We start from the raw sequence: 57,671 nt of genomic DNA on the forward strand, positions 1-57,671 counted from the left end.
AAAGCTCGTTGAGGCAATAAGGCGCAAGTCAGCGGATTTCATCGGGGCCCGCAGCAGAGAAACCGGCTGCAACAAGGCCGGATATACAGCTGCAACCCATCCTGTCCGTCTACACACAAGAGAGCTTGCTCAAACGGGAGACGTTCATATACAAACTACTATCGGCAGCTTCAAATGCCTGCCGCTGAACCGCTATTAACTTAAACCAACCAGCCTCCACGGTTCCCGGGGCGGTTCACTCCTGATCTGAAGGTCATCTTTCAGGAAAACCGAGACCTGGAGCGGTTTCGCTTTCTCTATCGCTTGAAAGTAGAGACCATGACGGAGGTGCGAAGGCTCATTTTATGGATGAGTGAACATGGAGTTGGCATGTTCCGTCTTCAAAAAATGAGATCATGGATTGATGTAAGCACCTCAGAAATTTTGGTGCAGCCGCCAAAACACTTTCTTCCGAGCCGACTCGCTATCGCATGCGCAGCGTTTCTCGCGATGGTTTGTGTAGGGCAGGTTGCTGCATCCCAGTTCGCCTATTTTCAAATGCGAGCGTCAAAGACTTGGTTCAAGACTGATGCAACAACAGTAAGCGCGCCTCTCGGGGGCTGGACGTTTACTGCGGCTGAGTGCACAGATAAGTCGAAATTGTCTCAGATGACCGGCTTTCTCGACTCCGAAACCGATGTAATCTGCAAAGCGCTGCAAGAGAAATCCATCGACTCGCTTGTAAAACAGACCGTCAAGTTGCAATCTTGGACCGGCCTAGGATTTATGCTGGTCGCTTTGATAACAGCAATTTTCAACATTCTCGCTGCGGTCGCGGCGCAAGAAGCGGCGCGCTTGTGGAAGCGCCTGCATGTGGCGGACGCACATTAGACGAGTTCTTTCGACTAAGGTCGCCACAGTCGCAGCGACGCGCGCGGCCTTTTCCCTTCTATGAACTCGGATGGTTTATTGAGCACTCTGCTCGCAATGGTCCAGGGTGAAACATGCGCGGTGGTCTCGGGCCCATATAGTCCTCATCGCTTCACCCAGCTCGGATTCTTGTTCCGTTAGAGGTTTGCAATGAGCGACCCCACTCCTAAGCCGCCGTCGGGTGGCGCAATCGCCGCAATCATTGCGGCTCTTCATGAAGATGCACGGGGCATCTTGAGCGCCATGCTTGTGTTCTTCGCCTTCTTTGTCTTGATCTTCGCACTCGGGAATATGCCCGCGTATTTCAAGAATCTGGTTGCGGCGCCGGTTGTGAAGGACCAATGCTGGGATCTGAAGGAGGCGCTGGGGATGTTGTTCAAATTCAATAAATGCAGCGGCGAAGTGTCTCCGGTTGAGGTAAAGCGCCCCTCACCCGCTGGGGCATCGGTAACCAAGCCCTGAACTAGCCACATGAGTTTCACTGTTCGCAATCACTATGTGCCGCAGTGGTATCAGCGGCGCTTCCTGGCACCTGGACAATCGAAGCTCTGGTATCTCGACCTAAAGCCGGAGGTGATTAAGCGCCCCGACGGCACCACGACAACCCGCAAGGCATTGCGGCACCTTGGGCCGGTCAACTGCTTCCAGCAGGATCATCTCTACACGCTCTACTTCGGCCAGTATGCAACAGACGTACTGGAGAAGACCTTCTTCGGTAGGGTAGACACCATTGGCGAGAAGGCGGTGGCCTTCTTTGCCGACTACGGCATGCGCGACGGTGTGCATGAGGCATTCCGCGGCATGGTCGACTACCTGTCCGCGCAACTCTTCCGGACGCCCAAGGGGTTGAGCCTGCTGCAGGCGCTCGCCAGAAGCACGGATCATCAGCAGACGCTGCATACCCTCCATACCGCAGGGCAGGTGTATCACACGATCTGGGTGGAGAGCGTATGGGCCGTAATGCACTGCAAAGACTCGCCGACGAAGCTCATCATCAGTGACAGCCCGGTGACAACGTACAACCGGCAAGTATTTCCGGGATCGGCTGAGGTTCAGAACTTCGGAATGGCACGCATCGAGCGCATTGGCACGCAGACTTTGTTCCCGCTCGATAGCGAGCATTGTCTGATCATCACCAACCTCCAGTACGTCCGCAATCCCAAAGGCAATCAGCTCAAGATCCGCGAGAACCCCCGTTACTTTGCCAACGCCCATTTTGACCTGCGCAAGGTGCAGCGCGGCCATGCGCTGGAGGAACAGGAGGTGGTGGCGATCAACCACATCCTGAAGAGCCACGCCCGCAGGTACATTGCGTCCCCCAACCGAGATTGGCTGTATCCCGAAAAAGCGTTAGCAGAGCGCAACTGGCCCAAGCTGGGCGGTAGCCGATTCTTCCTGCACCCGGATCCGCGCCTGGTTAGCTTCACAACGGCGATCATCAGCGGTGGCGACAAGGGCAGCTGGGGCTACAACGAATATGGCCACTTCGACCTTGACGGCCCGAGAGCGGAGAAGCTGAGAGAAAGAGAATGGAAGACGTTTCAGGCCGCTAAGCAGGCTTGGGATGCGCGCGACCGCCGCGCCGGCCGAGAGCCATCCAAGGAATGGCTCGACTACATCTAAAAACAGCGAACGGATGCAGGAGAAAACGGCAACATGCGTTGAGAAATGGCTCAGGGTCGCCCCGCCGAACCGGCCCCGACGTCGCACCACCGGCCGACCCTTGCCCTTCAGGAATCGCTTGAATTGGCTGCGCAGGGGACCGGCTATTTCGGGTTTCCGGTCTAGCAAAAGCGCGGCTGGTCCAGCTATTTCCGGTTCTCTACGGCGGTCGCCGTGCCGTCGAAATAGAGCTGCACGTCTCCTCCGTGCAACAGCGTCCTTGAGTTATCTGGTCGCGCTCCTGGCGCACACGCCGCCTGATCTCGAGGCATGTGCACGCCAGTCGCACTAATTCCAAATTTTCAGTCTCACAGAGAAGCACGTAGTCTCACGAATTCCGATTCCGTACACTACAGGCGAATATCAAACATCAATATTCCGTGCCACCAACGCATTCGACTCGATGAAGTTCCGGCGCGGCTCCACCTCGTCGCCCATCAGTGTCGTGAAGATCTGGTCCGCGGCGATCGCGTCTTCGATCTGCACCTTCAGCAGGCGGCGTTGCGTGACGTCGAGCGTGGTTTCGAACAGCTGCTCGGGGTTCATTTCGCCCAGGCCCTTGTAGCGCTGACGCGAGACGCCGCGTTCGGCTTCGGTCAGCAGCCATTGCATGGCCTGGTGGAAATCCGCCACGGTCTGTTCGCGCATCTTTTCGCCTTCGCCGCGCTTGACCCTGGTGCCGTCCGGGATCAGGCCCTGGAACGTGGTGGCAGCGCGAGCCAGCGCAGCGTAGTCGGCACCGTGGACGAAGTCCGCGTCCACGTGCGACAGGCGCACGTTGCCGTGGTGGCGGCGCGCGATCATCAGACGATGCTTGTCGGTCTTCTCGTCGAACTGTGCGTAGACGTCGGCGGTGCCGTCGTCGTTCACAGCGGCGCCGATCAGCGTCTTGGCGTGCATCTCGGCAAGCTTGGCTTTCAGGGCCACGGCCGATGCTTCCGCCGCGGCGGCGTTGTCCAGGTCAAGCACCACGCCGTCGGCGATGGCGCGCAGCGCGTCTGTATCGACGATACGCGACAGGCGGCCGATCACGCCTTCGGTGAGCTGATACTGGCGAGCCAGCTCGCTCAGCGCGTCACCGGCGATTTCGCTGCCGTCCGGACGAATCAGGCCAGCCTTCTCCATTGCGAGCTTCAGCATGTACGCGTTCAGCTCGGTGTCGTCCTTGATGTAGCGCTCTTCCTTGCCGTGCTTGATCTTGTACAGCGGCGGCTGCGCGATGTAGACGTAGCCACGCTCGATGATGTCGGGCATCTGGCGATAGAAGAACGTCAGCAGCAGCGTGCGGATGTGCGAGCCGTCCACGTCCGCATCGGTCATGATGATGATGCGGTGGTAGCGCAGCTTGTCGAGGTTGTAGTCTTCCTTGCCGATGCCCGTGCCCAGCGCGGTGATCAGCGTCAGCACTTCCTGGCTCGACAGCATCTTGTCGAAGCGCGCACGTTCGACGTTCAGGATCTTGCCCTTGAGCGGCAGGATTGCCTGGAACTTCCGGTCGCGGCCCTGCTTGGCCGAGCCGCCTGCGGAGTCACCCTCCACCAGGAACAGCTCGGACTGCGCCGGGTCCTTTTCCTGGCAGTCGGCCAGCTTGCCCGGCAGGCCCATGCCGTCCATCACGCCCTTGCGGCGCGTCATTTCGCGGGCCTTGCGGGCGGCCTCGCGGGCGCGCGCGGCGTCAACGATCTTGCCGCAGATGATCTTGGCGTCGTTCGGCGTTTCCAGCAGGAAGTCGGTCAGCGCCTTGCCGACCAGTTCCTCCACGGGCAGGCGCACTTCGGACGAGACGAGCTTGTCCTTGGTTTGCGAGCTGAACTTCGGCTCGGGCACCTTCACCGACAGCACGCAGGCCAGGCCTTCGCGCATGTCGTCGCCGCTGGTTTCGACCTTCGCCTTCTTGGCGATTTCGTTTTCTTCGATGTACTTGTTGACGACGCGCGTCATCGCGGCGCGCAGGCCGGTCAGGTGGGTACCGCCGTCACGCTGCGGAATGTTGTTCGTGAAGCAGAGCACCTGCTCGTTGTAGCCATCGTTCCACTGCATGGCCACTTCCACAGTGATGCCATCCTTTTCCGCGTTCGCGTAGAAGATGTTCTGATGCAGCGTGGTCTTTGCACGGTTGATGTACTCGACAAAGCCCTTCACACCGCCCGCGAACGCAAAGTCCTCTTCCTTGCCGGTGCGCTGGTCGACCAGCTTGATATGCACGCCGTTGTTCAGGAACGAGAGTTCGCGGATGCGCTTGGACAGCACTTCGTAGTGGAACTCGACGTTCGTGAAGATTTCCTCGTCGGCCAGGAAGTGCACTTCGGTGCCGCGCTTGTCGGTGGCGCCAATGATCTTCATCGGCGAGACTTCCACGGGCTGGCCATCCGGGCCGGTCACCGTTTCGACGATGCGGTTCTGCACTTCGCCCTTGGCGAATTCGATCAGGTTGACCTGACCATCGCGGCGCACCGTCAGGCGCAGCCACTTGGACAATGCGTTCACGCACGACACGCCCACGCCGTGCAGGCCGCCCGACACCTTGTAGCTGTTCTGGTTGAACTTGCCGCCGGCGTGCAGCTCGGTCATGGCGATTTCCGCCGCGCTGCGCTTCGGCTCGTGCTTGTCGTCGAACTTGACGGCCGGCGGAATGCCGCGGCCGTTGTCCACGATCGAGATCGAGTTGTCGCTATGGATCGTGACCAGGATCTCGGTGCAATAGCCGGCCAGCGCTTCGTCGATCGAGTTGTCGAGCACCTCGAACACCAGGTGGTGCAGGCCGGTGCCGTCGGACGTATCGCCGATATACATGCCGGGACGCTTGCGCACCGCTTCCAGGCCTTCCAGGATCTGGATCGAAGAGGCGCCGTAAGTGTTTTCCTGCTGCGGTTTCTGCTGATCGGTCATGTTTTCCTACTCACGATACTCACGGCAAATGCGAAGAATTCCGAACCTGCGCCGGATGGCGGCGGGTGCGGCAAATCCGCATCTGCGGGTTACTTAAAAACGGCAAAAGGGGCGGATCGCCTTGATCCGGCCCCTGCTGCGGTGTGTGCCCGATTGTGTATGGATGGCGGCTCGGTGCTGGCCATCAAATGCGCATCGGCATCACGACGTACTTGAAGTTGTCGTCTTCCGGCACGGTAATCAGCGCACTCGAATTGGAGTCGCCGAGGCTGACCTGCACCTGCTCGCTCTTGAGGTTGGCGAGCACGTCGAGCAGGTACGTCACGTTAAAACCGATATCGAGCGCGTCGCCCGAATAATCGAGTTCCAGTTCTTCCTGCGCCTCTTCCTGATCGGCGTTGGTCGAGCTGATCTTCAGCACGTGCGTATCCAGAATGCAGCGCACGCCCTTGAACTTGTCGGTGGTCAGGATCGCCGTACGCTGCAGCGCCTGCTGCAGTTGCACGCGGTCGATCGCAAACGCATTCTTGTAGCCCTTCGGGATCACGCGCTGGAAGTCCGGGAACTTGCCTTCCACGAGCTTGCTGATCAGTTCCACGTTGGCGAACGTGAACTTGATCTGATTCGCGGCCAGTTGCACCTGCACGGGATCGTCGGTGTCTTCCAGCAGGCGCTGCAGTTCCAGAATGGTCTTGCGCGGGATGATCACTTCCTGGCGCGAACCCACGCCAGTGGCTTCGTTTTCGAGTTCCACGCCGCAATACGCCAGGCGGTGGCCGTCGGTAGCCACGGCCATGACCTTCTTGCCGTCCACCACCAGCAGCATGCCGTTCAGGTAGTAGCGGATGTCCTGCTGGGCCATCGCAAAATGCACCATCGCCAGCAGATGCTTGAACGTCTTCTGCGGCAGGCTCACGCTGGCGTTGAATTCGGCGGCTTCGGCAACGGTCGGGAATTCCTCCGCGGCCAGCGTCTGCAGCGCAAAGCGGCTCTTGCCCGATTGCACGGTCATGCGCTTGTCGTTCAGTGACAGCGCCACGTCGCCATCGGGCATCGCACGCAGGATGTCGAGCAGCTTGCGCGCGGCCACGGTGGTGGCCACATCGTCGCTGCCAACGCCGCATTCGGCGTGCGTGGTGATCTGGATCTCGATGTCGGTCGAGAGGAAGGACACGTTCGAGCCGGACTTGCGAATCAGCAGGTTGGCCAGGATCGGGAGGGTGTGGCGGCGCTCCACGATGCCGCTCACGATTTGCAGCGGACGCAGCAGATTGTCTCGCGAGGTTTTGACCAATTGCATTGAATTTATCCTTCGTCGTTTGTCGTCGGCGACCGCGGAATCAGGTGAAACTCGCGATTTACAAATTTACTTTGGAATCAACGAGTTAATGCCGGATTGTACCAAGGATAAGCCGCTGCGGTGAAGCGGGGCGAATCCGGCGCGGCGCCTGGTTGTGCACAAAATGCCACGCCCAGGCCGCCAATCAGCGCCAATTCGTCCCGACTCACCGCAAAGCCTTATCTGAGGCCGGAATCCCGCGATACAACAGTTGTTCAGACGCCCGTTTGCCGCCGGGCGCGCACCCAGTAGTATGCCAGCCCGGCAAGGCCGGCCTTCAAAAACGCTAATCAGCCCTTGAGCGTCTGTTCCAGCACGTGCAGCTCGTGGTTCAGTTGCGCGTCCTTGCCACGCTCGTCGGCGATCTTGCGCACGGCGTGCAGCACCGTGGTGTGGTCGCGTCCGCCAAACAGCTCGCCAATCTCCGGCAGGCTCTTCTGCGTCAGTTCCTTGGCCAGGTACATCGCAATCTGGCGCGGCCGCGCGATGTTGGCGGGCCGCTTCTTCGAGTACATGTCCGCGACCTTGATGTTGTAGAAGTCGGCGCAGGTCTTCTGGATGTTCTCCACGGAGATCTGGCGGTTCTGAACGGTCAACAGATCCTTGAGCGCTTCACGCGTGACGTCGATCGTGATGTCCTTGCCGTGGAAGTTCGAGAACGCCAGGATCTTGCGCAGCGCGCCTTCCAGTTCTCGCACGTTCGAACGCAGGTGCTTGGCCACGAAGAACGCGACTTCCTCCGGCACGCTCACGTTTTCGGCCGCGGCCTTCTTCATCAGAATCGCCACGCGCATTTCCAGCTCGGGCGGCTCGATCGCCACGGTCAGGCCGGAGTCGAAGCGCGAGATCAGCCGGTCGTCGATGCCGGTGATTTCCTTCGGATACGTATCGCTGGTGATGATCACCTGCGCGCGGTTGGCAATCAGCGCCTCGAACGCGTAGAAGAATTCTTCCTGCGTGCGGTTCTTACCCGAAAAGAACTGGATATCGTCGATCAGCAGCAGGTCCAGCGAGTGGTAATAGCGCTTGAATTCGTCGAACGCCTTCCGCTGGTACGCCTTCACCACATCGGACACGTACTGTTCCGCATGGATATAGCGGATGCGCGCGCGCGGGTTCTCCATCAGCATGAAGTTGCCGATGGCGTGAATCAGGTGGGTCTTACCCAGGCCCACGCCGCCGTAAAGGTAGAGCGGGTTGTAGGACTTGCCCGGATTGTTGGCCACCTGGATGGCCGCGGCACGCGCCAACTGGTTGGCCTTACCGGTCACGAAATTGTCGAACGTCAGGATCGGGTTCAGGCGCGAGCGCTCGTGCACCGTGTCGTTCGGCTGCGCACCGGCCGCCGCCGGCTGCTGGGACGGCACGCGGTAGGAGCGGGCACTGGCTTCCGACGCATCCATCTGGGCCATGTCGATGTCGCCCATATCCTGCATCTGCGCGTTGGCGCCGCCCTGCAGCGGATGTCCGGTCGGTGCCGCGCCGCGGTGCGGCACGGCACCCGGCGCGGCCGGGTAGGGCGCCTGACCGGACGGCGCACCGTAGCCAGGCTGGCCACCGTTGGCCTGGCCGGCATAGTCGTGATAACCGCCCGCCTGGGACGGCTGCGGATGCTGCCCGGGTGCGTGGCTGAAAGCCTGGCCCGGCATGCCGGCCTGCGCTCCGGCAGCCATGCCGGGATAAGGCGCGCCGCCCGCACCCATCGGGGCGTGCGCCATGCCGTTGTCGTGGCCCTGCTGCATGGCCTGTTGCGTATAGGTGGCCGCGCGGCCCGATGCTGCGGGATCGAGGACGAAGTGAACGCTGACCTGCGTTTCCCAGTATTCGCACGCGAGTGCTGTGATGCGGCCCGAGAACTGGCTCTTCACCCAATCGAGCTTGAAGCGGTTAGGCGCGGCAATCCGCAGCGCATGCGCTTCCTCGTCGAAGGCGACTGGCGCCAACGGCTTGATCCAGGTTTTGAATTGTTGCGGCGTCAGTTCGCGCTCGAGTTGCGCGGCTGCTGCCTGCCAGAAATCTTGCATGTGTTCTTTTAAGTGATCGTGCCCTCGCATCGATGGCACGTCACGGGTGACGCAACGCGCGCGCCACGGGTCTGCTGCATGCCTTTTCGCTTCGTGTCGACGCGCGAAAGGCAATACACCGTCCCGAAGCCAGGCATCGAAACGGCGGTCAGTCGGTATACATCGCGGTATACCGGAGGCAGGCAGTCCCGGGTTGTGCGTGCGCCACGCGGCCCGTGTAGTGTTTGGACCGGGATTGTACCCCCCGCCCCAAGTTATCCACAAAGGATAACCCTGTGGACAAGTTGTGAAAAATCAGTGGATTCGTGTGCACAACTCGTCCGGGAGCCGCACGCCTACTGGACCTCGCACGCCCGATAATCCATCGGAAACAAGAACTTGATCTCTCAAATTAACACCGATAGGTGACCGGGAATACCCACAGAGTTACCCACTGGATGTTGTGGACAATGGCGCACCGGCGTTTGCAGCGACCTGCCACGCACATGTGGCGCGCCTGCTGGAACTGATCGTTCGGTGCCTTGACACCCGCGACGAAAATCGGTTAAATGGCGGGTTCTGCGATGCGGCAGGGGATCACGTATGCGCATCGCCGGGTCTGGCCAGTACCGTATACGCGTAAACGTGTGCGGCATCAGGCAAGCGGCCTGATCCCCGCCAGCGCTTCTGCCCCCCGATGGGCAAAGCCAGCGGCGGCCGGCAGCAAGACAGAACCAGAATCGTCGGCATGGCCGCAGCAACCTCGCCAGAATAGTGAGCGTCTGCATTGCGGCAGCCCCATGCGAACCATACGCGGCGGCCAAGGCACCCCGGCATCGGCCGGCGCCCGGAAAGCCCGGATCAACCAGAGAGTGCAACATGAAACGTACCTACCAACCTTCCGTTACCCGCCGCAAGCGTACCCATGGTTTCCGCGTGCGCATGAAGACCCGCGGCGGCCGTGCCGTGATCAACGCTCGTCGCGCCAAGGGCCGCAAGCGCCTGGCAATCTGAGCGCCGGGCGATCGGCCTGGATGGCTGGCAGTGTGACGGTTCGCCGTTGCACCTGCGAAAGTCGTCCGGCCAAGCGCCTCGCACTCAGGATGGCCAGGAGCGCCGCCGCCGAAGCACGGCTTCCCCGCTAGCTTTGACCAGCGTGTCGGACCATGCCTTCCCCAAAGCCGCGAGGCTTACAAAGACGGATGAGTTTTCATCCGTTTTTGCTTTGCGGCCCCGCCGTCGCAGCACGCATTTCGTGCTGTATGTGCGGGCCAACGGCCAGCCGCAGGCGCGGCTGGGCATTGTCGTCGGCAAGAAGTTCGCACCGCGCGCCGCCGAGCGCAATCTGGTGAAGCGCATGGTGCGGGAACTGTTTCGGACCCGGCAGGCCCAATTCGCGGGCCGCGACATCCTGCTGCGGCTGCAGGCAAAGTTTCCGCGCGCGGACTTTGCCAGCCGGTCTGCCATACGGCGCGCCTGCCTGACCGAGATCAGCAGCTTGCTGGATGTGGCCGCCAAGCCGCTGCCGCCCGTCCCGGCATCCGGCGGACCCGTTGCACCTGCCGCGCCAGCCTGACCATCATCATGAAGCGAATCCTGCTAGCCCTGCTGCGAATCTACAAGATCGCCCTGAGTCCCTACCTGGGCTCGCAGTGCCGCTTCCTGCCTACCTGTTCCGACTATGCCCGCGACGCCATTGTCAGTCATGGACCGGCGCGCGGCACGTGGATGGCCGCGTGCAGACTATGCCGTTGCCATCCTTTCGCAAAGGGCGGGTATGATCCCGTGCCCGAGCCTGCAGTAAACGGAACTGCCGCCGCATCCGCGGCCGGCCGCCCGTCCGTCACGGTCCGGCTCCCCCGACCCTGATCCCCCAGACCATAGCGAGACATGGATATCAAACGCACCATCCTGTGGGTCATCTTCTCGATGTCCCTCGTGCTGCTCTACGACAACTGGCAGCGCGCCAACGGCCACGCGTCGATGTTCTTCCCGAGCGCCAACACGCAACAGCAGGCCGCACCGGCCGGTGGTGCAAGCGGCGCCACGGCCCAGGGTGACGTGCCCAAGGCCAGCGCGGCGAACGCTTCGGCACCGGGTGCCGTGCCGTCCGCCCCGCAGGCGGCCGCACAGCCCACCGGCGAGAAGGTCATCGTCACCACTGATGAAGTGCGCGCCGAAATCGACACCGCCGGCGGCATCCTGTCGCGCCTGGAACTGCTCAACGAGCACGAGAAGGACGGCAAGCCGGTCACGTTGTTCGAGCGTGACGCACAGCGCACCTACCTGGCCCGCTCGGGCCTGATCGGTGGCGATCTGCCGAACCACACCACGGTGTTCACGGCAGCGCCGGGCGCCCGCTCCCTGGCCCCGGGCCAGGACAAGCTCGACGTCGTGCTGACCGCTGAAAAGAACGGCGTGAAGTTCGTGAAGACGTACACGTTCCACAAGGGCAGCTACGTGGTGGACGCACGCTTTGACGTGACGAACGCCGGCACCGCCCCGGTCTCGCCGACGCTGTACATGGAACTGGCGCGTGACGGCAGCAAGGTGGAACAGTCGCAGTTCTACAGCACGTTCACGGGCCCGGCCATCTACACGAACGCCGACAAGTATCACAAGCTCAGCTTCGAAGATATTTCCAAGGGCAAGGCAAGCGTGCCCGCCGCCACGGAAAATGGCTGGGTGGCGATGGTGCAGCACTACTTTGCTTCGGCCTGGATTCCGCAGACCGGCAAGCAGCACAGCTTCTACGCCGAGCAGATCGACCCGAACCTGTACCGTGTTGGCATCCAGCAACCGCTGGGCCAGATCGCCCCGGGCGCCACGGTGAGCACCGATGCCCGCCTGTTCGCCGGTCCGCAGGAAGAGCGCATGCTCGAGCAGATCACGCCGGGCCTGGAACTGGTCAAGGACTATGGCTGGCTGACCATCCTCGCCAAGCCGCTGTTCTGGCTGCTGGAAAAGCTGCACGGCTTCCTGAACAACTGGGGCTGGTCGATCATCGCGCTGACCGTGCTGATCAAGCTGGTGTTCTTCCCGCTGTCGGCTGCCAGCTACAAGTCGATGGGCAAGATGAAGGACCTGCAGCCGCGCATGACGGCCATCCGCGAGCGCCACAAGGGCGATCCGCAGAAGATGAACCAGGAAATGATGGCGCTGTACCGCACGGAGAAGGTCAATCCGCTCGGCGGCTGCCTGCCGATCGTGATCCAGATTCCGGTGTTCATCGCGCTGTACTGGGTGCTGCTGTCGTCGGTGGAAATGCGCGGCGCGCCGTGGCTGGGCTGGATCCACGATCTGTCGGTGCCTGACCCGTTCTACATCCTGCCGGTTGTGATGGCCGTGTCGATGTTCGTGCAGACCAAGCTGAATCCGACCCCGCCGGACCCCGTGCAGGCCAAGGTCATGATGATCATGCCGCTGGTGTTCTCGTTCATGTTCTTCTTCTTCCCCGCCGGCCTCGTGCTGTACTGGGTGGTGAACAACATCCTGTCGATCGCCCAGCAGTGGCAAATCAACCGCATGCTCGGCAAGGGCAAGGCCGCGGCGGTAGCCAAGAGCTGACCTCCCAGGTTGCAAACCCGACCCACGAAAAACCCGGCTGCTAGCCGGGTTTTTCTTTTTCGGCGTATGCTTCATGTCTTATGTCTTATATAAGACTTAAATCCATCAATACAGCGGAGGGGGATACGCCATGACCTGGTCGGCCAACCAATACGTACAGTTCGAGGACGAACGGACCCGCCCGGTGCGGGATCTGGTCGGGGCCATTCCCACCGCCAGCGCCAGGCGCGTGGTCGACATCGGTTGCGGCCCGGGCAACTCCACTGAAGTCCTGGCGTCGCGCTACGCCGATGCCGAAGTCACCGGCCTGGACAGCGACGCCGACATGATCGCCGCCGCCCGCAAGCGCCTGCCGAACCTGCGTTTCGACATCGCCGACGTCTCGCAATGGGCGGATGCCGGCCCCTGGGACGTGATCCTGGCCAACGCGGTATTCCAGTGGGTGCCCGACCATGCGCGGCTGTTTCCGTCGCTGATCGCCAAGCTAGCGCCGGGCGGCAGCCTGGCGGTACAGATGCCGGACAACCTCAACGAACCGCCGCACCTGCTAATGCGCGAAACGGCGCTGAACGGCCCGTGGTCGCCCAAGCTCACGGCCGCCGCCGACGCCCGTACAGCGCTGGCGTCGGAACGCTGGTACTACGAAATGCTGAAGCCGCACTGCACGCGCGTGGACATCTGGCGCACGATTTATCAGCATCCGCTGAAAGGTGGCGCAGCCGCGGTTGTCGAGTGGTTCAAGGGCAGCGGGCTGCGTCCGTTCCTGGCGCCGTTGGACGATGCCGAACGCGCCGAATACCTGGCCCAGTACGAAGCCGCGCTCGCCAGGGTCTTTCCGCCGATGGCCGATGGCACGGTGCTGCTGCCGTTCCCGCGCGTGTTCATCGTGGCCACTCGTTAGTTTTCAAACGGTGACGGACGGCGTCGGCGTGCGCCATCGCCTACACTAGACGGACCTGCGCAGCTAATCTCTTTCCACATTAGAGACACCGCGATGAGCCGTCAGCCCGTGCTGCACCGGAAGATGCGTCCCGCCGCGGCGTTCGTGGCCCTGGGCGAGGTCGGCCTGCAGGCCGTCCACGATCGTCTGGACGCATTGCAGCATCGTGACGAAGTCGAGGACGTTCACGAACTGCGCGTCGCCGTCCGGCATTTGCGCGCGGTGACCTGGGCATTTGGCCCGGCACTGCCTGTCAGCGTGGAAGTGCGATGGAAGCAGGCGCTGCACGACGTGGCCGACGCCGCCGGCGACGTGCGCGACTGGGATGTCTTCATCGCCGAAACGCTTGCGCCCGCCCTGCAGAAGCAACCCGAAGACACCCTGCTTGCCGCGCTGATCGACGTGGCGCAGTCCCGGCGCGCAAGCGCCCACGCCACGATGATGACGAGGCTGTCGCGCTACCAGCAGGCCCCCCTGCCTACGCTGAAGCGTGACCTGGTGCATCTGTCGGCGCACGGCTCCAAGGGCCGGATGGAAACCTTCGCCCCTCGCCGGATCCGCAAGGCGCGTAACAAGGTCCGCGAACTCGCGAGCATTGCCCGCGACGGCAAGACCGAACACGTGCACAAGCTGCGCATCGGCAACAAGCGGCTACGCTACGCGATCGAGGCGCTGTCCGACGTGCTGCCGCGCCGCTACCGCGGCAAGCTGCGCAAGAAGCTCGTTGCGCGGCAAACGGCGCTTGGCGCCATCATCGACGGCGCCGTTGCGCGCCGCCTGATGTGCGAATGCCTTGGCATCGACCCGCAAGCCTGACCCGTGGCCATCCCGGCCGCAAAGTGATCTGCGACAATACTGCACATGACTGCATCCCAGCTTCCTATTGCCGCCATCGCCACCGCCCCGGGCCGCGGTGGCATTGGCGTCGTGCGCGTGTCCGGGCCCGACGTCGGCAGCGTCATGCGCGCCGTCTGCGGCCGTTCCCTGCAGCCGCGTCACGCCACCTATCTGCCATTCCTCGATGCCCACGGCAAAGTCATCGATCATGGCCTGGCGCTGTACTTCCCCGCGCCCAATTCCTACACCGGCGAAGAAGTGCTTGAGCTGCAGGGCCACGGCGGCCCCGTTGTCATGCAGATGCTGCTGTCGCGGTGCCTGCAAGCGGGTGCGGAGATCGGCCTGCGCGTGGCCGAACCGGGCGAATTCACGCGCCGCGCCTTCCTGAACGACAAGCTGGACCTGGCCCAGGCCGAAGCCGTGGCCGATCTGATCGAAGCCAGCACCGAGGCAGCCGCACGTTCCGCCGCGCGCTCGATGGAGGGTGAGTTCTCCCGCGCGATCCATGCGCTGGTGGAGAACGTCATCCACCTGCGCATGCTGGTGGAAGCCACGCTCGATTTTCCGGAAGAAGAGATCGACTTTCTCGAAGCGTCCGACGCGCGCGGTCAGCTCGCCCGCATTCGCGCGGACCTTGCCGGCGTTCTCAAGCAGGCCCGACAGGGATCGCTGCTGCGCGAGGGTCTGTCGGTGGTGCTGGCGGGCCAGCCGAACGTCGGCAAGTCGTCGCTGCTCAATGCGCTGGCTGGCGCGGAACTGGCCATCGTCACGCCGATCGCGGGCACCACGCGCGACCGCGTGCGCGAGACGATCCAGATCGACGGCATCCCGCTGCATATCATCGACACTGCCGGGCTGCGTGACGATGCCGCCGACGAAGTGGAGCGCATCGGCATCGAACGCACCTGGGATGCGATTCGCCGCGCCGATATTGTGCTGCACCTGGTGGACGCCGCCGACTATCTCGAACACGGTATCTCCGAAGCCGACGACCACATCGACGACCGCCTGAGCGGCCAGTTGCCGCCGGGGTCGCCAATCGTGCGCGTCGTGAACAAGATCGACCTGGCACCGTCGGCCGGCGAAATGGGCTTTGGCGGCAACCGTCCGCATGTCGTGGTGGCCAACGGTCCGAATCCCACCGAGATCTGGATTTCCGCGCGCACCGGCGCCGGCATCGACCTGATGCGCCGCGAGCTGCTGCGCCTGATCGGCTGGCAATCGGGCAACGAGGGCACGTTCCTGGCCCGCGAGCGGCACCTCACCGCGCTGCGCAACGCGCAATCGCACCTTGATTGCGCCGTGGCGCGCGCCGAGCAGCATGCGCAGGCGCTGGACCTGTTCGCTGAAGAGCTGCGGCTTGCGCAGGATCACCTGAACAGCATCACCGGTGAGTTCACCAGCGACGACCTGCTGGGGACGATCTTCACGCGGTTCTGTATCGGGAAGTGAGCGACCCGCCCGGCGTACGTGCCGGGCGTGCGAGCGAGCGAACGGATCGAGGCCAGACAGCACGCGCTCGTCGGCACTGAAGGATGACACCGCGAATCCCGCTTATGGAACGGACTGCCGATCACCGCCCCCTCACCTCCGGCGAGCAGGCCCTCGCGCGTTCTGTCTTCTCGGACACGATTGACTACGCCGCAGTCCGCGTCCACCACCATAACTTTGTCATCTGGCAGGGCGCACGCTACATCATCACGCCCAATGGCCACATCTACCTGGGGCGAAGCCTGCGCGAGCTGAACGATTTCAGCGCGGCGAGCCTGGCCATGCAGGGATTGTTCATCCACGAGATGGCGCATGTCTGGCAGTACCAACACGGCATCAACGTACTGATGCGCGGCGCGCTGGAACAGGTTCGGCACTTCTGCGGTTTCAACCAGTACCGATACCAGCTGGAAGTTGGCAAGGCCCTGGGCAGTTACAAGCTCGAGCAGCAGGCCGAGATCCTGCGTCACTACTTCCGGGCGCAACACGGCGAGCCAACGCCGTATCGCACCACACAGTATCTTGCGGCACTCGGCAGCCAGGGGCCGACCATCGTGTGACGAGTCGATGGCGCCGCGCGGCGAGGAAGGTGAAGGAAGCCTCCACGCCGCCGCGTTGACTTGAACGCCGATGTGGCGGACCATCGGCCACAATGCAAACCGGAGCACATCATGCCGCGCGTATCAAAGGCGGAAGCGGAAAGAAACCGCGCAGTCATTGAGCAGGTCTCTTCGCGGCTGTTCCGCGAACAAGGATTTCACGGCATCAGCGTGGCTGACCTGATGGGCGCCGCTGGGCTCACGCACGGCGGCTTCTATGGCCATTTCGAATCGAAGGATGCACTGGCCGCCATTGCGTGCACGCGCGCGTTCGAGGAATCGGAAGCGCGCTGGCGCAAGCGCGTAAGCGACGCGCCGGACAAGGCCACCGCGTTGTCGTCGCTGATCGATGGCTACCTGTCCGCGCGCAATCGCAACAACGCAGGCGCGGGTTGCCCCGTTGCGGCGCTGGCCAATGACGTGGCGCGAGAGTCCGAAGACAAGCCCGTGCGCGAGTCGTTTCATGACGGTCTGGTGAGCCTGCTCGACATCCTCGTCAGCGTCCAGCCCGGCGACGATGCCAGCGCCGATCGCAAGACGGCCTTGGCGCAGATGGCCACGCTGGCCGGCGCCCTGATGCTGTCGCGCGCCACGCAGGGCACGCCGCTCTCCAACGAAATCCTGGCGGCCGCCAGGACCTTCCTGCTGCAGGAAGACTGACCCGGCTCCGGGCGCGCTACACTGGCGAACTTCGCAGTCCTGTAGCCCGCCCCATCCCGATGTTGAGCCGCACCAGACAAACCCTTATCGCTATCGTTGCCCTCGTCGTTCTCGGCCTGCTGTGGTTCGTGGGCAACGAGAAGCACGAAACGGCGCCCGTCGATACCGCTGCCGTCGCCGACCAGCCCGCCAGCTTGCCGCGTGGCATTCCGCGCAACGGTACGCTCGATCCGATCAGCATCGATCCCAACCGTCCGGCCGATCCGCTGCCCCAGTACCAGGCCGACGGACTGGCCGACGACTATCGCGCCGACGCCACCGCCGCGGATGACCGTTATCGCGGCCGCTACTTCATCGTCGAGGGCGTTGCCAGCGGTATCCGCCGGGACAACGACAACGTTTTCCTGGAGATCCGCACGGACAATCCCAACCAGATAGTGCGCGCCGCGCTGCTGCGCCAGCAGATCTGCGGTCCCGGCACGCGCGCCTGCGAAGTGGAGGCGCGCGCCACGATGGTCCGCCGCGGCCAGAAGGTGGCCGTCGAATGCACCGGCGCCGGACAGGGCGATGGCGGCACCCCGCTGCTGGCCGACTGCCTGATCCGGGGTGGCGCCAACTAGGTGCCAGGCATCCCGCGGATCACTTTGACGATTTGCGGCATCTGTCACCCGCTGTTCGACGCATTGACTCTTTGCCGGCACGCCTACATTACGCAGGCATGCTGCCGGCAATGCGTCCCTGAACCGCCTCTCGATCCCTGAGACGGATCCGGACGGCCGGCGCCCTCGCCGACGCGCATCCAGGATCCAAGATGAAGAGAGCAACGATTGCTGCCACGCTGGCCTTGCTGGCCACGGGCTGTTCCACCTACCAGAGCGTGACGCCGGTCGACCGCGCGGACCAGGTTGACCCGATCGCCGGCTACCAGAACGGTGCCTATGGCGGCCCGGCGCAGTTCCGCGTGGACGGCAACCGCGTGGTGGGTGCCGACGGCGCGCTGTTCTGCGTGATTACCAACCAGGTCAATGGCAATGCGTATGTGGACAGCTTTGCCAGTTCGCTGCGCGCGCGCAATTTCGAAGTGAAGATGCTGCCGCCGTATTCATCGGTGGCGTCGTGCCCGATGACCGCCGTCTACGCGGCCCAGCGCCAGACCTACATCACGCCGTTCCTGGTGGCGGCCGACATCACCATATTCCGCAATGGCGAGCGCGTGGGCAAGGCTGTGTACAACGCCAACCGCAGCGCGGGCGGCATCAACCTGAGCCATCTGATCCAGCCCGATTCCAAGATCGAGGAACTGGTCGACCGGTTGTTTCCGGGCCTGAAGCCGCAGCCCGTGCCGGCCCAGGCCGCACCAGCGCCCGCCCCGTCGCCGGAACAGGCACCGGCGGCAGCCCCCGCGGCCTGACGCCGCGAAAGCTGGATGGCCGGTCAGGTCAGGCCAGCCGGAACACTTCCACCGCCTGGCGCAGCTCCTGCGCCTGGTGATGCAGGCTTTCAGCCGCGGCCGCCGCTTCTTCCACCAGGGCCGCGTTCTGCTGCGTAACGCTGTCCATCTCGGCCACTGCGCCGCTGACCTGGGCCAGACCCTGCGACTGCTCGCGCGACGCCACGCTGATATCGCCCATCAGCGCCGCAATCGCTTCCACACGGCGCACCATGTCGTCGATCGCCGTACCGGCCTGCTGCACGGCTTCGTTGCCACTCTTCAGGTCGGTCACGGTGCGTTCGATCAGTTGCTTGATCTCGCCCGCGGCATTGGCGCTACGTTGCGCCAGGCTGCGGACCTCGCCAGCCACCACGGCAAAGCCGCGTCCATGCTCGCCGGCACGCGCCGCTTCCACCGCTGCATTGAGCGCAAGGATGTTGGTCTGGAACGCGATGCCATCGATCATGCCAATGATGTCCACCACCTGCTGCGCGTTGCGATGGATATCGGCCATCGTGTCGACGACTCGGCCGACCGTGGTGCCTCCCGCGCGCGCCGCATCGGCGGCACTGGCTACGGCCTCGTTGGCATCGTGCGCGTTGTCGGCGTTCTGCTTGACCGTCGCGGACAGCTGCTCGATGCTGGCCACCGTGCGCTCGAGGCTACCCGCCTGCGACGCCGTGCGCGCGGACAGATCGGCGTTGCCGCTGGCGATCTGGCTGGTGCTGCCCGCGATCGCGCCGACGCTGCCGCGCACCTTGTCCACGATGCCCGACAAACCCTGCCCCACACCGTCGATGGCGCGCATCAGTTCGCCGATTTCGTCGTTGCGGCGCGTGTCCAGACGCGCGGTCAGGTCGCCTGAGGCAAGGCGTGTGGCGGCATCGGCCGCCTCCGTCAGCGGCTGGCTGACCATCCGGCGCAACAGCCACCAGAACGCGGCGGAAACCGCCAGCGCGGCCAGCAGGCCGCCTGCCAGAAACCGGTTGCGGCTGGCCACGAGTTCATCGCGCAGCGATGCCATCGGCACCGTGCCGGCGATCAGCCACTGCCAATCGGGATAGGTCGCGTATGCGGTCAGCCGCTCAGTGGGCGCGCCATTGCCGATTGCCACGGTATTGACCACGGCACCGTCCTTGGCGGCGATCATGTCGCGCACCCATGTCTTGCCCTCGGCATCCTTCGCGTCGATCTGCACGGTACCTTCGGAACCCGAGCGGTCCACCATCACCTTGCCCTGATCGGCGCCGGGCTTGGCGTCGATGACGATGAACTGGCCGTCGTCGCCAATTTTCTTGCGGCGGATGCGGTTCTTCAGCGCGGCCAGCTCGGCCTCGACGTTGACGCCCACATAGAGCGCGCCGACGATCTTGCCGGCCGCGTCGCGCACCGGCTCGTATTTGCTCATATAGGGCTTGCCGAACAGCCATGCCAGCGAGCGGTAGGACTTGCCCGACGCCACCGCGGCATAGGCCGGGCTGGCGCGGTCCAGCAGCGTGCCGACGGCACGTTGTCCATCCTGCTTCTTGAGCGACGTCGTCACGCGGATATAGTCGTCGCCGGTACGGGCGAACACCGTGGCCACCACGCCGCCGGTGTTGGCGAAGAATTTGTCCGGCACCTCGAAGCTGTTGTTCAGCACCAGCTCGCCGCTGCGAAAGGCTGGCGTGGCCTTGCCGGCGACCTCGATGGTCTGCGAAGGATCCACCGCATACGGGCCGGGCAGCACGGCGGCAAAGTTCAGCAGAAAGCGATCGGCCTCCTGCAGCATGGTGTCATCGAGCTGCGCCACCAGCTCGCGCAGGGTCTGGCTCTCGGCGCTGATGGCGTCGCGGGCCTGCGATTCGAGCTGGTTCATGCTGCTCAGCGACAGGGCCAGCGAGAAGGCACCGAACGCAACGAGCTGGACGGCGAGCACGACCAGCGCGATGCGCGTGCCGATGCTCCAGCTGCCGGCGAGCGCGCGTACGCGGCCCGCCGCAGCCTGTCTCGGCAGGGTAAGGGAAGAGGTAGAAGACAAAGGGCGCTCCGTGAGTATCGCCGTGCGCCGTCATGACGCACGGGCGACGTCTGCTCTGACGGCAGATCGTCACAACGGAGTTATCGGATGTCGAAACAATACCCTTGAATTCAGGAAATACTTAATCTAGCTGCCGCCAACATATATCACGGCATGACAGGAAAAACGGGCGCCGGGCGCGGCCTCTTTGGGGGGCCGCTTGCCAGCGCGCGCCGTTGAAACACCCCTCTGCAACCAGTTTCAGAGTGCTGGTTCAGCCGTCCAGACGTCCCAGGCGCACAACCGTCACCCCTGGCCGAAGCTGCCGCAGCGACGGCATCACCAGTACGCAGTTCGGATACGGCGTCACCACCGGTTCACCATCGCGCCAGCCGATCACGGTGCCAGCCTCGGCAAACGTTTCAAGCCCGGTGTAGGCATCGGCAAAACGGAAATCCATGCTGCTGGCCACCACCGGATCGGTCACGCGCACCACGCGCTGCGCGGCAGGCAACGGCCGCAGCCAGCCGGCCGGCAGGTCGGCCTCGTCAATCACGCCCGCATTCAGCAGGAAGCGCGCGGTACTGTCGCGCGCCACATCCACCGCCGAAGTCTCCCAGTGCTGGCCGCATTCGATCAGTAGCGCGTTGCGCGGGCTGGCAGGATCGCCAAAGTCCGCGTAATCGCGCATGCGGCGGCCTTCCGGATGGCCTTCATCCACGATGATGTCGGCCGGCGCGCCGACGGCCTGCGACAGCGCGATGCCCTTGTCCAGCGGACCCGACACGATCAGCGGCCGGCTCTTTTCGTGCATCGAATGCAGGTCGAGCAGCAGGTCCACGGTGTCGATTACCGGTCGCATGGCGCGGGCGCGGCGCAGCTCCGACGAATCGCGCGACAGGTCGTCCAGCACCGCGGCGGTCCACACGCGGTTGAAGTCCTGGTCCACAAAGCGCGACGCATCGGGCCGGGCGGCATCGAACGTCGCGTAGGCGTCCACGTTGGCGAACGACAGCGTCAGCCGGCCGCGGCGCGGACGCAAGCCGTGATCGAGCAGCCCAGCCACGGTGATCGCGCCGCACACTTCGTTGCCGTGTGTCAGTGCATTGATCATCACATGTGGACCCGACAGGCCGCTGTCGAACGTATGGACGTAGGCGACGCCGGCGTTGCCCTGGGCGTACGGGCGGATATCGGGAAACTCGACTTCGACCGGATAAGCGTCGAAGGACAGGGGGCTATGCGTCATCTGGACTCCCTTGCGCATGACTTACTGGTGAATATCGGCCACCTGCACGATCGTGCGGTACTTGGCTGTCTCGCGTTTCACGAAGCTGGAAAACTGGGCCGGATTGGCCGGATGTACCTCGACACCAGCCTCCGCCAGCTTCTTGCGCACGTCCGGCAACGCCAGTACCGCCTGCATTTCAGTATTCAGCCGATCGATAATTGGCTTCGGTGTAGCACTAGGCGCCATCAATCCGAACCATACTCCCATGTCCACGCCCTTCAGCGACGGCGTCTCGGCCAGGGCCGGGACATTCGGCGCCACGCTGGCGCGCTTGCCTTCGGTGACGCCATAGGCCCGCACGCGGCCGGCCTGGATATGCGGCAGTGCCGACGACAGGACCATCACGGCCAGGTCGATCTGGCCGCCGAGCAAGTCGGTGGCCATCGCCGAGGCGCCCTTGTAAGGCACATGCGTGATGTTGACCTTGCCCTGCTGCTTGATCAGCTCGCCGGCCAGGTTCAGCGGCGTGCCCACGCCTGAGGACGCATACGACAACGAACCCGGCTTGGCCTTGGCCAGCGCGATCAGTTCACCGGCGTCCTTGGCCGGCAGCTGCAGCTTGCCCACCAGCACCATCGGCTGCGTGCCGACGAAGGTGATCGGCGCCAGGTCCTTCTCGCCGTCGTAGCGCACGGCCGGATTGGTCAGGCGGGCGATCGACACCTCGCTGCCCGAACCCATCAGCAGCGTGTAGCCGTCGGCCTCGGCCTTGACCACTTTCTGCGCGCCAATCGTGCCGCCCGCGCCACCCAGGTTCTCGATCACCACGCTCTGGCCCAGGCGTTTGCCCAGTTCCGGCGCCACGGTGCGCGCCACCAGATCGACGCTGCCGCCGGCGGTGTAACCCACCACCAGGGTGATCGGCTTGGTGGGATAGCTGCCATTCGCCAATGCGCTGGTGGTAACGAATGCACAACTGGCGACGGAAGCGGCGGCAAGCACGCGCAGCAGGGTCTTCATGATTTCTCCGGCAGGTCTGTGAATGTTTCCGGCGATGGTAGAGAGCGCGCAAGGCTGCGGCATGCGGCTTTGGCAACAGCGGTTGCCGTTTTGGCAATGGTCGAAAATGGTGCGCGGCGGCCTTGCGGACGCCGGCAGGCACTACTTCGACGCAGCGCTCCAGAACGCCTCGGCCAGCGGCCGCATCTGTGCGCGCGGCCGGTACAGGCGGATATCGAGGGCGAGGTCGGCGGTGTCGCCGCCCTGCAGATCCGCGCGCACCAGGCGGCCCGTATGCAGGTCGTCGGCAATCAGCCGGGCCGGCAGCCACGCCAGTCCCATCTTCTGGCGCACCATCTCGTGGACCGACTCCGCGAAGTCGCTGACCGCAATCACGTCGAGCCAGCTCGCGAGCTTGCGGCGCGCGATCTCCTGATTGACCATGCGGCCCATCGTCAGGGTTTCGGCATAGGCGATCATCGGCACCGGCGCGGGACGTGTCCCCGCTTTCGGCTTCTGCAGCCGGAATTCCGGCCCGCCACGCGAGGTTGCCACGGACACACACACCAGCCGCTCGACCCCGACGGCATGGAACTGGTATCGCGCATCGTCGAGCATGACGGGCAGATCGTGCGGGCTGTAGCAGAGCAGAAAGTCAGCGTCGCCTTCGGTGAACATCTCCAGCGCGTCGTGCGTGGAATGCGTGGAGAGCCGCGTCCGGAATCCGGCACCAGCCGGGTCATCGCGCAATGCTTCGCGCAGGCCGGCCAGCCATGCGGGAACCATCGATCGCGCCAGTGTCTTGCCGGTGGCAATCGTGAGCGTGCGGGCATCGGCGCGATGCGCGGCACGCAGCGCCATGCGTGTTTCGTCAAGCGTGCGCAGTGCCGACTGCGCGGCTTCCAGGAACTGGCGTCCTTCGTGTGTAAGCCGCACGGGAAATGCGCTGCGATCGATCAGCGGCGCACCGGCCCACACTTCCAGCGCCTGCATGCGGCGCCCGAACGCCGGCGGCGTGACGTTGCGCAGCTCGGCGGCACGCGCGAGACTGCCGGCCTGGGCCAGGCAGACGAAATCTTCGAGCCAACGGATATGCATGGGGACGCCAGAAAGTGTTGGCGCATTGTAACGTCGACCGCTCGGTTAAAATTTTGGCCATGCCATCTCCGTCGCGCGGCGCCCAGCCCAAATCGTCCGAGTCCGCCTCGTCCAATGCCTCCGCATCGGACCGCGCGGCGTTTCCGGAATACACGATCGACGAGTTGGCGCGTGTGTCGGGCACCACGGTGCGCAATATCCGTTCGTACCAGGATCGCGGGCTGATCGACCCGCCCGAGCGGCGTGGTCGCGTGGGCATCTACACGCAGTCCCACCTCGGCCGTCTACGGCTGATTCACCATCTGCTGGCGCGCGGCTACACGCTCGCCAACATCATGGAGCTGCTCAAGGCCATCGTGGAGGGCCACGACCTCCGATCGATCCTCGGCCTGGAATCCGCCATCAGCAGCCCGTGGACCACCGAGGCGCCGCGCCATTTTTCCTACCTGGAGCTGGCCCGCCTGTTTGGCCGTGCGGTCTCGCGCCCTGCCCTGGCCAAGGCGATCTCGCTGGGGCTGCTGGAACCGGACGGCTTCGGCTATCTCGTGCGCAGCCCGCGTGCTTTGGCAGCCGGTGCGGAAGTGGCCCGTGCAGGCTTTCCGCTCGACGACGTGCTCGACATCATCGACCATGCGCGCGGCCACTTGCAGGCCGTCTCGGACCGCATCGTCGGCATGGTGGTGCGCGAACTCGACAAGTTTGGCGAAGGGCAACTGCCGCCGCCATCCGAAGTGCCGCGCATCGTCGACGTGCTATGGCGCACCCGTCCGCTCGCGCTTGTGATGCTGGAAACCGAGATGATGCGGTCGCTGGAAATCTCGGCCAACAAGTATCTGGGCGACAGGGTCGCCGCCATCATCGAGCATCTTGGAGAGAAGACGCGCGGAGACTGATTGAAGCGCGTGCTTTGGCGTTATTGAGAAACGCGGACAGTTCCACAGGTGCATTCACGAGGGCGCGCATCCGATAGCGTGCAGCGAATCGCAGTTCAGCGATTTGTTGTCGGCGGCATTGATCGTGACATTGAACGATGTCATCGTTAACCCCGGTGCCGACATGGTCAATGCGATGGACCGAAGAATTGCTCTATTTTTAGGGCGTTGCCAGTGACCATTTCCGACCGGTATCGGGGCCAATCCCCGATTGTCAGTGCTGGCGTTGACGGCGCAGAATGCTGCCACGTTGTAACGGACCATCATGGCGTGATGCGAGTATTCGCCAGGCGGAATCGGATAAGCACGAAAGCTTGCAATTTAGAGCAAGTCTTCGAAAAATGGTCTTGTGAAACGTTCGGAGCGCTGGATAGGCTCCCTACAACCGTTTCAAGCATCCGTATGCCGATAGAGCGCGGAGCGAAGCGGTCGTGGATTGAATTTTTTTGCAGGGGTCCACAGCGGTTTTTCAGCGAGAGACGCCCCCATGAAGACCGGGAAAAGCACGGCAGGAGATACCAAGGCTCGCATCCTGGATGCGACCGAGAAGCTGTTCATCGAGGTTGGCTATGAAGCGACGTCGCTCAGGCAGGTAACTTCCCGAGCGATCGTCAATCTGGCTGCCGTGAACTATCACTTCCGCAGTAAGGAAATCATGATGCAGTCGGTGCTTAGTCGCCGGCTGGATCCACTCAACACGCGACGGCTTGCACTGCTGGATGCCTGCGAGGCACGCTGGCCGGGCAACGCCATCCGATGCGAGCACGTGATGGGTGCGCTGTTCATGCCCGCGCTACAGATGGCGCGCGAGCCAGAGGTCGGCGGCCCGTCATTCCTGCGCCTGCTTGGGCGCGTGTATTCCGATACCTCACCGTTCATTCAGTCCTGGCTGATGGGGCACTACGCACCCGTGTTCGGACGCTTCTTCGAAGCGTTTGCGCGCGCGCTGCCCGAAGTGCCACGTCAGGAACTGGGTTGGCGCCTGCATTTCGCGCTCAAGGCGTTGGCGGGAGTGCTGGCCGGCGATGAACTCGGCAACCTGATGCCGGCGTTCACGCAAGGCAAACGGTTGAGCGACGCGCAGGTGCTGGCGCAACTGACATCGATGGTCGTCGCGGCCCTCAAGGCGCCCTCGCCCGCGATGCAGGAACTCGGCGCGCTGCAGGAAGTGTTCGAGATCGGCGAGGCCCAGCACGCCGACGAACAGGCGCTCCTTGCGGCGGCCACGGCCACGGCCGAGGGCGATGCCCAGGATCTCGCCGCGGCAACCGCCGCGGCATTGGATCGCGCACGGCGCAGCGCGCGGGCCACGCGCAGTGAAGGCGCGGCGCGCCCGCCTACCGCCAGCATGGCGGTGCGGCGGGAGCATTGCGCCACCTTCCCAAGCAATCCGCTCGACGACTGGATGCGCACCCGCCCCAGAACCTAGCGGCACGCACGCGCCAGCCAAGCTCGTGTTTTTCCTGGCGGCGAAGTACAAGTTCCGAGCGGGTCCCGCAGCACAAACAAGAAGGGCGAAGCCTCATCGGCTTCGCCCTTCGTACTTCGTGCTTCGGCAAACGTCCTTACTGCACGGTCGTCTGCGGTGCGGCCTGCGCTACCGCGCCGGTTTCCTTCAGGCCACCACCAAGCGCGCGATACAGATCGATCGCGTTGGTCAGGCGCAACTGACGCGCCTGCACCAGTGCCTGCTCGGCCGAGAACAACTGGCGCTGTGCATCCAGCTCGTCCAGGTAGCTCGCCACGCCACTACGGAAACGCAGGCGCGACAGCTCGTAACGCGCGGCTTCCGCATTGCGCTGCTGCTCCTGGCCGGCGACCTGCTCTTCGAGCGTGCCGCGTGCCACCAGCGCATCGGCCACTTCGGCAAACGCGGTCTGGATCGTCTTCTCGTAGTTGGCGATCTGGATGTTCTTGCGTACGTTGGCAAGGTCCAGGTTCGACAGGTTACGGCCATAGTCGAAGATCGGCACTTGCAGCGACGGCGAGAACGACCAGATGCCGGTGCCCGAATCGAACAACCGCGAGAACGACGGGCTGATGGTGCCAGCGCTGGCCGTCATCGTGATACGCGGGAAGAACGCCGCACGCGCCGCGCCGATGTTGGCGTTGGCCGACAGCAGCTGCTGCTCCGCCTGACGGATGTCGGGGCGTTGCTCCAGCAGTGACGACGGCAGGCCTTGCGGGATATCGCTGATGATCCGCTCGTCCGACAGGCTCATCGGTGCAGGCAGGTCAGGGATTTCCGCGATCGGCTTGCCGACCAGCACTTCGAGCGCGTTCTGCGCCTGGGCACGCTGGCGCGCCAGCTGGGCCGCGGCCACGCGAGCCTGGGCGACCAGCGATTCGTTGTCGCGCAGATCGAGTGCCGAGGTGGCGCCCGCATCGAAACGCTTCTTCGCCAGCTCGTAGGTGCTCTGGCGCGCTTCCAGCGTGTCACGCGCCAGCTGGTATTGCTCGGCGGCGGCACGTTCGGCCAGATAGGCCTTGGCCACTTCCGACACCAGCGAGATATACGCGGCGCGGTGCGCCTCCTCGGTGGCAAAGTACTGCGCCAGCGCGGCATTCGACAGGCTGCGCACCCGGCCGAAGAAGTCCAGCTCCCACTGCGTAACGGACAGGCCCACCTGGTAGATGTTGCCCGTGAACGACTGGCCGCCCGCGCCCGATGTCAGGCCAGAGAACTTGCCGCGCTGGAAGCTCGCGTCGCCGTTCACCGTCGGCAGCAGGTCGGCCCGCTGGATCTGGTACTGCGCGCGTGCTTCCTCGATGCGCAGCGCCGCCGTGCGCAGGTCACGGTTGTTTTCCAGCGACGTGGCAATCAGCGTCTGCAGGCGCGGGTCGGTAAAGAACTCGCGCCAGCCGATATCGCCGGCCCGGCGCGTTTCACCGGTCTTCACCTCGGCCGTGGCATAGCCTTCCGGCGCGGCGGGGTAGCTGCCCGCCACCGGGGCGGCAGGACGGTCGTAGTGCGGCGCCAGCGTGCAGCCGCTCATCACCCCGGCCACCAGCAGCAATGTGGTCAAAGTCTTGGTCATGGTCAGATTTCCTTCTGGCTGCTTTCCAGGCGAGCCTGCTCACGCTCGTGCTGGGCCTTGCTGCCCTTGAAGCGGCCGCGCACCACCACGAAGAATACCGGCACCAGGAAGATCGCCAGCACGGTTGCCGTGATCATCCCGCCCATCACGCCCGTACCGATGGCGCGCTGGCTGCCCGAGCCGGCTCCGGTGGAGATGGCCAGCGGCAACACGCCCAGGATGAACGCCATCGACGTCATCAGGATCGGTCGGAATCGCAGGTGCACCGCTTCCAGCGTCGCGTCGATCAGGCTGCGGCCCTGCGCCTGCAGGTCCTTGGCGAATTCCACGATCAGGATGGCGTTCTTCGCCGACAGACCGATCGTGGCGATCAGGCCCACCTTGAAGTACACGTCGTTGGGCATGCCGCGCAGCGTCACACCCAGCAGCGCGCCGATCACACCGAGCGGCACCACCAGCAGCACCGCGACCGGGATCGACCAGCTCTCATAGAGCGCGGCCAGGCACAGGAACACGATGATCAGCGACAGCGTGTACAGGATCGGTTCCTGCGATCCGGCCAAACGTTCTTCGTACGACTGGCCCGACCACTCGAAGCCGAAGCCCGGCGGCAGCTTGGCGAAGTTCTCTTCCATCACGCGCATCGCCTCGCCGGTGGACTTGCCCGGCGCGGCCTGGCCGGCCAGCTTCACGGCAGGCATGCCGTTATAACGCTCCAGGCGCGGCGAACCCATGATCCACTGCGACGTGGAGAACGCGGAGAACGCCACCATGTCGCCGTTGGCATTGCGCACGCGCAGCTTGCCAAGGTCGTCGGGCAGTTGGCGGTCCTGGCCCTCCGCCTGCACGATCACACGGCGCACGCGGCCTTCGTAGATGAAGTCATTCACATACGAGGAGCCGAAAGCGATCGACAGCGTCTGGTTGATCTCGGCCACCGATACGCCCAAAGCACGGGCCTTCTCGCGGTCGATATCGATACGCAGCTGCGGCGCGTCTTCCTGGCCTTCCGGGCGCACACCAACCAGCGCGGGCGACTTCGCGGCCATGCCGAGCATCATGTTGCGCGCTTCCATCAGCTTCGCGTGGCCCTGGCCCGTACGGTCCTGCAGCCGGAAGTCGAAGCCCGACGAGTTACCCAGTTCGGCAATCGCCGGCGGGTTCAGCGGGAAGATGATCGCGTCCTTGATGAACGACAGCGTGCCGAATGCACGGCCCACCAGCGCCTGCGCGGTCTGGTCGGCACCCGGACGCTCCTTCCAGTCCTTCAGGCGCACGAACGCGATACCACCGTTCTGGCCACGGCCGAAGAACGAGAAGCCCGCCACCGTGATCATCTGGTCCACCACCTTCGATTCCTTCTGCAGGTAGTAGTCCTCGATCTGCTTGAGCACGCCGATCGTGCGCTCTTGCGTGGCACCCGTGGGCAGCTGCACCACGGTGATCATGTAGCCCTGGTCTTCGTCAGGCAGGAACGACGACGGCAGACGCTGGAACAGCACCACCACACCGGCGATGATCAGCGCATAGATGATCAGGTAGCGGCCCGAGCGCTTGAGAATGCGCGCCACGATGCCCTGATAACCGGTCGATGCCGTGGCGAACGTGCGGTTGAACCAGCCGAAGAAGCCCTTCTTCTCATGATGGTGTCCTGCTTCCACCGGCTTGAGCAGCGTTGCGCACAGGGCCGGGGTCAGCGTCAGCGCCAGCACGGCGGAGAACGCCATCGACGAGATCAGCGACAGCGAGAACTGCCGGTAGATGTTGCCGACCGAGCCGGAGAAGAAGGCCATCGGAATGAACACGGCGGTCAGCACCAGCGTGATGCCGATGATGGCGCCGGTGATCTGGCCCATTGCCTTGCGCGTGGCCTCGCGGGGCGAGAGACCTTCCTCGCTCATGATCCGCTCGACGTTCTCGACCACCACGATCGCATCGTCCACCAGAATACCGATGGCCAGCACCATGCCGAACATGGTCAGCACGTTGATCGAGAAGCCGAACGCCAGCATCGCGCCGAACGTGCCCAGCAGTGCCACCGGCACCACCAGCGTCGGAATCAGCGTGGCGCGGAAGTTCTGCAGGAACAGGTACATCACCAGGAACACCAGCACCACGGCTTCCAGCAGCGTCTTGACCACTTCCTCGATCGAGATCTTCACGAAGGCCGAAGTGTCGTACGGCACGCTGTATTCGTAGTCGGGCGGGAAGAAGCGCGACAGCTCTTCCATCTTCGCGCGCACGGCGTTGGCCGTGGCCAGCGCATTACCGGTAGGCGACAGCTTGATGGCGATGGCCGATGCCGGCTTGCCGTTGATGCGGGCCAGCGTCGAATAGTCGGCACCGCCCAGTTCCACGCGACCCACGTCCTTGATGCGCACCGACGAGCCGTCCGGATTCACGCGCAGCAGGATGTTGGCGAACTGCTCGGGCGTGGTCAGCCGGCTCTCGGTGCTCACCGTGGCGTTGAGCTCGGTACCGCGCGGCGACGGCGTGCCGCCGAGTTCGCCCACCGCTACCTGGATGTTCTGCTCTGATACGGCAGCGGTCACATCCAGCGGCGTCAGGTTGTAGCCCGTCAGCTTGGCCGGATCGAGCCAGATGCGCATCGCGTATTCGGTACCGAACAGGTCGGCCGCACCTACGCCCTGCACGCGGCGGACGGAGTCCACCACCTGCGCGGAAACGAAGTTACCCAGCTCGATCGCGTCGGACTTGCCCGACTTCGACGAAACCGTGATGAACATCATGTAGTTGTTGCCGGCCTTGTCGACCCGAACCCCCTGCTGGCGCACTTCCGACGGCAGACGCGCTTCCACGCGCTTCAGGCGGTTCTGCACTTCCACGGAGTTCAGATCGGCGTTCGAGCCGGGCGCGAACGAGATGTTGATCGTGGCCAGCCCCGACGATTCACTCTGTGATTCGTAGTAGAGCAGGTTGGGCGCGCCGTTGAGTTCCTGCTCGATCGGCGTGATCACCGAGTCTTCGATCGTCTTGGCCGACGCACCGGGGTAAGTGGTGGACACCGTGATGATCGGGGGCGCGATATTGGGGTACTGCGCGATCGGCAACTGCGTGATCGCCAGCATCCCGCCCAGCACGATGATCAGCGCGAGCACCCACGCAAATACCGGCCGGTCGATAAAAAACTTCGCCATGAATCTGGCTCCCTAAACTGATTCCTGGATGGGGCGCTTGATCAGCCCTGCTTGGCCGGGGACTTGTCCTCGGCCTTGGCGTCCTTGCCGGCCTCGGGCTTTGCGCCCTGGGCCGTGGCGGCCGATGCCGGCGCGGCGTCCGCCGTCTTCGGTGCCTGGAACGGCACGGCCTTTGCCGGTGCGCCGGGGCGAACCTTCTGCAGGCCTTCGACGATCACCTTCTCGCCGCCCTTCAGGCCTTCGGTCACGATCCAGCGGTCGCCGATGGCCTGCGGTGCCTTGACGGGCACGGCGGCCACGTTGCCGTCAGCGCCCACCACCAGCACGCTGGCACCCTGGGCGCTGCGGATCAGCGCGCGTTGCGGCACGGTCAGGGCGGTTTCGTCGATACCCTGCTCGATCTTCACGCGCACGAACGTGCCCGACAGCAGCTCGCGCTTCGGGTTCGGGAATTCGGCCCGCAGCGTGATGGCGCCGGTGGTCGGATCAACCGTCATGTCCGAGAACAGCAGCTTGCCGGTGGCACCGTATTCCTTGTCTCCGGCCTCGGGATACAGATGCACCTTCGCACCGCCGTTCACGCCCTTGACCTTGCCCGATTCGATGGCGGCGCGCAGGCGCGCCACTTCGGATGCCGGCTGCGTAAAGGTCACCCAGATCGGGTCCACCTGTTCGACGGTGGCAAGCTTGGTGGCTTCACCCTTGCCCACCAGCGCGCCTTCGGTCACCAGGGCACGGCCCACGCGGCCAGAGATCGGCGACGTCACGGTGGTGTAGCCAAGGTTGATCTGGGCGGTGGTGACCGCGGCCTTGGCGGCGGCGATGTCGGCGTTGGCCTGGCCGGCGGCGGCCACGGCATCGTCGTATTCCTGCTTGCTGACCGCGTTCACGGCCACCAGCGGCTTGTAGCGCTCGGCCTTCTGGCGCGCCGAGACGGCATTGGCTTCAGCGCGTTCCAGCTGCGCCTTGGCCGACGCGAGCTGCGCCTGGTACGGAGCCGGGTCGATGCGGAACAGCACCTGGCCAGCCTTGACCTCGCCGCCTTCGGTGTAATTGCGGGACAGCACGATGCCCTCCACGCGAGCGCGCACTTCAGCGGTACGTACGCCTTCCAGGCGGCCGGGCAATTCATTGACGACGGTAACGGCAGACGGCGTGACAGTGACCACACCCACTTCCGGCGGCGGCATCGCGCCGCCGTTGGCAGCCTTCTGGCCGCAGGCGGACAACGCCAGGACAGCGGCGGTGGCGGCGGCAGCAGCGGCTACGCAACGGATTCGTTGGGACTTCCTCATCGATAACCCCGTGATGGCAATTTGAGATCTGCCGCGCCGCCCCCAACGTTGCGTTGGAAGCAGTCGCGCCCCGGGGGCGGGGCGCGGCGGCCAAAAAGTGATGCTTGAGTCAGGCGGACTTGTGCGGCAGGGCCGACTGGTCACCAGAACTGGTGAAAAAAACGGCTTGGCCGAAGTCCGGACAGGCGCGTAGTATAGATACATTCGCGCATGTATGTAAGTCCCAATTACGAAATTAGCGCAGCACGCAACACTTCGCACCTGTTGTGTGCATTGGAATGTTCAGCCCCTGCGAGCACGATTGTTCCATTCACGGTACGATGCGGCCCGCCGGTGCCATTGAGCAATTTGAATAGAGAAACCCTTCGCCACGCGTGAAACGCGGCGCGGGAGTCAGGAGACCCGGACGGCCACCCACTGGCCCTGGGGAAAGAGGAAATGGTCAGACGTACCAAAGAAGAAGCGCTCGAGACGCGCAACCGGATTCTGGACGCCGCGGAGGCCGTGTTCCACGCCCGTGGCGTGGCACGCCCGTCGCTGGCAGACATTGCCGAGGCGGCAGGCGTCACGCGCGGCGCGATCTACTGGCACTTCAAGAACAAGAGCGACGTGTTTGCCGCCATGTGCGACCGCGTCAACCTGCCCGTCGAGGCGCTGTGCGCGCCAGAGCGGTTGGCACTGCAGGAAGACCCGCTCGGCGGCATCCGCGACATTTGCGCCTTTGTGTTCCGTCAGACGGTGACCAATCCGCAGTGGCGCCGCGTCTTCGAGATCATCTTCCACAAGTGCGAGATGGTGGAAGACAACGGCGCCATCTTCGAGCGCCAGCGCGCGTCCCACCAGGATGGCACCGTCAAGATGCGCGAGCACCTGCGGCTTGCGATGGAACGCGGCCAGCTGGCAGCGGACCTGGACCTCGATCTGGCCGTGATGGCATTCCACGCCGCGATTGGCGGCGTGCTGGCCCACTGGCTTTTCTCTCCCACCGATTTCGAACTGAACCGCGAGGCCGAACGCCTGGCGGACACCTTCATCGACACGCTGCGCCTGTCGCCCGCGCTGCGCGTGGGCTACGTGCCGCGCCCGATGGCACCGCTCGATGCCGAAATGGCAGCGTTGTGCGAGCGGCCCCAGACCATCGTCGCCTGATTCCAGTCAGCCTTTCAGTGCCTCGCGCCATCGCGCGAGGAAGGCTTTCTTGCGTAGCGCGTCCTGCGCGGCCAGCAGTCCCGGCCCGACGCTGATCGGCTTGAGCGCATAGCCGAGCCGTTCGGCCAGCGCGTTGGCCGTATGCGAGCTCTCGGTATCGGTGCGGATGGTATAGAGCTGGGATGTGGATTGACCCAGCGATGCCTGGCCTTCGCGCGACAGCAGGTAATCCAGCCACAAGCGTGCCGCATTCGGGTGCGGCGCGCGACGCGCGATAAACGCCACGCGCGACATCACCAGCGTGTAGTCACGCGGCGCAATCACGCCGATGCCGGCGCCTCGCTCCATCAGCGACAGCGCATAGGACCCCAGCAGGTTGTATCCCAGCACCAGTTCGCCGCTGGCAATGCGCTCGATCATGTCGGCCGTCGACGCCGACAGCCGCACCTGCGCCCGGCCCAGCGCCTGCGCCAGATACCAGAATTCGCTGCCCATGCGCGCGTCCTGCTGCGCCAGCAGATAGCCCACGCCAGAACGCTCGACGTCGTACGTCACCACCCTGGCACGCCATTGCGGCGCGTGTTCCTGCAGCAGTCGCGCCAGGCCGCTGCGGCTGCCCGGCACATGAGCGCCCGCGAAATGCTTGCGGTTATAGACGATCACTGCCGGCTCGAAAGTGGTACCCCAGGCCTCGTCGCGCCAGACGGCCCAGCTCGGCAGCCCCGCGCGCTCCGGCGAGTCGTAACGCTGCGCATGGCCATCGTTGACGAGCTTGATCTGCAGGTCCATCGCCGTGCTCCAGAGCACGTCGGCGTAGGCCGAATCACGCCCGGCCTGCGCCTGGCCGAGACTCGCGCTTTCCGCCAGAAAGCGTTCGTGCAGCTCCAGCGTATTCAGGTCCTGGTAGTTCACGCGCACGCCTGGAAATCGCGCTTCGAAACCGCGGATAAGCGGCTGCACCACCTCCAGGTCAGTCGACGCGAAGACCGTCACGGCCCCTTCTTTCTGGGCGCGCGCGATGATCTCGGCATAGTCGCCCGGGTACCCTTCGGGCACACGCGGCGCGGTCTGGGCCAGTGCCGGCAGGCCAGCGGCCAAGGCTCCGCCGGCCAGTAGCAACTGGCGGCGCGTGGCGCGAAAGGACTCCGGAAGCAGGTTGGGGGCGATGGGCACGGAAGACTGTGTGAGGGCGCTGACGTTGACCCTGGTGGCCCGCGGACACCTGCGGGCAGGGCGGAGGTATTATAGGCGCCCGCGGGATGCAAGGGCGCCCGCGCGAGACAAGACAAGAGCGGGCAGAGGAGGTCCGGCATGCGCATCCTGCTGGTGGAAGATGAAGTGGAACTGGCCCGCTGGGTGGCACGCGCACTGGAACAGGGTGGCTTTGTCATCGAGCACGTCGCCGATGGTCTGCAGGCCGAGGCGCGCCTGACGGCCGAAGAGTACGACGCCGTGGTGCTGGACCTGCGCCTGCCCGGCAAGGACGGCCTGGCCGTGCTCAAGTCCATGCGTGGACGCGACGACCGCACGCCGGTACTGATCCTGACGGCCCAGGACACCCTCGACGAACGCGTGCGCGGCCTGAACCTTGGTGCCGACGACTACCTGCCCAAGCCATTCGCCATTGCCGAGCTGGAAGCCCGCATCCTTGCGCTGATCCGCCGCAGCCGTGGCCGCGCGCACCCGCGTTTGCAGTGCGGCACGCTGGTGTTCGACGGCGAGACACGCAGCTTCACACTGGGCGGCTCGCCGCTTTCGCTGACGCCGCGCGAATCGACGCTACTCGGTGCACTGCTGGCCCGCAGCGGCCAGCCGCTGACCAAGGCGCAACTGCTGGACAAAGTGTTCTCGCTCGACGCCGACGTCAGCCCCGATGCCATCGAAGTGCTGGTCTATCGCCTGCGCAAGAAGCTGACCGGCCACGGCGTCACCATCGTCACGCTGCGCGGCTTTGGCTATCTGCTGGAACCCGAAGCACCCGACACCGCTGCCGCGCCGGAAACACCCAAGGCCGGTGACTGACATGTGGCCCCGCCACCTGCGCCAGCGCGCGCGCCTGCCGGTGCGGCTGTGGTTGCGCGGCAGTCTGCGCCGCCAGTTGCTGATCCTGCTCGTGCCTGCGCTGGCGCTGATGATGGCCGTCGACACCTGGTTCACCTATGGCACGCTGCGCGACGCGGCCAATACCGCCTACGACCGCTCGCTCTACGGCTCCGTGCGAACCATCGACAACGCCATCGGCATGGCCGGCGAGAGCGTGCAGCTCACGCTGCCCGACGCCGCGATGGAAATGTTCGAAACCGCCTCGCAGACGCATGTGTTTTATCGCGTGTCGATGGAACGCGGCGGCAGCATCGAGACCGTCACGGGCTACGACGACCTGCCCCTTCCCAAGGGTGCGCTCGTCAACAACGTGCCACGCTTCTACGACGCCGTTTATCACGGCGACGCCGTACGCATCGCAACGATGGCCCGGCCGATTTATCGCCCCGACGCGAACATGCGGGTCATCATCCAGGTGGCGGAAACCGCCGAGCCACGCGCGGCGCTGATCGGCAATGTGTGGCGCAGCGCGCTGCTGCGCGATATCGCGCTGATCGTGCTGTCGGCGGTGATACTGGTCGGCGGCATCACATACGTGCTCAAGCCGCTGCAACGGGTACGCGACGACGTGCGCGCGAGATCGCCCGAAGACCTCGCGCCGCTGGAGTTCGACGTCGTGCCGGTGGAAGTCCGGCCGCTCGTCGACGCGGTGAACCTGCATGTATCGCGCTCCGAGGCGATGGCGCAATCGCAGATCCAGTTCATCGCCGACGCCGCGCACCAGCTGCGCACGCCGCTGGCCATCCTGAAGACGCAAGCCGAATTCGCCCAGCGGCAATTGCAGATACGGCAGGACGAACCCTCGCGCGAGGCCGCGTCGGAGGCCGTGGGCGGTATCGTCACGCAGCTGGAGCAGGCAGCGCGCCTGACCAACCAATTGCTCGCGCTGGCCCGCGTGCGGCAACCCGCGCGCGAAGGCGCCACGTCCGAAGAAGAAGCCGGCATCATCGACGCCGTGACCGTCGCGGAACAGGTGGCGCTGGACTATCTGCCGCTGGCACGCGGCAAGCAGCAGGACTTCGGCTGGGAGCGCCCCGCCGATCTGACCCTGCCGGTACACGCCGACGCCGCATTGCTGCGCGAGGCACTGGCCAACCTCGTGCATAACGCGATCCAGTATTCGGGACGCGGCAGCCGTATCACGCTATCGGCCGCACGAAGGAACGGCCATGCGCTGCTGGTGGTGGAAGACGACGGTCCCGGCATTCCCGAGAGCGAGCGCGAGAAGGTATTCGCGCGCTTCTATCGGCGCGTGGAAAACACCGAGCCGGGGTCCGGACTCGGGCTGGCGATCACGCGCGAGATGGCGGCCAGGTTCGGCGGAAAGGTAACGCTGCGGGATGCCACGCAAGGCAGGGGATTGCGGGCCGAAATGGATTTCGTGCTGGCGGATTCGCAAGCCTGACTTCCCTCTCCCCGGTCTGCACACCGTTTCGCGGGAGAGGAAAGCACGTACCGCGTACCGCTTACTGCCGCATCGGCTTGCTCATCACCGCATCCTTGCACGGGTCTTCACGCTCCTTTGCAGGCACGCGCACCACTTCGTCGAATCCCTTGTCGGGCGAATCGGATTCGATATAGCCCACGCTGAGCACGCGCGCGCCGTCAGGCAGCCAGCGCGGCACGCCGATGTCGCGCCGCACATGGCCATTCCCCGCGATCAGCACCGCGCCACGGCTCGCATAAGGACGCAGCGTCTGTGCCATCACCGCATCGCGCGCAGCCTGTGCGTTCAGCATGCCGGGCAGCATCACCTTCGGAAAATGGCCGCAGTGGCCGGCGTCCAGCACGGCGGTCTGCGCCGTAACGATGTCTTCCGGCAGCGCGCCGCCAAGCCCCAATGTCTTCTGCTGGTCCGTCGCAAAGACATCGCCAAAGCCGCCACGCACGATCTTGCCGGCGTCGGCACGCGACAGGTTCGCGGCACGCAGCGGCAGGTTGTATTGCAACGCCAGTGCCACCACGGGCTTGTACAGCGTCCAGTCCCAGCCGCTCTTGCCACCGCCGGCCTGTTCGATCAGATAGTCGGCATCGTGCGGCCGTTCGATGCGCGCCCGGTCGATATCGGCCTGGCGTTCGCGGTCGAACTGCTCCATCGCGATGGCCGGCCGCCATCCCGCTTCCACCGCGCGCGTCAGCGCCTGCAAACGCTGTTGCTGCGCCGCCGCGCTGTCATGGACTTCGCCCAGCAGCACATAGGACTTGTCAGCGAACTTCAGACTGATGGCCTGCGGTGTTGCCGGGGGTGCGGTGACGGTCGACGCGCAGCCGGCGGCAAACGCCACGGCGGCCACCAGCGAGAGCAGCGTGAAAGGCTTGAACGGGCGCGTCATGGCTTGGCTGGCTCCGGTTGCGTTTGTGCCTGCGTGGCGCCGGTGGCGCCGCTGGCATTCCCGCCAGCCGATGCTTCCGGCACATAGACCATCGAACCATCCTTCATGCGATATGCCACGCCGGCCTTGATGCCGTCGCCGGACCCGACCTGGCCGCTCGCCTGGTAGCGAACAATTTTCTCGCCCTGGCGCGACACGATTTCCATGTTCGGCTTGCCCGGATTGGAAATGATGGTCACGTCGTTATGCGTAAACGGATTGAGCGGGTTCTGCGCGATGGTCACCAGCAAGGCGGCGATCACCACCAGGAACACGTCGATCAGGTTGACGACCGACAGGATGGGATCGTCGGCTTCGCTTTCCTCCAGGAATTTCATGCCTCGGACTCCCATTGCGGATGCGACTGGCCCAGCCACACGAGTTCCTCGGCCAGCCAGCGCCGGCGCACGTTGACCACCCAGAACGTGATACTGGCCGCGATCAGCGCCAGTATCACCGCCGAGAACGCGATGGTCAGGTTCTCGCCCACATTCGCCAGATTGCCGCCGGACAGTCCCTTGAGCGCCGGCCCCATCGGGATCATCGTGGCGACCAGGCCCAGCATCGGCGCCACGCGCGAGGCAATGCGCGGCCGCTCCAGCAGCCTGTGCGCGGTCACGTCGAGCGCATCGGGATTGCTGACCTTGTGGCGGCGTGCCCAGGCCACCAGCGGATAGCCGCGTCCCGAGCCGATGGCATGCCGGCTACGCAGCCAGGCCTGCATGGCGAAATCGCCCAGCGCCCAAAACGCATAGAGAAACAGCAAGCCAATCAGCGCCAGCGTCGGGTACAGGAACAGCTGGCCGACGTCATACATCAGGGTTTCAAGCAGGGTAGGTGTCATGGTCAAACAGGATCAGATATATCTATGCGATTAATGACTCATGCGAAAAACATCGAATCAACATTCTTCGCCTCAATGAATTCTGGCTCCACGGGCTTCAGCCGCTCAAGCGCCGGCGCGCGCTGATGGCGCCGCCAACGATCGCCGCCGCCAGGGCAATGCCACCGGCCAGCCAAGATAGCACCGGCACGATGGCCGCGGCCGGGGGTTTCCGCTCTTCCAGCTTCATCCCCTGAACCGCTTGCGCCGGAGGCTGGGCTGGCGAAGGCTGCGGTTGCGGCGGCTGCGGTTGCTGCTGCGCGGCCGGTGCCGGTGGCTTCGGGCTGGGCGGCGCTGATTTCGGCTGCGCGGGCGCGGCGGGCGCCTGCAGACCGTATCCGGGCGCCGCGGGTGCCAGGGTGTCACGATACGCGTTGAACTGGCGATTGTTGCTGCGGATGTCGTGGCGCTGCGCCAGTTCGTCATACCGTTTTGCCAGCGTCTTCAGCATCGCCGGGTCGGCATGCCAATAGCCCTTGCGCGCGGCTTCGAGCATGCGCTCGATCACCTGCGCCTGTGCCTGCGGCGCGTTGCGTTCGAACCATTCGTTCAGCCCGAGCTTGTGCTTGTCGTTGACGTAGACGTCGGCGAATTCGGTCCACTGATCGTCGCGCACGATCTCCGGCGAGACGGCGGTCCAACCCCAGAAGTTGTTCACCGTGTCGAGCACGTTCAGCGCACCGCTGTATCCCTCGGCCTTCATGCCTTCGATCCAGCCCGGATGGAAATAGCGCGTGCGCAGCTCGGTTGCCAAAAAGCTCGCGGCCGTTTCCGTCTTCGCGTTGTTCGCATCGCGCAGATTCGAGATCAACAGCTCCGGGGCCTTGCCGGTCAGATGCCTTACGGCCAGGCCAATGCCGCCCAGGTACTGGAACGGGTCGTCGGTCGTCAGCATGCCGTACAGGTTCGAACTGCGCGCCAGCAACGCGCCGTCCACGCCCTTGAGATTCTCGGCGTAGAGGTTCGCTTGCGGCAGCTTCTCGCCCCAGTATTTTTCATCGGGACCGTACGCGTACTGCATGCGCGACAGATACAGGTTGGCCAGTTTCGCGTCGGCTGCCTTGCCGCTGCCGAACGTATCGGTTGCCAGCGTGGCATCGTTCAGCCCCGTGCCATAGTTGCCCGATTCACTCGCGAAGATGCGCGTGATGGCCAGCCCGTCCAGGCGGTCCGGCGCGACACCGATCCTGGCCAGTTGCGCGCGCATGTCCCGCGTATTCGCCGCCACGACGTTGCCCGGTTCCGGTTGCGCGGCGGCCAGCTTCACGGCCTCGGCCAGCCACTTCATCAGGTTCGGAAAATGATCGCGGTACAGTCCGGTCGCCGACAGCACCACATCGACGCGCGGCCTGCCCAACTCGCTAGCCGGAATCGCTTCCACGCCCACCACACGTCCACCGTCATCCCACTTTGGGCGTATCCCGAGCACGGCCATCGCTTGTGCTTCGAGCATGCCCTGATGACGCATGGTCTCCACGCTCCACAGCGAGAACGCCAGCTTCTTCGGCCATTGGCCGTGCCGCTTGCGCCAGTCCGCGATCATCGCTTCGGCGGCGGCCTGACCCGCCTTCCACGCCTCGCGGCTGGGTACCTTCGACGGATCGAAACCATAGAGGTTGCGGCCGGTGGGCAGCGCGTCGGGATTGCGAACCGGATCGCCGCCGGTACCCGTCATCACATGACGCCCGGCCAGCGCGGCCAGCAAGCCCTCGTTCTCGGGGCTAGCATCCAGGCTCGCATACAGTTGCCGCGCCCGTTGCATATCTTCGCGCTGCTTCGCATCCTTGAGCGATTCAAGCGGTGCATTCTCGATGACGTAACGACGCACCATCGCGTAGGGCAGGGACGTCGACAGCTGCGCGTAGTCCACCGCGAATACCTCTTCCGGTTCCTCGGGGAACACGCGCTTGATCCAGTCCCTGCCGAGCATCGCCATGACCGTGTACAGACGCAGACCTTCGTCCTGCGATTGTCCGAACGTATGCAGACCGTACGGCTGCAGCGTGCCGCCAAGTTCATGCAGATGGATGTGCAACGCATCGAGGTAGGCCGCGAATCCGGTGCGCGCGCGCGCCTCGGTCCAGCCCATGTCTTCGAACACATGCATGGTCTTGCTGCGTGCGAGGATGTCCGCGGCCAGGGTGTCCTTCACCGCGCCTTCGTCCTGCGCCAGATAGGCGTGCAGTTGATCGTGCAGTTGCGTCAGCTCCGTATGCAGGCCCGCCGGCTTGAACGGCGGCGTCTGGTGGCTGACGATGACCGCGCGGCCGCGCCGCTTGGCCTGGATTGCTTCACCGACGTCATCGACGATGTACGGATAGATGACCGGCACATCGCCCAGCACCAGATACGGTTGATCGGTGACGGCCAGTGCGCGCTCCTTGCCGGGGGTCCATTCCTGCGTGCCGTGCGTGCCGTAGTGCACCAGCGCTTCGCGGTCCTGTCGCGCCCACAGATACGCCGCCATGTAGAAGTGGTTCAGCGGCGTTTTGGTCGAGTGATAGAGCGCTTTCTCATCCGACTCATTACGTTCGCCGCGCGGCGGCACCGGCATCAGCGCGACATTGCCCAGTTGCACGCGTGGGATCACAAAGCCGGACTCACCATTGCGCGTGGTGGCCATCGACGATTGCTCGGGCTTGCCCCAGCGCTCCGTCACCGCCGCGCGCATATCCGCCGGCAGCGCATCGAACCAGGCACGGTAGCGCGACATCGGCATCCACACGCCGAGACCGGCGTCGAGCAGCGGTTCCAGGTTGCCGGGCCGATAGAACGGCGCCAGCAGTGCGCCCAGATCACGTTGCAGCGTGGCTTCGTCGGCGGCTTCGGTGCGATAGCCCGCCGCGCGCAATGCCGCCAGCGTGCCTGCCAGACTCCTGGGCAAGTTGAGGAACGACGCGGACAGATTCTTTTCGCCGGCAGGGTAGTTGTAGAACAGGATCGCCACGCGCTTGTCGGCGTTCGGCGTGCGCTGCAGCCGGGTCAATGCGATTGCCTTGTTGGCCACCGCATCGATCTGCGCAGGCAGGCTCACGATGGCGCCATCGCCCTTTGCCGTGGCAGCAGCCAGCATCGGGTCCACCACGCCCGCCAACTCGGGCTGCACCAGGTAGAACGGCGTGTCGGTCAGGCTGATGCCGTGCGGATCGGCTGCCCAGTCCGCGGCATCGCCCTTGCGATAAGGCATCACCTGTAGCACCGGAATGCCCAGCGCCTCGAACTCGGCCTTGCGACCCTGCGGGTTCAGCATGATCTGACCGTTGATGAGAACGTCGACGATGCGCTTGCCGTCGGGTGCGGCCATGCGCGTGATGCCGTCGGCGTCCATCACCGGGCCGTAGAACACCAGCGCGCGCGCATGGCGTGCCTCGATTCGCGCCACCAGGTCGTCGATGAACGCACTGTCCAGCCCCGACACGTAAGCCTGGTGGATCGCCACGCCGATCACAGGCGCGTCGTCGGCGCCCGATGCGCGCAACGCCTCCGTCGCCGATGTGGTGACCACGTTCGGCAGGCGCGGATGGTAGTACGCGGCCTTCGGAAAAATCGTCGGCGCCGGAATCGACGCATCGCCGCGCAGGCGGAAGTGATCCGCCGCCAGCGTGCGCATCATGGCATCGAAGTTGGCGCGGCCACCATTGGCGTAGTACGCCAGCAGGCGCGTTGCGAGTGCGTTATCGATGCCGTGCGCCTCGGCACGATCGGTCGCCAGCAGCACGCGCGCGGTCTTCGAGTTGGTCCACAACGATCCGAGCTGCGCAAGCATCGCCGTGACGATATGTTCGCGCGGTGCATCGACGATCAGCAGGTCCGTCTTCGTGGCAAAGACATCGAGATCCTGCGAGGAGAGCTTTTCGATATAGCGCGCCTCCAGCGTCATGCCGTGCTGTTGCGCCATGTCGCGCAGCGGCGCGAACTTGCCGGCCGGCACCGGTGACGTGGTCAGGATGTGGATGACCGGCGCCGCGAAAGCTATCCGCGCGGACAGCGCCAACAGCAGTACACCCAGCCACACCGCCAGCCATCTTGTCGTTATTGATTGTGGGGACATCGTGCCTCCTGTCTCGCGTCAGAACGCGACCTTGACCGCAGCGGCGAACGTGCGGCCCGGTTGCGTGTAGAAGTCCAGCCCTGGCTCGGTGGCCGACACGCCGGTCTGGCGCACATCGCCCCACAACCAGTACTTCTTGTCGAACAGGTTATTCACCGCCAGCGTCAACGTGGCGCGTTTGCCGAAGCGCCACCATGCCTGCAAATCGACCACGCCATAGCCACCGGGCTTGAAGTACGTGAATGATGTGTCGTCCGTGCGCGTCACGGCCTTGGCGCCGCGCCAGCGCAATGCCGCGCCGGGGCCTTCGCCGACCGACGGCTCCCACGTCAGGCCCGCCGCCGCGCGCAGCGGCGATACGCTGTTCAGCGGCTGGTTGGTCTGCTCGTTCGTGCCATGCGCGTACGCCACCGCGCCATCCACACGCCATTGCGGCAGGAAGCGCCACACGCCGCGCCATTCCGCGCCATAAATGCGGACCTTCGCCTGGTTGCGGTACTGGTAGGTCGCGCGCAGGCCCGGCAGGCAAGAGGGGTCCGACGGACAGGTCAGCTGGACCTGTTCGATGAAGTCCTTGTACCGGTTGTCGAAGAGCGCCACGCTGGTCTGCACGTTCTCGTCGGTATAGCGCACGCCCACTTCGAACGATCGACTCTTCTCGGGGTTGAGTTCGCCGTTCGGCGCCGCGCCATAGCCCTGCACCGGATTACGGAAGCTGCCGTTGATCTCCTGATAGTTCGGCGCCCGATAGCCGAACACGTACTGCGCCCACAGGTTGATGCGGTCAGTGGCCTGCCAGAGCGCCGACAGCTTCGGCGACAGGTTCGAATCGCTCTTGCTGATGGCTGGCTTGGCCGCCACGCTGTTGTACTGCGGATCGTTGTCGGGTCCGAGCGAGTAATGATCGAAACGCAGGCCCGGCGTCACCGTGAAGCGGCCGTTCATGAAGCGCAATTCATCCTGGACGAACACACCCACCTGGCGCGTCTCGCCCTTCGGGAAGTCGTGCAACGGGAAGTTCTCGCCCGCCAGCGACTTCGTGGTGGTGCCGGTCGTCGTGTTGACGACGGTGGCATCGCGGTACTCCTGGGACTCGGTGCGGATGAAGTCGACGCCGCCAATCACGCGGTGTTCCACGCTACCCGTGTTGAATGACTTGTCCGCCTGAAAGTTGAAGCCGGTCTGCTGCTGTTCAAAGCCGAAGCCCAACGCCACGTTGCACAGGCTCGTGCCCGCCGTGGTGGCGGAACATCCGGTGCTGGTGCGGCTGCGCACCTGGTTCGTGTTCGTGGTGGTCTGGCTCTTCTGGTAGTAGACGGCGGCGGTCAAGCGGTCCAGCACGCCGTTTTCAGGGCGCCACTCGTAGTCGAGCGACACACGGTTGCGCTCCAGGTCTTCGGTGCCGGTGGCCGACGTCACGCGCGGCAGCGAGGTGGACAGCCGCAGCAGGTCGGTGCTGCTGCTGGCATCGCGATGTTCGTAGGTCAGCTTGAAGCGCTGCCGTGGCGTGGCATTGAGCACGATCTTGCCCAGGTACGCATTGGTTTCCACATCCTGCGGGTTCGGCGCCGTGCGCGACGTCGACACGGAGTTGTCGCCGCCCATGTTCTGCATTTCGTGGGCCTTGCGGTGCGCGTACATGAACAGGCCCTGGACCATCTCGTTGCCACCGGCCACGCCAGCGGTCTGGCCGAAGCCATTGTCGATACCGTTCCAGCTCAGGCCAAGCTCGCCGCCGGCGGACTTGCCGCGCATCAGGTCCTGCGGGTCCTTCGTCGCGTACGACACCACGCCGCCGATCGCATCCGATCCGTACAGGCTCGATGCCGGGCCGCGCAGCACTTCCACGCGCTTCAGGAAAGAGAATTCGGGTGCGTCGCGGGTGGACGTCGAAATGTTCGAAGGTCCGCCGCCGTTGAAGAAGTCGGGCAGGCGCACGCCATCGACCATCTGCAGCACGCGGTTGTCCTCGATGCCGCGGATGTTGATGCTGCCGGCGCCAAAGCGGCGACGGTCGCGCGGCACGTCGATATCCGGCTCGTCCGCGAACAGGCCGGCTTCGTCGACCGGCATCGATTGCTCGATCTTGCGGGCGTCCTCGACGGTGATCGTCGACGCCACGGCATCGGCGCGTTCCTCGGTGCGTGTGGCCGTCACCACGACTTCACCCAGTTGCGGAACATCGGCGGCCCATAGCGGCGCGGACAACGGCGCGCACAGCGTGGCGCATACGGCCGCGACCGGCGTGACCCGGATGGAGGCGCGCAGGCGACGCGCCAGGAAACAGCGTTTCATGGATTTCCCCTTCAAGAAAGCGAAACGCTGGCTGGCTGATTGGCGCACCGGACGGGTCCGGCGGCATAGGGCGGTTGGCTGGCTGGCGTGTACGGGCGTGCCCTTTGTTGTGATGAATGGGGTCGCGCCGCTGAAAACGAGAATTATTCTCGTTTGTTACATTTCCGGCAAGCCTTTGTTACGAAAGGCAGTCGAAACCTGTGGTTTTTATGGGGAAAAATCGCGGGGAAAACCGGGGGAAGAATCGGGGAGGAAGCCGTGGGCGCGCGCAAGGCGCCCACGGCTTGATCGATCAGTGCGAAGAAACCGCTTCGGCCTGCTTTTCTTCGAGCGGATTGCCTTCGGAGTCGATCTGCAGCGGGCCGGTACCCGAGTAACGGTCCAGCGCCAGGTAGATCACCGGCGTGATGAACAGCGTGATGACCTGCGAGAACAGCAGCCCGCCCACCACGGCCAGACCCAGCGGCTGGCGCAGCTCGGCGCCGGCGCCGAGCCCCAGGGCCAGGGGCAGGGCGCCCATCACGGCGGCGAACGTGGTCATCATGATCGGGCGGAACCGCAGCAGGCAGGCCTGCCGGATGGCCTTCGCCGGCAGCATGCCCTGCTCGCGCTGCGCGGCCAGCGCGAAGTCGATCATCATGATGGCGTTCTTTTTCACGATACCGATCAGCATCAGCACACCGATCGTCGCAATCAGCGACAGCTCGACGTTGAAGATGAACAGCGTCAGTAGCGCGCCGATGGCCGCCGATGGCAGGCCGGCCAGAATCGTCAGCGGATGGATGTAGCTCTCGTAGAGCACGCCCAGCAGCGTGTAGATGACCGCGATGGCGGCCACCAGCAGCACCACCTGCGTGGCTTGCGATGACTGGAATACGGCGGCGTCGCCGCCCCAGCTCGTGAAGATCGAAGCCGGCATCTCGATCTCCTGGCGGTAGCGATCGATCAGCTTCGATGCATCGCCCAGCGCCGCGCCCGGTGCCAGGTTGAACGACACCGTCACCGACGGCAACTGGCCCTGGTGATTCACCGCAATCGGCCCCACGCGGCGTTCGGTGGTGGCGAACGCCGACACCGGCACCATCTGCCCGGTCTTGCTGCGCACGTAGAGCTTGGAGAATGCGGTCTCATCCACGCGATCGATATCGGCCGCGGTCAGGATCACGTAGTAGTTGTCGATCGGCGTGTAGATCGTCGACACCTGCCGCTCGCCAAATGCCGTGTACAGCGCGGCGCGCACGTCCTGCATCTGCACGCCCATCGCGTTGGCCTTGTCGCGGTCGATCGTAAGCTGCGCCTCCAGGCCCGATTGCTGCGAATCGCTGGTCACGTCGCGGAACACCGGCTCGGCGCGCATCTTCGCCATGAGCTTGTCGCTGTAATCCTGCAGCTGGCCGGACTTCACGCTCTGCAGCGTGTACTGGTAGCGGCTCTTGCTCTGACGCCCGCCCAGGCGCAGGTTCTGCACCGGCGAAAAATAGACCTGCAGGCCCGGCACGCCCGCCACGTCGTGGCGCAGCGATTCCACCACCTGCGGCATCTTGGGCCGCTCACCCAGCGGCTTCAGCTCCACGAACATACGGCCCGTGTTGATGGCCGGCGACGGCCCGCCACCAATCGACGCCACCACGCTCTTCACGGCCGGATTGGCGCGAATGCGTTCCGCTGCATCGCGCAGGCGGTCCGACATCGCGTCGAACGAAATGTCCTGCGGACCTTCGGCGTTCACCTGGATCTGGCCAATGTCCTCCTCGGGGAAGAAGCCCTTGGGAATCTTCACGAACAGCACGGCCGTCAACACGAAAGTCAGACCCGCGATGGCCAGTACGAAGCGGCGATGCGCAAGGCACCAGTCCAGCCCGCGCGCGTACTTGTGAAGCGTCCATTCGAACAGGTCTTCGAACCACTGCGTGGCACGCAGGCCGATGGTTTGCTTCTGCGGCGCATGGTGTGCCGGCGCGCCTTGCGGATGATCGCCATAGGCGTGCTGCGATTCATCGACGGGTACGTTCTCGGCCGACAGAAAACGCGCGCAGAGCATCGGGATCAGTGTCAGGGACACCAGCGCCGATACCAGGATCGACAGCGACACCACCGCGGCGAATTCGTGAAACAGCAGACCGATCACGCCCGGCATGAAGAAGATCGGGATGAACACCGCCACCAGCGAGATCGAGATCGACAGGATCGTGAACCCCATTTCGCGCGAGCCGACCAGCGCGGCCTTCAGCGGCGGCACGCCTTCCTCGATATGGCGGACGATGTTTTCCAGCATCACGATCGCGTCGTCCACCACCAGGCCCACGGCCAGCGTGATGGCCAGCAGCGACACGTTGTCGAGGCTGTAGCCGAACGCCTTCATCAGCGCCACGGTACCTATCAGTGAAATCGGCAGCGACACCGTGGGAATCAGCGTGGCCGCCGCGCGGCGCAGGAACAGGAAGATCACCATCACCACCAGCGCCACGGTCAGCGCCAGCGTGAACTGCACGTCGTGAATCGATTCGCGGATCGAATTCGACCGGTCATTCACCACGCTCACGTTCACCGATCCCGGCATCTGTTGCACCAGGCGTGGCAAGGCATTCTTGATGGAATCGACCACGGCCACCGTGTTGGCGTCCGGCTGGCGCAGCACGGCCAGCACAATCGACCGTTCGTTGTTGAGCCAGCTGCCGGTCTTGATCGTCTCGACGCTGTCTTCCACATCGGCCACGTCCGACAGACGCACCACGGCGCCGCTAGGCTGGCTGGCCACGATGATGTTGCGGAACGCATCGGCGCTGGTCATCTGGCGGTTGGCCTGGATGGTCAGCGTCTGGCGCGCGCCATCGAGCGTACCCACGGGCGTGTTCGCATTGGCGCGATTGAGCGCGGTAGCCAGCTCGTCCAGCGTCATGCCACGGGCGGCCAGCGCGTCGGGGTGGGCGCGCACGCGCACGGAGAAACGCTTCTGGCCGAAGATCTGCACCTGTGCCACGCCGGGCAGCGTGGCCAGCGTGGGCGAGATCAGGTTATCGCCGAACGCATTCAGTTCGCCCAGGCTCATCGACGGCGAGTTGATGGCCAGCAGAATCACCGGCGCATCGGCCGGATTCACCTTGCGATACGACGGCGGTACCGTCATCTCGATCGGCAGCGAACGTTGCGCGCGGAACAGCGCCGCCTGCACGTCCACGGCCGCGTCGTCGATATTGCGGTCGCTGTTGAATTCGATCGTGATGCTCGAATTGCCAAGCGTGTTCGACGAACTGATCACGGTCACGCCGGGAATCGTCGCGAACTGCTTTTCGAGCTGCGTGGCCACGGATGCGGCCATTGTCTCGGGGCTGGCCCCCGGCAGCGTGGCCGTGACCTGGATCACGGGTGAATTGAAGCTGGGCAGGGCCGCGATCGGGATCGTCGGATACAGCACGATGCCGGTAACGATGACGGCCAGGCACAGCAGCACCGTCATGACGGGCCGACGGATACAAAGCTCGGACAGCGTCATGATCTTAGTGCCCGCCGTTGCCGGCAGCCGCGGCCGGTGCCGAAGCGGCCCGTTGCGTCGCTTCACGGACCAGGCTGCCCGGACGCAGGTTCTGCGCGCCCTCTGTCACGACGCGAGCGCCCGGCTGCACGCCATCCACCACCGCGGCGGCGGCCGTGGTGACCAGTACTTTCACCGGTACGCGAGCCACCTTGTTGTCGGGCCCCACGGTATAGACGAAGCGGCCCTCGGGGCCGGCCACCACGGACTGCGGCGGCACGCTCAACGCATTCTTCAGCACCTGCACCGTGGCATTCACGTTGGCGTAGGTACCGGGCCAGAGACGCTGTTCCTCGTTGGGGAACATCGCCTTGACGCGGATGCTGCCGTATTGCGGATCGACGGTGTTGTCGATGAACGTGATCTTGCCCGTCACCGGCGCCGGATTGCCATCGTTCGGCTGCGCCGTCACCGTGACCGGACCAGCGTGCAGCGCCTCGCGCAGCGCGGCCAGTTGGCGTTCGGGCAGCGTGAACATGACGGTGATCGGTGCGATCTGGGCAACCGTCACCATCGCCGGCGTGGTCGTGGTGTTGGCCGGGGTGACCAGCGAGCCGGGGAACACGTTGATGACGCCGGTACGGCCGCCAATCGTCGCGCGGATCTGTCCGTAGCTGATGGCCACCTGGCTGGCTTCGATCGCGGCCTGGTCGGCGCGGATCGTGGCTTCGAAGCCATCGACCTTGGCCTGGGCCGTGTCCACGGCGCTGCGCGAAATGAAATTACGCTGCAGCAGTTCCTGGCTGCGCGTCAGCGTGCGGCGCGCATCGGACAGATCGGCCTGGTCGCGCATCAACTGTGCGCGGGCCTTGGCCAGATTGGCCTCGTCCATGCGCGTATCGAGCGTGAACAGCAGGTCGCCCGGCTTCACGGCCTGGCCTTCCTTGATATGCACGGTGCGCACGGTGCTGGAAACCTGCGGACGGACGTCCACGGTCTGCATCGCGGTAACGGTGCCGTTGGCGGTCACTTCGACCGGCACGTCGCCCTGCTGGACGATGGCCGTGCTCACGGTGGCCACGGACGGCCCCTTGGCCGCCGGCTTCGGCGCAAACCATGTCTTCCAGCCAAACCAGCCGGCCAGTGCCAACACCAGCATCACCGCAATCGCCACCCAGGGCTTAGTGCGGCCGCGGCCCGCGCTAGCGGCCGCGCTCCAGTTGCCATCGACGAAGCCTTTCGGCTGGTCGATCCCATCAGTTTTCATGTGAGGACCCTCAAATACCGCATGGCGCGCTCCCCAATCGGTCCCGGCTTCTTGGAACCGGTTATGCCCGCGCAAATTGCTACTAGTACCGCATTGGCCCTGTCAGGCCAAGCGCGTGGTATTACAAGCCATTACAGCATCGTTGGGGAAGGATGTCCGGACCAGCCGGGAGGGTCGGTCGAATTGCTTGTATCAGAAACAAAACATTAGCAGAAAAGCGTGACGACTCAACTTGGGACTAACGCGGGAGGGAGCATTCAGACACTCGGGTGCCCATTCAGGCATTCGACCGATACCCGACGCGGTCCGGGGGTGAGGACCATCGTGTCACCGGCGCGAAGCACGCCGGGCCGCGCCACGCTCAGGTACACGCCGGAAAAGCCGCTGCGCGTCATGTCGCGCGCGGCCTGGGCGTAGCCCATCACGGCGTTGAGCTTTTCGCAGGGGCGGCGTGGCGATTCCACCACAAATTCGACTTCGCCGATGCGCACGCGGTCTCCGACCCAGAGCGAAACCTCCAGCAAACCCTGCGTGGTCAGGTTCTCGCCCATCGCGCCGAAAGCCAGGGGCCGCTCGGCTTCCTCGACGCCCGCCTCACGACGGCGGGCATTCCACCAGGTGTAGTGTTCGATCGGATAGGCATACACGGCCCGGCCGGGGCCACCGTGAACGGTGCGATCGACCTGTTCATCGCCCGCCATGCCCAGGCGATGCACGCCCACCGCGATCGGATGATGCAGGGTGCTCAGAGGATGCTTGCGGATGCCCGACATCACCACGGCCTCGGTACCGGCGCCCGCCACCACCAGCGGCAGCGCGGTGCCGACATTGACGGCCAGCACACGGCCGACGGCAGTGCCATCGGCGCCTGCGGAATTCGGACGCGGATCGGATTCGGCCACGGGACGCCCTCCTTGCGTGTACGGGCCTGCGCGCGATGCACCGGAATGCGGATGTCACGCACTGACGTTGTCCACCGAGTGTACCGGCTGGTCCGCTTGCCTGAAGGCTGGGAATGTGGGGAAACAGACGCACGCGCGAGTGGCGTGCGTCCGTTGCGGCGGGCCGCTGAAGGCCGCCGGAGGCCGAACCGAACGCTCAGCGCGACAGCGCGGGCGTGAGGGCTTTCGGATTGACGATGCTGTCGTGCTTGCCGCTCAGTACGTCAAGAATGTTCTGGAAGGCGGTGCGGAAGTACAGCTCGTAGCTGTCGCGCTCGACATATCCCAGGTGCGGCGTGCAGATGCAGTTTTCCATGCGCAGCAGTGCGTGGCCTTGCAGGATCGGCTCCGATTCGAACACGTCCACCGCCGCCATGCCCGGCCGGCCGCGGTTCAGCGCGGCCACCAGCGCGTTCTCCTCGATCAGCTCGGCGCGGCTCGTGTTCACGAACAGCGCCGTGGGCTTCATGCGTTGCAGGTCGGACAGCTTGACGATGCCGCGCGTGTCGTCGTTCAAACGCAGGTGCAGCGACAGGACATCGCTGTCGGTGAACAGTTGCTCGACGGATTCGGCCACGTTCAGGCCATCCTCGCGCGCAGCCTGCTGCGACGCCTCGCGGCCCCAGACCAGCACGTTCATGCCGAAGGCGCGGCCAAAGCCAGCCAGCAGGCGGCCGATCTTGCCATAGCCCCAGATACCGAGCGTCTGGCCGCGCAGCACCTGGCCCAGGCCGAAGTTGGGCGGCATCGTGGTCGATTTCAGGCCCGACTGTTGCCAGGCGCCGTGCTTGAGGCTGGCCACGTATTGCGGAATGCGCCGCTGGGCCGCCATGATCAGCGCCCACGTCAGTTCCGCCGGCGCCACGGGCGAACCCACGCCTTCCAGCACCACGACGCCACGGTCGGTGCAGGCTTCCAGATCCACATGGTTACCGGCGCGTCCGGTCTGGCTGATGATCTTGAGCTTGGGAAGCTTTTCGAGCAGCTGGCGGGTCACCCGCGTCCGCTCCCGGATCAGGACCAGCGCTTCCACGTCCGACAGGCGCGCCGCGAGCTGGCCCACGCCTTTGACGGTGTTGTTGAAAACCTTGACGTCGTGCCCTTCCAGCAAGGAAAAGCACGGCAGCTTGCGTACGGCGTCCTGGTAATCGTCGAGAACGGCAATCTTCATGAGTGACTCATTGGGGGCTTGGTGCGCACGACCACAGAATCGGAGCGCGCCCGACAGTATTGTTGGCTTCCCTGACGCAACATTGACTGCAGACAAGTCCGCGCGGACCACCCCGAGCGCCGACGCTGCGCGGTGGCGAACAGGCATTCTGACAGGGGAAACAATGCTGCGCAGCAAAAAACAGGGCGTCCGTACAGTGGTATTCTTGCCCGCTTCCGCGACACGACAGTACGGTCGAGCCATGCTCCCGCCCACTGTTCGCCGCCGGACAATGCCCGACCGGACCCTGCCGCCCGCCAAAAGCGGGCGAACGCAACTGTATCGCAGCCGCAGGGACCCCCGCGACCATTTGCGCGGATTTGGTCGGCGCCGAGTTGTAACGGGATGTGACGGTCAGTCAGCGAGTGCGCCATGCCCAACGTGGCGCGCCGCCTGCCCGTCTTTCCTCGTGACGCCGGCCGATGCCGTGATCGGGCATGACAAGGTTTCCTTTTTCGCTTTGGAGCAGTAAAAAATGAACCACCCCACCATGCAAGGCACACCTGTACTGAAGTTGCCGACCTGGGTAAAGAACCAGAAACTGGTCGCCTGGGTTGCCGAAGTTGCCGCCCTGACCAAGCCCGACCAGATCTACTGGTGCGACGGCTCGCAAGAAGAATATGACCGGCTGTGCGAGCTGATGGTCGCCGCGGGCACCATGCAGCGGCTGAACCCGGCCAAGCGCAAGAACTCCTTCCTGGCCCTGTCCGACCCGTCCGACGTGGCCCGTGTGGAAGACCGCACCTTCATCTGCTCCGACAAGAAGGAAGACGCCGGCCCGACCAATAACTGGATCGCCCCGGCCGAAATGCGCACCACGCTGAATGGCCTGTTCGACGGCTGCATGCGCGGCCGCACGCTGTACGTGGTGCCGTTCTCGATGGGTCCGCTGGGCTCGCCGATCGCGCACATTGGCGTGGAACTGTCCGATTCGCCGTACGTCGCCGTGAACATGCGCATCATGACCCGCATGGGTCGCGCCGTGTACGACGTGCTGGGCGCCGATGGCGAGTTCGTGCCGTGCGTGCACACCGTGGGCAAGCCGCTGGCCGCTGGCGAGAAGGACGTGCCGTGGCCGTGCAATCCCACCAAGTACATCGTGCACTTCCCTGAATCGCGCGAGATCTGGTCGTTCGGTTCGGGCTACGGCGGCAACGCGTTGCTGGGCAAGAAGTGCTTCGCGCTGCGGATCGCTTCGACGATGGGCCGCGACGAAGGCTGGCTGGCCGAGCACATGCTGATCCTGGGCGTGACCTCGCCCGAGGGCAAGAAGTACCACGTGGCCGCCGCGTTCCCGTCGGCCTGCGGCAAGACCAACTTCGCCATGCTGATCCCGCCCAAGGGCTTCGACGGCTGGAAGATCACCACGATCGGCGACGACATCGCCTGGATCAAGCCGGGCAAGGACGGCCGCCTCTACGCGATCAACCCGGAAGCCGGCTACTTCGGCGTGGCACCGGGCACGAGCGAGAAGACCAACTACAACGCGATGGCGACGCTGAAGGAAAACGTCATCTTCACCAACGTGGCGCTGACCGATGACGGCGACGTGTGGTGGGAAGGCATGACCCGCGAAGCGCCGGCGCACCTGATCGACTGGCAGGGCAAGGACTGGACGCCCGCGATCGCCAAGGAGACCGGCGCCAAGGCCGCGCATCCGAACGCACGCTTCACGGCACCGGCGTCGCAGTGCCCGTCGATCGACGACAACTGGGACAACCCGGCTGGCGTGGCCATCGATGCATTCATCTTCGGCGGCCGCCGCAGCACCACCGTGCCGCTGGTGACCGAAGCGCGCAACTGGACCGAAGGCGTCTACATGGCCGCCACGATGGGTTCGGAAACCACCGCCGCGGCCGCTGGCCAGCAAGGCGTGGTGCGCCGCGATCCGTTCGCGATGCTGCCGTTCTGCGGCTACAACATGAGCGACTATTTCGGTCACTGGCTCGCGCTGGGCCAGAAGCTCGAAGCGTCGGGCGCCAAGCTGCCGAAGATCTACTGCGTGAACTGGTTCCGCAAGGACGCCGACGGCAACTTCGTGTGGCCGGGCTTTGGCGAGAACATGCGCGTGCTGTCGTGGATGATCGATCGTGTGGAAGGCCGCGGCCAGGGCACGGATCACGTGTTCGGCACGTCGCCGCGCTATGCGGACCTGAACTGGGATGGCCTGCCGTTCACGGCCGAGCAGTTCGACCTGGTCACGTCGATCGACCTCGACGCCTGGCAGAAGGAACTCGCGCTGCACGACGAACTGTTCACGCAGCTCAAGCACAACCTGCCGCAAGCCCTGGTGGAAACCAAGCAGGCGCTGGCCAAGCGCCTGGGCTGATTCTCCGCAGCCTTGAACAAAACGCCGAACGGTTTGTAGCCGTTCGGCGTTTTTGTTTCCGGCGATGCTCGGGTTGAGAGGCGCCTTGCCTCCTACCGATACAACACCTGGGGCAGCCACAGGCCGATACCCGGGAAAACGTACAACAGCGCCAGCGCCACAATCTGGATCGCCATGAACGACGGGCGCCGATGAGGTTATGCGGTGTCGCTGTCCAGTCCCAGTTGCTGCACCGCGTACTTCACCAGTTCCGCGCGGCCCTCGATGCCCAGCTTGCGCTTGAGGTTGAGGCGATGCGTTTCCACGGTGCGCACCGAGACACCAAGGCGCGATGCGATGTCCTTGTTGGACTGGCCGCGGCCGATGCCGTGGAGGATGTCGCGCTCGCGCGGCGTCAGCGCGTCGAGCGGGCTGATCGCCTGCTCGGCCATGCCGCGCGCGATACGCGCGCTATAGAACACGCGCCCGGCCAGTACAGCGTGGATTGCGGCCATCAGTTCGTCGGCCGGCGCGTCCTTGAGCACGTAGCCACGGGCGCCGGCACGAATCGCCTGGCGCACGTACTCCAGGTTGTCATGCATCGAAACGATCAGCACGGCCACTTCGGGATATGTGTCGTGCAGCGCGCCAGCCAGCGCGATGCCGCCCATGCCGCGCATGCCGATATCGGTGATCACCAGCTCGGGCAGACTGGCGGGGCCGGCGCCGGCCAGCCACGACAGCGCGGCCTCGCCGTCATCGGCTTCGCCCACGACTTCCAGCCCCGGTTGCAGTGCCAGGTGCATGCGCATGCCATCGCGCACCAGGGCATGATCGTCGATCAGCAGCACGCGGGCCGGCGCGTTGGACGGAGGAATGACGGGATCGTCGTCTTGCGAAACGGTCATGACAGCGGAATATCGGAGGGAACGGAAATGACGGGCAGCATCGCCACAAGGCGGGTGCCCGACGGCATCGACACGATGTCGAACTGCCCGCCCAGCGCGGCCATACGCTCGCGCAGGTTGCGCAGGCCGATGCCGCGTTGCGGATCGTGCTGCATGCGGGCCACGTCAAAGCCGGTGCCGTCATCACGGACGGTCAGCCGCGTGGCCGATGGTGAAAAATCGAGTTCGATATTGACGCGCGTGGCATGCGCGTGGCGCTCGACGTTGGTGAGCGCCTCCTGCGCGATACGGAACAGCGCCGTTGCATGCTCGTCCGACAATTCGCGCTGCTGGCCCGTTTGCGTGACATCAACGGTCAGCGTGCTGCCGGACTGCATCTCGCGCGCCAGATGTTGCAGGGCCGCGTACAAACCCAGGTCATCGAGCAGGGCGGGGCGCAGATTGCGCGCCACACGCCGTACCTCGTTGAAAGCAGAGTCGAGCCGGTTCAGCGCCATGCCGAGGATGGGTGCCACCGCCGCGCCTTCCGCGGGCGCCACGCGAATGCGGTTGGCCGCGGCCTCCAGTACCAGCTTGACCGACACCAGCAACTGGCCAATGCCATCATGCAGCTCGCGCGACAGCCGCGCGCGTTCTTCTTCCTGCGACTGCACTACACGCTGCGCAAGCTGGCGCAGCTTGGCGTCGGCCTCGCGGTGTTCGCTGATGTTCAGGGCAAGTCCGCTGGCGGCCACCAGCAGGATGCTGATCGCGGCGATCACGCCGATCCAGGCCATCGTTTCGCGGATATCGGTCTCGGCGCGTGCGTCGAGCTGGCGCAACGTCTGCTCGACGTCGTCCAGGTAAATGCCGGTGCCGAGCATCCAGTTCCATGCCGGCACGGCCACCACATAGCCAAGCTTGGGCACGGTCTGCTTCGACGACGGCTTCTGCCACATGTACCGCACCGAACCGCCGCCGGCCTTGGCCGCCGTCACCAGTTTCTGGATCGTCAGCGCGCCTTGCGGATCGCGCATCAGCCACAGGTCCTGCCCGACCAGCTCCGGCTGGCGCGGATGCATCAGGTTCCGGCCCTGCAGGTCATACAGGAAGAAGTAGCCGTCGGGGCCGTAGTCGAGCCTGGCCAGCGCTTCCATCGCCGCCTGCCGCGTGGCGGCGTCGGTGCGCCCCGACTGCACCATCGGCGCGATGGCGCTCTGGGCCAGGTCGACGTAGTGGCGCAGCTCGGTTTCCTTGCTTTGCAGGTACGCGGCTTCCACCAGTGCGCGCTCGTGGCGGGCCAGCGCGGTGGCCTGGTAACGCACGGCCAGCGCAATGCCAAGCATGGCGACAGCCAGTGGCGCCACGGCCAGCAAAAGGATCTTTTGGCGGAGTTTCATTTGAACCGGGGGTAAACACCGATGCCGGGAAGGCCGCGTGAAATCGTCGGTCTACGTATTACTACGCACGGGTGTTGCGTAGTTTCGCGCTTGTGCCGACATGGGCGGGTGTCAATACTACACGCCGGATTGTGCCCAGGCCCGCCCGGCGCGCAAATCCGACGCAGTAGGTGCGTCCCGGCCCAGCGATTTCGCGTGATCGGGTGCACTGCCTGCCTGCACGACAAGATCCGGTTCCAGACGAGAACAGACCGGGCGCCGCAGACATCCAGGAGACACCCTTCCACGCGATCGTCAGCAGACGCTATCCGGCACCGCCCCCGCTGCCCGGGCTCCCAGTCGCCGCAGGTTTTTTCAGCCGGTCTGAGGAGACCCTTCAACATGAATCGCATCGGACAACACCTGTTGTGGCTGGCCGTCGCCGTGCTCGGCGCGTTTGCCTTCGCCACCGTCGCGCTGTCGCGCGGTGAAGCCGTCAGTGCATTGTGGATCGTGGTTGCCGCGCTCTGCATCTACCTGATTGCCTATCGCTACTACAGCCGCTTCATCGCCGACAAGGTGATGCAGCTCGACCCCAAACGCATGACGCCAGCATGGCGCCATAACGACGGTCTGGACTACGTGCCGACCAACAAGGCGGTGCTGTTTGGCCACCACTTCGCCGCCATTGCCGGCGCCGGGCCGCTGGTGGGACCCGTGCTGGCCGCGCAGATGGGCTACATGCCCGGCATGCTGTGGATTCTGGCCGGCGTGGTGTTTGCCGGCGCCGTGCAGGATTTCATGATCCTGTTCATCTCCACGCGCCGCGACGGCCGTTCGCTGGGTGACCTGGTGAAGTCCGAAATGGGCACCGTGCCCGGCCTGATTGCGCTGTTCGGCTGCTTCATGATCATGATCATCATCCTGGCGGTGCTGGCGCTGATCGTGGTGAAGGCGCTGGCCGGCTCGCCGTGGGGCACGTTCACCGTTGCGGTGACGATCCCCATCGCGCTCTTCATGGGCATCTACACGCGCTACATCCGCCCGGGCCGCATCGGCGAGGTATCGGTGATCGGTTTCGTGCTGCTGATGCTGGCCATCATTGGCGGCCAGTACGTGCATGAGAGCGCCGCGCTGGCGCCGCTGTTCACGTACGACGGCAAGGCGCTGACCTGGATGCTGATCATCTACGGTTTCATCGCCGCGGTACTGCCCGTGTGGCTGCTGCTGGCGCCGCGCGACTACCTGTCGACGTTCCTGAAGATCGGCACGATCA

Annotated in this window: 44 protein-coding genes (1 of these 44 running past the window's edge); 22 read left to right on the forward strand and 22 right to left on the reverse strand. The window is 64.6% G+C overall.

All coding sequences use genetic code 11. The features are described from left to right. The 4 genes from AC3FLX_RS13795 to AC3FLX_RS13810 all read left to right on the forward strand — a co-directional run. Positions 1 to 199 (forward strand): hypothetical protein (locus AC3FLX_RS13795; RefSeq protein ID WP_488697368.1); only part of this gene is annotated, 199 nt, incomplete at its 5' end. A gap of 47 nt (positions 200 to 246) precedes the next feature. After that, positions 247 to 870, forward strand: a complete 624-nt coding sequence (locus AC3FLX_RS13800; RefSeq protein ID WP_488697854.1) for a DUF6216 family protein — start codon at positions 247 to 249, stop codon at positions 868 to 870. A 189-nt stretch (positions 871 to 1,059) separates the two neighbouring features. Further along, complete coding sequence (locus AC3FLX_RS13805) at positions 1,060 to 1,371, forward strand: hypothetical protein (protein WP_488697372.1); 312 nt, start codon at positions 1,060 to 1,062, stop codon at positions 1,369 to 1,371. Positions 1,372 to 1,380: 9 nt separating this feature from the next. Next, complete coding sequence (locus AC3FLX_RS13810) at positions 1,381 to 2,532, forward strand: DUF4238 domain-containing protein (protein ID WP_488697374.1); 1,152 nt, start codon at positions 1,381 to 1,383, stop codon at positions 2,530 to 2,532. Positions 2,533 to 2,934: 402 nt separating this feature from the next. On the opposite strand, the gene gyrB is transcribed toward AC3FLX_RS13810, so the two are convergent. The 3 genes from gyrB to dnaA all read right to left on the reverse strand — a co-directional run bounded on the left by gyrB (position 2,935) and on the right by dnaA (position 8,823). Further along, on the reverse strand, positions 2,935 to 5,460 hold the full coding sequence (gene gyrB, locus AC3FLX_RS13815) for a DNA topoisomerase (ATP-hydrolyzing) subunit B (RefSeq protein ID WP_488697376.1): 2,526 nt from the start codon (positions 5,458 to 5,460) through the stop codon (positions 2,935 to 2,937). Between the two features lie 184 nt (positions 5,461 to 5,644). Beyond that, positions 5,645 to 6,760, reverse strand: a complete 1,116-nt coding sequence (gene dnaN, locus AC3FLX_RS13820) for a DNA polymerase III subunit beta (protein ID WP_488697378.1) — start codon at positions 6,758 to 6,760, stop codon at positions 5,645 to 5,647. Between the two features lie 329 nt (positions 6,761 to 7,089). Beyond that, the gene (gene dnaA, locus AC3FLX_RS13825; protein ID WP_488697380.1) at positions 7,090 to 8,823 is read right to left on the reverse strand and encodes a chromosomal replication initiator protein DnaA; all 1,734 of its coding nucleotides are present in this window, start codon (positions 8,821 to 8,823) and stop codon (positions 7,090 to 7,092) included. A gap of 858 nt (positions 8,824 to 9,681) precedes the next feature. On the opposite strand from dnaA, the gene rpmH reads away from it, so the two are divergent. The 11 genes from rpmH (at position 9,682) to AC3FLX_RS13880 (ending at position 18,307) form a co-directional block, all read left to right on the forward strand. Further along, complete coding sequence (rpmH, locus tag AC3FLX_RS13830) at positions 9,682 to 9,816, forward strand: 50S ribosomal protein L34 (protein WP_008650850.1); 135 nt, start codon at positions 9,682 to 9,684, stop codon at positions 9,814 to 9,816. A gap of 142 nt (positions 9,817 to 9,958) precedes the next feature. Next, positions 9,959 to 10,378 carry a ribonuclease P protein component gene (rnpA, locus tag AC3FLX_RS13835; RefSeq protein ID WP_488697382.1) on the forward strand — a complete coding sequence of 140 codons (420 nt, stop codon included), beginning with the start codon at positions 9,959 to 9,961 and terminating at the stop codon, positions 10,376 to 10,378. A gap of 8 nt (positions 10,379 to 10,386) precedes the next feature. After that, the gene (gene yidD / locus AC3FLX_RS13840; RefSeq protein ID WP_488697384.1) at positions 10,387 to 10,671 is read left to right on the forward strand and encodes a membrane protein insertion efficiency factor YidD; all 285 of its coding nucleotides are present in this window, start codon (positions 10,387 to 10,389) and stop codon (positions 10,669 to 10,671) included. Positions 10,672 to 10,692: 21 nt separating this feature from the next. Next, positions 10,693 to 12,369 carry a membrane protein insertase YidC gene (gene yidC, locus AC3FLX_RS13845; RefSeq protein WP_488697386.1) on the forward strand — a complete coding sequence of 559 codons (1,677 nt, stop codon included), beginning with the start codon at positions 10,693 to 10,695 and terminating at the stop codon, positions 12,367 to 12,369. A gap of 130 nt (positions 12,370 to 12,499) precedes the next feature. Further along, complete coding sequence (tam, locus tag AC3FLX_RS13850; RefSeq protein WP_488697388.1) at positions 12,500 to 13,270, forward strand: trans-aconitate 2-methyltransferase; 771 nt, start codon at positions 12,500 to 12,502, stop codon at positions 13,268 to 13,270. A gap of 93 nt (positions 13,271 to 13,363) precedes the next feature. Then, positions 13,364 to 14,125: a CHAD domain-containing protein gene (locus AC3FLX_RS13855; protein ID WP_488697389.1), complete on the forward strand. Its 762-nt coding sequence runs from the start codon at positions 13,364 to 13,366 to the stop codon at positions 14,123 to 14,125. 45 nt (positions 14,126 to 14,170) lie between these two features. Further along, positions 14,171 to 15,598 carry a tRNA uridine-5-carboxymethylaminomethyl(34) synthesis GTPase MnmE gene (gene mnmE / locus AC3FLX_RS13860; RefSeq protein WP_488697391.1) on the forward strand — a complete coding sequence of 476 codons (1,428 nt, stop codon included), beginning with the start codon at positions 14,171 to 14,173 and terminating at the stop codon, positions 15,596 to 15,598. Positions 15,599 to 15,702: 104 nt separating this feature from the next. Beyond that, on the forward strand, positions 15,703 to 16,197 hold the full coding sequence (locus AC3FLX_RS13865) for a hypothetical protein (protein ID WP_488697393.1): 495 nt from the start codon (positions 15,703 to 15,705) through the stop codon (positions 16,195 to 16,197). A 111-nt stretch (positions 16,198 to 16,308) separates the two neighbouring features. After that, a complete protein-coding gene (locus tag AC3FLX_RS13870) occupies positions 16,309 to 16,896 on the forward strand; it encodes a TetR/AcrR family transcriptional regulator (RefSeq protein ID WP_488697395.1) in 588 nt (195 codons plus the stop codon). A gap of 59 nt (positions 16,897 to 16,955) precedes the next feature. Then, positions 16,956 to 17,516 carry an OB-fold putative lipoprotein gene (locus AC3FLX_RS13875; RefSeq protein WP_488697397.1) on the forward strand — a complete coding sequence of 187 codons (561 nt, stop codon included), beginning with the start codon at positions 16,956 to 16,958 and terminating at the stop codon, positions 17,514 to 17,516. Positions 17,517 to 17,707: 191 nt separating this feature from the next. Beyond that, complete coding sequence (locus AC3FLX_RS13880) at positions 17,708 to 18,307, forward strand: Sbal_3080 family lipoprotein (RefSeq protein ID WP_488697399.1); 600 nt, start codon at positions 17,708 to 17,710, stop codon at positions 18,305 to 18,307. A gap of 28 nt (positions 18,308 to 18,335) precedes the next feature. Here the strand turns inward: AC3FLX_RS13880 and AC3FLX_RS13885 are convergent, their stop codons facing one another. The 4 genes from AC3FLX_RS13885 to AC3FLX_RS13900 all read right to left on the reverse strand — a co-directional run bounded on the left by AC3FLX_RS13885 (position 18,336) and on the right by AC3FLX_RS13900 (position 23,655). Next, on the reverse strand, positions 18,336 to 20,348 hold the full coding sequence (locus AC3FLX_RS13885; RefSeq protein ID WP_488697400.1) for a methyl-accepting chemotaxis protein: 2,013 nt from the start codon (positions 20,346 to 20,348) through the stop codon (positions 18,336 to 18,338). A 253-nt stretch (positions 20,349 to 20,601) separates the two neighbouring features. Further along, positions 20,602 to 21,576, reverse strand: coding sequence for a M14 family metallopeptidase (locus tag AC3FLX_RS13890; RefSeq protein ID WP_488697402.1), 975 nt, complete (start codon positions 21,574 to 21,576; stop codon positions 20,602 to 20,604). Positions 21,577 to 21,597: 21 nt separating this feature from the next. Next, the gene (locus AC3FLX_RS13895) at positions 21,598 to 22,578 is read right to left on the reverse strand and encodes a Bug family tripartite tricarboxylate transporter substrate binding protein (RefSeq protein ID WP_488697403.1); all 981 of its coding nucleotides are present in this window, start codon (positions 22,576 to 22,578) and stop codon (positions 21,598 to 21,600) included. A 141-nt stretch (positions 22,579 to 22,719) separates the two neighbouring features. After that, positions 22,720 to 23,655 (reverse strand): LysR family transcriptional regulator, encoded by a 936-nt coding sequence (locus tag AC3FLX_RS13900; protein ID WP_488697404.1) that lies wholly within the window; start codon positions 23,653 to 23,655, stop codon positions 22,720 to 22,722. Between the two features lie 59 nt (positions 23,656 to 23,714). Here AC3FLX_RS13900 and AC3FLX_RS13905 point away from each other — a divergent pair, with 59 nt between their 5' ends. Then, positions 23,715 to 24,548, forward strand: a complete 834-nt coding sequence (locus tag AC3FLX_RS13905) for a MerR family transcriptional regulator (protein WP_488697405.1) — start codon at positions 23,715 to 23,717, stop codon at positions 24,546 to 24,548. Positions 24,549 to 25,074: 526 nt separating this feature from the next. Beyond that, on the forward strand, positions 25,075 to 26,016 hold the full coding sequence (locus AC3FLX_RS13910) for a TetR/AcrR family transcriptional regulator (protein WP_488697407.1): 942 nt from the start codon (positions 25,075 to 25,077) through the stop codon (positions 26,014 to 26,016). A 136-nt stretch (positions 26,017 to 26,152) separates the two neighbouring features. Here the strand turns inward: AC3FLX_RS13910 and AC3FLX_RS13915 are convergent, their stop codons facing one another. Genes AC3FLX_RS13915 through AC3FLX_RS13925 form a run of 3 tightly spaced genes read right to left on the reverse strand, consistent with a single transcriptional unit; the run spans position 26,153 to position 32,078 of the window. Continuing rightward, positions 26,153 to 27,625 (reverse strand): efflux transporter outer membrane subunit, encoded by a 1,473-nt coding sequence (locus AC3FLX_RS13915; RefSeq protein ID WP_488697408.1) that lies wholly within the window; start codon positions 27,623 to 27,625, stop codon positions 26,153 to 26,155. Between the two features lie 2 nt (positions 27,626 to 27,627). Continuing rightward, positions 27,628 to 30,783, reverse strand: a complete 3,156-nt coding sequence (locus AC3FLX_RS13920; RefSeq protein WP_488697410.1) for an efflux RND transporter permease subunit — start codon at positions 30,781 to 30,783, stop codon at positions 27,628 to 27,630. A 41-nt stretch (positions 30,784 to 30,824) separates the two neighbouring features. Further along, positions 30,825 to 32,078: an efflux RND transporter periplasmic adaptor subunit gene (locus AC3FLX_RS13925; RefSeq protein ID WP_488697412.1), complete on the reverse strand. Its 1,254-nt coding sequence runs from the start codon at positions 32,076 to 32,078 to the stop codon at positions 30,825 to 30,827. A 438-nt stretch (positions 32,079 to 32,516) separates the two neighbouring features. Between AC3FLX_RS13925 and AC3FLX_RS13930 the strand changes: the two genes are divergently transcribed. Beyond that, positions 32,517 to 33,227, forward strand: a complete 711-nt coding sequence (locus tag AC3FLX_RS13930) for a TetR family transcriptional regulator (RefSeq protein ID WP_488697414.1) — start codon at positions 32,517 to 32,519, stop codon at positions 33,225 to 33,227. 6 nt (positions 33,228 to 33,233) lie between these two features. Here the strand turns inward: AC3FLX_RS13930 and AC3FLX_RS13935 are convergent, their stop codons facing one another. Beyond that, the gene (locus AC3FLX_RS13935; RefSeq protein WP_488697856.1) at positions 33,234 to 34,340 is read right to left on the reverse strand and encodes an ABC transporter substrate-binding protein; all 1,107 of its coding nucleotides are present in this window, start codon (positions 34,338 to 34,340) and stop codon (positions 33,234 to 33,236) included. A 198-nt stretch (positions 34,341 to 34,538) separates the two neighbouring features. Between AC3FLX_RS13935 and AC3FLX_RS13940 the strand changes: the two genes are divergently transcribed. Both AC3FLX_RS13940 and AC3FLX_RS13945 read left to right on the forward strand, forming a co-directional pair. After that, complete coding sequence (locus AC3FLX_RS13940; RefSeq protein ID WP_488697415.1) at positions 34,539 to 35,249, forward strand: response regulator; 711 nt, start codon at positions 34,539 to 34,541, stop codon at positions 35,247 to 35,249. Position 35,250: 1 nt separating this feature from the next. Continuing rightward, entirely contained in the window at positions 35,251 to 36,735 is a 1,485-nt protein-coding gene (locus AC3FLX_RS13945; RefSeq protein WP_488697417.1) for a sensor histidine kinase, read from the forward strand. A gap of 61 nt (positions 36,736 to 36,796) precedes the next feature. Here the strand turns inward: AC3FLX_RS13945 and AC3FLX_RS13950 are convergent, their stop codons facing one another. From AC3FLX_RS13950 to AC3FLX_RS13990, 9 genes are all read right to left on the reverse strand, one after another. Then, complete coding sequence (locus tag AC3FLX_RS13950; RefSeq protein WP_488697419.1) at positions 36,797 to 37,663, reverse strand: ChaN family lipoprotein; 867 nt, start codon at positions 37,661 to 37,663, stop codon at positions 36,797 to 36,799. Further along, the gene (locus AC3FLX_RS13955; protein ID WP_488697421.1) at positions 37,660 to 38,040 is read right to left on the reverse strand and encodes a DUF2149 domain-containing protein; all 381 of its coding nucleotides are present in this window, start codon (positions 38,038 to 38,040) and stop codon (positions 37,660 to 37,662) included. Before AC3FLX_RS13955 ends, AC3FLX_RS13950 begins: the two co-directional genes overlap by 4 nt. Next, positions 38,037 to 38,546 carry a MotA/TolQ/ExbB proton channel family protein gene (locus tag AC3FLX_RS13960; protein ID WP_488697422.1) on the reverse strand — a complete coding sequence of 170 codons (510 nt, stop codon included), beginning with the start codon at positions 38,544 to 38,546 and terminating at the stop codon, positions 38,037 to 38,039. Before AC3FLX_RS13960 ends, AC3FLX_RS13955 begins: the two co-directional genes overlap by 4 nt. Before the next feature lie 97 nt (positions 38,547 to 38,643). Then, on the reverse strand, positions 38,644 to 42,636 hold the full coding sequence (cobN, locus tag AC3FLX_RS13965; RefSeq protein ID WP_488697424.1) for a cobaltochelatase subunit CobN: 3,993 nt from the start codon (positions 42,634 to 42,636) through the stop codon (positions 38,644 to 38,646). 18 nt (positions 42,637 to 42,654) lie between these two features. Then, on the reverse strand, positions 42,655 to 44,931 hold the full coding sequence (locus AC3FLX_RS13970) for a TonB-dependent hemoglobin/transferrin/lactoferrin family receptor (RefSeq protein WP_488697425.1): 2,277 nt from the start codon (positions 44,929 to 44,931) through the stop codon (positions 42,655 to 42,657). Between the two features lie 292 nt (positions 44,932 to 45,223). Then, positions 45,224 to 48,424: an efflux RND transporter permease subunit gene (locus AC3FLX_RS13975; RefSeq protein WP_488697426.1), complete on the reverse strand. Its 3,201-nt coding sequence runs from the start codon at positions 48,422 to 48,424 to the stop codon at positions 45,224 to 45,226. Positions 48,425 to 48,428: 4 nt separating this feature from the next. After that, positions 48,429 to 49,670: an efflux RND transporter periplasmic adaptor subunit gene (locus AC3FLX_RS13980; RefSeq protein WP_488697427.1), complete on the reverse strand. Its 1,242-nt coding sequence runs from the start codon at positions 49,668 to 49,670 to the stop codon at positions 48,429 to 48,431. Positions 49,671 to 49,927: 257 nt separating this feature from the next. After that, the gene (locus AC3FLX_RS13985) at positions 49,928 to 50,572 is read right to left on the reverse strand and encodes an MOSC domain-containing protein (RefSeq protein ID WP_488697429.1); all 645 of its coding nucleotides are present in this window, start codon (positions 50,570 to 50,572) and stop codon (positions 49,928 to 49,930) included. Between the two features lie 196 nt (positions 50,573 to 50,768). Beyond that, entirely contained in the window at positions 50,769 to 51,782 is a 1,014-nt protein-coding gene (locus AC3FLX_RS13990) for a D-2-hydroxyacid dehydrogenase family protein (protein ID WP_488697430.1), read from the reverse strand. 514 nt (positions 51,783 to 52,296) lie between these two features. Between AC3FLX_RS13990 and AC3FLX_RS13995 the strand changes: the two genes are divergently transcribed. Beyond that, on the forward strand, positions 52,297 to 54,150 hold the full coding sequence (locus AC3FLX_RS13995) for a phosphoenolpyruvate carboxykinase (GTP) (protein WP_488697431.1): 1,854 nt from the start codon (positions 52,297 to 52,299) through the stop codon (positions 54,148 to 54,150). A 197-nt stretch (positions 54,151 to 54,347) separates the two neighbouring features. Here AC3FLX_RS13995 and AC3FLX_RS14000 read toward each other — a convergent pair whose 3' ends face one another. Continuing rightward, a complete protein-coding gene (locus tag AC3FLX_RS14000; RefSeq protein ID WP_488697433.1) occupies positions 54,348 to 55,037 on the reverse strand; it encodes a response regulator in 690 nt (229 codons plus the stop codon). Next, the gene (locus AC3FLX_RS14005) at positions 55,034 to 56,416 is read right to left on the reverse strand and encodes a cache domain-containing protein (RefSeq protein WP_488697435.1); all 1,383 of its coding nucleotides are present in this window, start codon (positions 56,414 to 56,416) and stop codon (positions 55,034 to 55,036) included. The genes AC3FLX_RS14000 and AC3FLX_RS14005 overlap by 4 nt, the downstream gene beginning before the upstream one ends. A gap of 381 nt (positions 56,417 to 56,797) precedes the next feature. Between AC3FLX_RS14005 and AC3FLX_RS14010 the strand changes: the two genes are divergently transcribed. Next, positions 56,798 to 57,671, forward strand: the 5' end (the start) of a protein-coding gene (locus AC3FLX_RS14010) for a carbon starvation CstA family protein (protein ID WP_488697436.1). The gene runs 1,202 nt beyond the window's last position; only the first 874 of its 2,076 coding nucleotides appear in the window; its start codon is at positions 56,798 to 56,800; its stop codon lies off the right edge, out of view.

Source organism: Cupriavidus sp. 291-E7 (assembly GCF_057798835.1).

What these genes read in the sequence shown, in the direction of transcription:
- AC3FLX_RS13980 (WP_488697427.1), bottom strand. Translation starts at nt 49,670, where the DNA reads ATGAAAACTGATGGGATCGACCAGCCGAAAGGCTTCGTCGATGGCAAC.
- dnaN (WP_488697378.1), bottom strand. Translation starts at nt 6,760, where the DNA reads ATGCAATTGGTCAAAACCTCGCGAGACAATCTGCTGCGTCCGCTGCAA.
- yidC (WP_488697386.1), top strand. Translation starts at nt 10,693, where the DNA reads ATGGATATCAAACGCACCATCCTGTGGGTCATCTTCTCGATGTCCCTC.
- AC3FLX_RS13890 (WP_488697402.1), bottom strand. Translation starts at nt 21,576, where the DNA reads ATGACGCATAGCCCCCTGTCCTTCGACGCTTATCCGGTCGAAGTCGAG.
- AC3FLX_RS14005 (WP_488697435.1), bottom strand. Translation starts at nt 56,416, where the DNA reads ATGAAACTCCGCCAAAAGATCCTTTTGCTGGCCGTGGCGCCACTGGCT.
- AC3FLX_RS13925 (WP_488697412.1), bottom strand. Translation starts at nt 32,078, where the DNA reads ATGAGGAAGTCCCAACGAATCCGTTGCGTAGCCGCTGCTGCCGCCGCC.
- AC3FLX_RS13970 (WP_488697425.1), bottom strand. Translation starts at nt 44,931, where the DNA reads ATGAAACGCTGTTTCCTGGCGCGTCGCCTGCGCGCCTCCATCCGGGTC.
- AC3FLX_RS14000 (WP_488697433.1), bottom strand. Translation starts at nt 55,037, where the DNA reads ATGACCGTTTCGCAAGACGACGATCCCGTCATTCCTCCGTCCAACGCG.
- AC3FLX_RS13810 (WP_488697374.1), top strand. Translation starts at nt 1,381, where the DNA reads ATGAGTTTCACTGTTCGCAATCACTATGTGCCGCAGTGGTATCAGCGG.
- AC3FLX_RS13880 (WP_488697399.1), top strand. Translation starts at nt 17,708, where the DNA reads ATGAAGAGAGCAACGATTGCTGCCACGCTGGCCTTGCTGGCCACGGGC.
- AC3FLX_RS13895 (WP_488697403.1), bottom strand. Translation starts at nt 22,578, where the DNA reads ATGAAGACCCTGCTGCGCGTGCTTGCCGCCGCTTCCGTCGCCAGTTGT.
- AC3FLX_RS13950 (WP_488697419.1), bottom strand. Translation starts at nt 37,663, where the DNA reads ATGACGCGCCCGTTCAAGCCTTTCACGCTGCTCTCGCTGGTGGCCGCC.
- AC3FLX_RS13920 (WP_488697410.1), bottom strand. Translation starts at nt 30,783, where the DNA reads ATGGCGAAGTTTTTTATCGACCGGCCGGTATTTGCGTGGGTGCTCGCG.
- dnaA (WP_488697380.1), bottom strand. Translation starts at nt 8,823, where the DNA reads ATGCAAGATTTCTGGCAGGCAGCAGCCGCGCAACTCGAGCGCGAACTG.
- AC3FLX_RS13990 (WP_488697430.1), bottom strand. Translation starts at nt 51,782, where the DNA reads ATGAAGATTGCCGTTCTCGACGATTACCAGGACGCCGTACGCAAGCTG.
- AC3FLX_RS13910 (WP_488697407.1), top strand. Translation starts at nt 25,075, where the DNA reads ATGAAGACCGGGAAAAGCACGGCAGGAGATACCAAGGCTCGCATCCTG.
- tam (WP_488697388.1), top strand. Translation starts at nt 12,500, where the DNA reads ATGACCTGGTCGGCCAACCAATACGTACAGTTCGAGGACGAACGGACC.
- AC3FLX_RS13975 (WP_488697426.1), bottom strand. Translation starts at nt 48,424, where the DNA reads ATGACGCTGTCCGAGCTTTGTATCCGTCGGCCCGTCATGACGGTGCTG.
- mnmE (WP_488697391.1), top strand. Translation starts at nt 14,171, where the DNA reads ATGACTGCATCCCAGCTTCCTATTGCCGCCATCGCCACCGCCCCGGGC.
- AC3FLX_RS13855 (WP_488697389.1), top strand. Translation starts at nt 13,364, where the DNA reads ATGAGCCGTCAGCCCGTGCTGCACCGGAAGATGCGTCCCGCCGCGGCG.
- AC3FLX_RS13995 (WP_488697431.1), top strand. Translation starts at nt 52,297, where the DNA reads ATGAACCACCCCACCATGCAAGGCACACCTGTACTGAAGTTGCCGACC.
- AC3FLX_RS13875 (WP_488697397.1), top strand. Translation starts at nt 16,956, where the DNA reads ATGTTGAGCCGCACCAGACAAACCCTTATCGCTATCGTTGCCCTCGTC.
- AC3FLX_RS13940 (WP_488697415.1), top strand. Translation starts at nt 34,539, where the DNA reads ATGCGCATCCTGCTGGTGGAAGATGAAGTGGAACTGGCCCGCTGGGTG.
- AC3FLX_RS13865 (WP_488697393.1), top strand. Translation starts at nt 15,703, where the DNA reads ATGGAACGGACTGCCGATCACCGCCCCCTCACCTCCGGCGAGCAGGCC.
- AC3FLX_RS13870 (WP_488697395.1), top strand. Translation starts at nt 16,309, where the DNA reads ATGCCGCGCGTATCAAAGGCGGAAGCGGAAAGAAACCGCGCAGTCATT.
- rpmH (WP_008650850.1), top strand. Translation starts at nt 9,682, where the DNA reads ATGAAACGTACCTACCAACCTTCCGTTACCCGCCGCAAGCGTACCCAT.
- AC3FLX_RS13960 (WP_488697422.1), bottom strand. Translation starts at nt 38,546, where the DNA reads ATGACACCTACCCTGCTTGAAACCCTGATGTATGACGTCGGCCAGCTG.
- AC3FLX_RS13955 (WP_488697421.1), bottom strand. Translation starts at nt 38,040, where the DNA reads ATGAAATTCCTGGAGGAAAGCGAAGCCGACGATCCCATCCTGTCGGTC.
- yidD (WP_488697384.1), top strand. Translation starts at nt 10,387, where the DNA reads ATGAAGCGAATCCTGCTAGCCCTGCTGCGAATCTACAAGATCGCCCTG.
- cobN (WP_488697424.1), bottom strand. Translation starts at nt 42,636, where the DNA reads ATGTCCCCACAATCAATAACGACAAGATGGCTGGCGGTGTGGCTGGGT.
- AC3FLX_RS13915 (WP_488697408.1), bottom strand. Translation starts at nt 27,625, where the DNA reads ATGACCAAGACTTTGACCACATTGCTGCTGGTGGCCGGGGTGATGAGC.
- AC3FLX_RS13905 (WP_488697405.1), top strand. Translation starts at nt 23,715, where the DNA reads ATGCCATCTCCGTCGCGCGGCGCCCAGCCCAAATCGTCCGAGTCCGCC.
- gyrB (WP_488697376.1), bottom strand. Translation starts at nt 5,460, where the DNA reads ATGACCGATCAGCAGAAACCGCAGCAGGAAAACACTTACGGCGCCTCT.
- AC3FLX_RS13805 (WP_488697372.1), top strand. Translation starts at nt 1,060, where the DNA reads ATGAGCGACCCCACTCCTAAGCCGCCGTCGGGTGGCGCAATCGCCGCA.
- AC3FLX_RS13900 (WP_488697404.1), bottom strand. Translation starts at nt 23,655, where the DNA reads ATGCATATCCGTTGGCTCGAAGATTTCGTCTGCCTGGCCCAGGCCGGC.
- AC3FLX_RS13945 (WP_488697417.1), top strand. Translation starts at nt 35,251, where the DNA reads ATGTGGCCCCGCCACCTGCGCCAGCGCGCGCGCCTGCCGGTGCGGCTG.
- AC3FLX_RS13930 (WP_488697414.1), top strand. Translation starts at nt 32,517, where the DNA reads ATGGTCAGACGTACCAAAGAAGAAGCGCTCGAGACGCGCAACCGGATT.